Source organism: Oenococcus oeni, from assembly GCF_020510245.1.
GTDB classification, from domain to species: domain Bacteria; phylum Bacillota; class Bacilli; order Lactobacillales; family Lactobacillaceae; genus Oenococcus; species Oenococcus oeni.
Genome location: NZ_CP084701.1, coordinates 1613901 through 1671571 on the forward strand (window position 1 = coordinate 1613901; position 57671 = coordinate 1671571).

Annotated in this window: 54 protein-coding genes and 2 tRNA genes (2 of these 56 cut by a window edge); 9 read left to right on the forward strand and 47 right to left on the reverse strand. The window is 38.8% G+C overall.

The window, feature by feature from the left end:
- The 25 genes from J3U91_RS08400 to J3U91_RS08520 all read right to left on the reverse strand — a co-directional run.
- Positions 1–119 carry the 5' portion of an ABC transporter ATP-binding protein gene (locus J3U91_RS08400; protein WP_002819438.1) on the reverse strand. It extends 850 nt beyond the left edge of the window, so only the first 119 of its 969 coding nucleotides appear in the window; its start codon is at positions 117–119; its stop codon lies beyond the left edge, outside the window.
- Positions 106–1128, reverse strand: coding sequence for an ABC transporter ATP-binding protein (locus J3U91_RS08405; protein ID WP_002816398.1), 1023 nt, complete (start codon positions 1126–1128; stop codon positions 106–108). The genes J3U91_RS08400 and J3U91_RS08405 overlap by 14 nt, the downstream gene beginning before the upstream one ends.
- Positions 1129–1495: 367 nt before the next feature.
- Positions 1496–2761: a membrane protein gene (locus J3U91_RS08410; protein WP_002819439.1), complete on the reverse strand. Its 1266-nt coding sequence runs from the start codon at positions 2759–2761 to the stop codon at positions 1496–1498.
- Positions 2762–2781: 20 nt separating this feature from the next.
- A complete protein-coding gene (locus J3U91_RS08415; protein WP_002819440.1) occupies positions 2782–4401 on the reverse strand; it encodes a hypothetical protein in 1620 nt (539 codons plus the stop codon).
- 516 nt (positions 4402–4917) lie between these two features.
- Positions 4918–4990: transfer RNA gene (locus J3U91_RS08420), tRNA-Gln, on the reverse strand.
- A 39-nt stretch (positions 4991–5029) separates the two neighbouring features.
- Positions 5030–6478 (reverse strand): APC family permease, encoded by a 1449-nt coding sequence (locus J3U91_RS08425; RefSeq protein ID WP_002819442.1) that lies wholly within the window; start codon positions 6476–6478, stop codon positions 5030–5032.
- 179 nt (positions 6479–6657) lie between these two features.
- Positions 6658–6990: a thioredoxin family protein gene (locus J3U91_RS08430; protein WP_002819445.1), complete on the reverse strand. Its 333-nt coding sequence runs from the start codon at positions 6988–6990 to the stop codon at positions 6658–6660.
- A gap of 48 nt (positions 6991–7038) precedes the next feature.
- Positions 7039–7353: a hypothetical protein gene (locus J3U91_RS08435; protein WP_002819447.1), complete on the reverse strand. Its 315-nt coding sequence runs from the start codon at positions 7351–7353 to the stop codon at positions 7039–7041.
- Between the two features lie 116 nt (positions 7354–7469).
- On the reverse strand, positions 7470–8606 hold the full coding sequence (locus J3U91_RS08440; protein ID WP_002819448.1) for a serine hydrolase domain-containing protein: 1137 nt from the start codon (positions 8604–8606) through the stop codon (positions 7470–7472).
- 9 nt (positions 8607–8615) lie between these two features.
- Positions 8616–11714: a polyphosphate kinase 1 gene (ppk1, locus tag J3U91_RS08445; protein ID WP_002819449.1), complete on the reverse strand. Its 3099-nt coding sequence runs from the start codon at positions 11712–11714 to the stop codon at positions 8616–8618.
- 44 nt (positions 11715–11758) lie between these two features.
- On the reverse strand, positions 11759–13648 hold the full coding sequence (locus J3U91_RS08450) for a M13-type metalloendopeptidase (RefSeq protein WP_002819450.1): 1890 nt from the start codon (positions 13646–13648) through the stop codon (positions 11759–11761).
- 65 nt (positions 13649–13713) lie between these two features.
- Positions 13714–14382, reverse strand: coding sequence for an amino acid ABC transporter permease (locus J3U91_RS08455; protein WP_002819451.1), 669 nt, complete (start codon positions 14380–14382; stop codon positions 13714–13716).
- A 10-nt stretch (positions 14383–14392) separates the two neighbouring features.
- Positions 14393–15037 carry an amino acid ABC transporter permease gene (locus J3U91_RS08460; RefSeq protein WP_002819452.1) on the reverse strand — a complete coding sequence of 215 codons (645 nt, stop codon included), beginning with the start codon at positions 15035–15037 and terminating at the stop codon, positions 14393–14395.
- Entirely contained in the window at positions 15034–15897 is an 864-nt protein-coding gene (locus J3U91_RS08465; protein ID WP_002819453.1) for a transporter substrate-binding domain-containing protein, read from the reverse strand. The genes J3U91_RS08460 and J3U91_RS08465 overlap by 4 nt, the downstream gene beginning before the upstream one ends.
- Positions 15898–15911: 14 nt before the next feature.
- A complete protein-coding gene (locus J3U91_RS08470) occupies positions 15912–16667 on the reverse strand; it encodes an amino acid ABC transporter ATP-binding protein (RefSeq protein ID WP_002816537.1) in 756 nt (251 codons plus the stop codon).
- Positions 16668–16762: 95 nt separating this feature from the next.
- Positions 16763–18577: an ABC transporter ATP-binding protein gene (locus J3U91_RS08475; RefSeq protein ID WP_002816538.1), complete on the reverse strand. Its 1815-nt coding sequence runs from the start codon at positions 18575–18577 to the stop codon at positions 16763–16765.
- On the reverse strand, positions 18577–20337 hold the full coding sequence (locus tag J3U91_RS08480; protein WP_002819454.1) for an ABC transporter ATP-binding protein: 1761 nt from the start codon (positions 20335–20337) through the stop codon (positions 18577–18579). The genes J3U91_RS08475 and J3U91_RS08480 overlap by 1 nt, the downstream gene beginning before the upstream one ends.
- A gap of 107 nt (positions 20338–20444) precedes the next feature.
- Positions 20445–20518, reverse strand: a tRNA-Pro gene (locus tag J3U91_RS08485).
- Positions 20519–20548: 30 nt separating this feature from the next.
- On the reverse strand, positions 20549–22396 hold the full coding sequence (locus J3U91_RS08490; protein ID WP_002819455.1) for an APC family permease: 1848 nt from the start codon (positions 22394–22396) through the stop codon (positions 20549–20551).
- Between the two features lie 70 nt (positions 22397–22466).
- A complete protein-coding gene (locus J3U91_RS08495) occupies positions 22467–23306 on the reverse strand; it encodes a peptidylprolyl isomerase (RefSeq protein ID WP_002819457.1) in 840 nt (279 codons plus the stop codon).
- A gap of 56 nt (positions 23307–23362) precedes the next feature.
- Complete coding sequence (locus J3U91_RS08500; RefSeq protein WP_002825582.1) at positions 23363–23719, reverse strand: type II toxin-antitoxin system PemK/MazF family toxin; 357 nt, start codon at positions 23717–23719, stop codon at positions 23363–23365.
- Complete coding sequence (alr, locus tag J3U91_RS08505; protein WP_002819460.1) at positions 23712–24872, reverse strand: alanine racemase; 1161 nt, start codon at positions 24870–24872, stop codon at positions 23712–23714. Before alr ends, J3U91_RS08500 begins: the two co-directional genes overlap by 8 nt.
- The gene (gene acpS, locus J3U91_RS08510) at positions 24853–25248 is read right to left on the reverse strand and encodes a holo-ACP synthase (protein WP_002819461.1); all 396 of its coding nucleotides are present in this window, start codon (positions 25246–25248) and stop codon (positions 24853–24855) included. Before acpS ends, alr begins: the two co-directional genes overlap by 20 nt.
- Positions 25245–26810, reverse strand: a complete 1566-nt coding sequence (cshA, locus tag J3U91_RS08515; RefSeq protein WP_002819462.1) for a degradosome RNA helicase CshA — start codon at positions 26808–26810, stop codon at positions 25245–25247. Before cshA ends, acpS begins: the two co-directional genes overlap by 4 nt.
- A gap of 115 nt (positions 26811–26925) precedes the next feature.
- Positions 26926–28311 carry a UDP-N-acetylmuramoyl-tripeptide--D-alanyl-D-alanine ligase gene (locus J3U91_RS08520; RefSeq protein ID WP_002819463.1) on the reverse strand — a complete coding sequence of 462 codons (1386 nt, stop codon included), beginning with the start codon at positions 28309–28311 and terminating at the stop codon, positions 26926–26928.
- Between the two features lie 433 nt (positions 28312–28744).
- Here J3U91_RS08520 and J3U91_RS08525 point away from each other — a divergent pair, with 433 nt between their 5' ends.
- The gene (locus tag J3U91_RS08525; protein ID WP_002819464.1) at positions 28745–29974 is read left to right on the forward strand and encodes an MFS transporter; all 1230 of its coding nucleotides are present in this window, start codon (positions 28745–28747) and stop codon (positions 29972–29974) included.
- Positions 29975–30080: 106 nt separating this feature from the next.
- Positions 30081–30521, forward strand: a complete 441-nt coding sequence (locus tag J3U91_RS08530) for a universal stress protein (protein ID WP_002816475.1) — start codon at positions 30081–30083, stop codon at positions 30519–30521.
- A gap of 26 nt (positions 30522–30547) precedes the next feature.
- Here J3U91_RS08530 and J3U91_RS08535 read toward each other — a convergent pair whose 3' ends face one another.
- The 6 genes from J3U91_RS08535 to tpiA form a co-directional block, all read right to left on the reverse strand.
- The gene (locus J3U91_RS08535) at positions 30548–32587 is read right to left on the reverse strand and encodes a copper-translocating P-type ATPase (protein ID WP_002819466.1); all 2040 of its coding nucleotides are present in this window, start codon (positions 32585–32587) and stop codon (positions 30548–30550) included.
- Positions 32584–33027, reverse strand: coding sequence for a CopY/TcrY family copper transport repressor (locus J3U91_RS08540; protein WP_002816476.1), 444 nt, complete (start codon positions 33025–33027; stop codon positions 32584–32586). The genes J3U91_RS08535 and J3U91_RS08540 overlap by 4 nt, the downstream gene beginning before the upstream one ends.
- Before the next feature lie 97 nt (positions 33028–33124).
- Positions 33125–33757, reverse strand: coding sequence for an NAD(P)H-binding protein (locus tag J3U91_RS08545; protein ID WP_002819468.1), 633 nt, complete (start codon positions 33755–33757; stop codon positions 33125–33127).
- Between the two features lie 66 nt (positions 33758–33823).
- Entirely contained in the window at positions 33824–35170 is a 1347-nt protein-coding gene (gene eno, locus J3U91_RS08550) for a phosphopyruvate hydratase (RefSeq protein WP_002819470.1), read from the reverse strand.
- A 110-nt stretch (positions 35171–35280) separates the two neighbouring features.
- Complete coding sequence (locus J3U91_RS08555) at positions 35281–36489, reverse strand: ABC transporter ATP-binding protein (protein WP_002819472.1); 1209 nt, start codon at positions 36487–36489, stop codon at positions 35281–35283.
- 210 nt (positions 36490–36699) lie between these two features.
- Complete coding sequence (gene tpiA, locus J3U91_RS08560) at positions 36700–37422, reverse strand: triose-phosphate isomerase (protein ID WP_002819473.1); 723 nt, start codon at positions 37420–37422, stop codon at positions 36700–36702.
- Between the two features lie 20 nt (positions 37423–37442).
- Between tpiA and J3U91_RS08565 the strand changes: the two genes are divergently transcribed.
- Positions 37443–38396 carry a sugar transferase gene (locus tag J3U91_RS08565; protein ID WP_002819474.1) on the forward strand — a complete coding sequence of 318 codons (954 nt, stop codon included), beginning with the start codon at positions 37443–37445 and terminating at the stop codon, positions 38394–38396.
- On the opposite strand, the gene J3U91_RS08570 is transcribed toward J3U91_RS08565, so the two are convergent.
- Genes J3U91_RS08570 through murB form a run of 5 tightly spaced genes read right to left on the reverse strand, consistent with a single transcriptional unit; the run spans position 38374 to position 43583 of the window.
- Entirely contained in the window at positions 38374–38682 is a 309-nt protein-coding gene (locus J3U91_RS08570; protein ID WP_002819475.1) for a hypothetical protein, read from the reverse strand. The two genes, J3U91_RS08565 and J3U91_RS08570, sit on opposite strands and share 23 nt — an antisense overlap.
- On the reverse strand, positions 38682–39719 hold the full coding sequence (locus J3U91_RS08575; RefSeq protein WP_002819476.1) for a CdaR family protein: 1038 nt from the start codon (positions 39717–39719) through the stop codon (positions 38682–38684). Before J3U91_RS08575 ends, J3U91_RS08570 begins: the two co-directional genes overlap by 1 nt.
- Positions 39706–40599: a diadenylate cyclase CdaA gene (cdaA, locus tag J3U91_RS08580; protein ID WP_002819477.1), complete on the reverse strand. Its 894-nt coding sequence runs from the start codon at positions 40597–40599 to the stop codon at positions 39706–39708. The genes J3U91_RS08575 and cdaA overlap by 14 nt, the downstream gene beginning before the upstream one ends.
- 15 nt (positions 40600–40614) lie before the next feature.
- Entirely contained in the window at positions 40615–42732 is a 2118-nt protein-coding gene (locus J3U91_RS08585; RefSeq protein ID WP_002819478.1) for a cation:proton antiporter, read from the reverse strand.
- Positions 42732–43583: a UDP-N-acetylmuramate dehydrogenase gene (gene murB / locus J3U91_RS08590; RefSeq protein ID WP_235043695.1), complete on the reverse strand. Its 852-nt coding sequence runs from the start codon at positions 43581–43583 to the stop codon at positions 42732–42734. Before murB ends, J3U91_RS08585 begins: the two co-directional genes overlap by 1 nt.
- 102 nt (positions 43584–43685) lie before the next feature.
- On the opposite strand from murB, the gene J3U91_RS08595 reads away from it, so the two are divergent.
- Complete coding sequence (locus tag J3U91_RS08595; RefSeq protein WP_002816486.1) at positions 43686–44507, forward strand: exodeoxyribonuclease III; 822 nt, start codon at positions 43686–43688, stop codon at positions 44505–44507.
- On the opposite strand, the gene J3U91_RS08600 is transcribed toward J3U91_RS08595, so the two are convergent.
- The 9 genes from J3U91_RS08600 to J3U91_RS08640 all read right to left on the reverse strand — a co-directional run bounded on the left by J3U91_RS08600 (position 44504) and on the right by J3U91_RS08640 (position 50741).
- Positions 44504–45643, reverse strand: a complete 1140-nt coding sequence (locus J3U91_RS08600) for a toxic anion resistance protein (protein ID WP_002819480.1) — start codon at positions 45641–45643, stop codon at positions 44504–44506. The two genes, J3U91_RS08595 and J3U91_RS08600, sit on opposite strands and share 4 nt — an antisense overlap.
- 8 nt (positions 45644–45651) lie before the next feature.
- Positions 45652–46782, reverse strand: a complete 1131-nt coding sequence (locus J3U91_RS08605) for a hypothetical protein (RefSeq protein ID WP_002819481.1) — start codon at positions 46780–46782, stop codon at positions 45652–45654.
- 78 nt (positions 46783–46860) lie between these two features.
- Positions 46861–47007: a hypothetical protein gene (locus J3U91_RS08610; RefSeq protein WP_002819482.1), complete on the reverse strand. Its 147-nt coding sequence runs from the start codon at positions 47005–47007 to the stop codon at positions 46861–46863.
- Position 47008: 1 nt separating this feature from the next.
- A complete protein-coding gene (locus tag J3U91_RS08615) occupies positions 47009–47587 on the reverse strand; it encodes a peptidoglycan recognition protein family protein (protein WP_002819483.1) in 579 nt (192 codons plus the stop codon).
- An 8-nt stretch (positions 47588–47595) separates the two neighbouring features.
- A complete protein-coding gene (locus J3U91_RS08620) occupies positions 47596–48129 on the reverse strand; it encodes a 3'-5' exonuclease (RefSeq protein WP_002819484.1) in 534 nt (177 codons plus the stop codon).
- Entirely contained in the window at positions 48126–48584 is a 459-nt protein-coding gene (tsaE, locus tag J3U91_RS08625) for a tRNA (adenosine(37)-N6)-threonylcarbamoyltransferase complex ATPase subunit type 1 TsaE (RefSeq protein ID WP_002819485.1), read from the reverse strand. Before tsaE ends, J3U91_RS08620 begins: the two co-directional genes overlap by 4 nt.
- A gap of 15 nt (positions 48585–48599) precedes the next feature.
- A complete protein-coding gene (locus J3U91_RS08630) occupies positions 48600–49448 on the reverse strand; it encodes an amino acid ABC transporter substrate-binding protein (protein WP_002819486.1) in 849 nt (282 codons plus the stop codon).
- Positions 49445–50086, reverse strand: a complete 642-nt coding sequence (locus J3U91_RS08635) for an amino acid ABC transporter ATP-binding protein (protein ID WP_002819488.1) — start codon at positions 50084–50086, stop codon at positions 49445–49447. Before J3U91_RS08635 ends, J3U91_RS08630 begins: the two co-directional genes overlap by 4 nt.
- A complete protein-coding gene (locus J3U91_RS08640; RefSeq protein ID WP_002819490.1) occupies positions 50079–50741 on the reverse strand; it encodes an amino acid ABC transporter permease in 663 nt (220 codons plus the stop codon). Before J3U91_RS08640 ends, J3U91_RS08635 begins: the two co-directional genes overlap by 8 nt.
- Positions 50742–51196: 455 nt before the next feature.
- Between J3U91_RS08640 and J3U91_RS08645 the strand changes: the two genes are divergently transcribed.
- The 5 genes from J3U91_RS08645 (at position 51197) to J3U91_RS08665 (ending at position 56122) form a co-directional block, all read left to right on the forward strand.
- Positions 51197–52204 carry a LacI family DNA-binding transcriptional regulator gene (locus J3U91_RS08645; RefSeq protein WP_002819492.1) on the forward strand — a complete coding sequence of 336 codons (1008 nt, stop codon included), beginning with the start codon at positions 51197–51199 and terminating at the stop codon, positions 52202–52204.
- 118 nt (positions 52205–52322) lie between these two features.
- Positions 52323–53084: a sugar phosphate isomerase/epimerase family protein gene (locus tag J3U91_RS08650; RefSeq protein ID WP_002819494.1), complete on the forward strand. Its 762-nt coding sequence runs from the start codon at positions 52323–52325 to the stop codon at positions 53082–53084.
- A complete protein-coding gene (locus J3U91_RS08655; RefSeq protein ID WP_002819495.1) occupies positions 53081–54370 on the forward strand; it encodes a hypothetical protein in 1290 nt (429 codons plus the stop codon). The genes J3U91_RS08650 and J3U91_RS08655 overlap by 4 nt, the downstream gene beginning before the upstream one ends.
- Before the next feature lie 18 nt (positions 54371–54388).
- Entirely contained in the window at positions 54389–55171 is a 783-nt protein-coding gene (locus J3U91_RS08660) for a glucose 1-dehydrogenase (protein WP_002819496.1), read from the forward strand.
- 15 nt (positions 55172–55186) lie between these two features.
- Positions 55187–56122: a phosphoglycerate dehydrogenase gene (locus tag J3U91_RS08665; protein ID WP_002819497.1), complete on the forward strand. Its 936-nt coding sequence runs from the start codon at positions 55187–55189 to the stop codon at positions 56120–56122.
- 102 nt (positions 56123–56224) lie between these two features.
- On the opposite strand, the gene J3U91_RS08670 is transcribed toward J3U91_RS08665, so the two are convergent.
- Both J3U91_RS08670 and rlmD read right to left on the reverse strand, forming a co-directional pair.
- A complete protein-coding gene (locus J3U91_RS08670) occupies positions 56225–57163 on the reverse strand; it encodes a nucleoside hydrolase (RefSeq protein ID WP_002819498.1) in 939 nt (312 codons plus the stop codon).
- Positions 57164–57239: 76 nt separating this feature from the next.
- Positions 57240–57671: the end of a 23S rRNA (uracil(1939)-C(5))-methyltransferase RlmD gene (gene rlmD / locus J3U91_RS08675; RefSeq protein WP_002819499.1), read on the reverse strand. 945 nt of this gene lie beyond the right edge of the window; 432 of the gene's 1377 nt are visible here — the last part of the coding sequence; the start codon falls outside the window, past its right edge; its stop codon occupies positions 57240–57242.

The window sequence follows — 57671 nt, forward strand, 5'->3', positions numbered from 1 at the left end:
CCTTTTTCGATATTGAAACTAATTCCATCAACTGCTTTGACCGAGTCGGTAACACGATTGAAAAAACCTGAACGAATCGGATAATGAACTTTTAAATTATTAATCTCAATTAAGCTCATTTGCGACCTTCTTTTTCTTTTGATCAGGAAAATAAAAACTCTTATAACAGGTACAACGAACCAAATGACCACTGCTTACCTCGTGCATCTGCGGATTCTTTTCATGATCGGAAGCTGGAATCCATGGAATTCTGGAAGCAAAACGGTCTCCGCTCGCGGGCATTTTTTGCAGCGAAGGAACATTACCGGAAATTACATATAAATCATCGCTCTCGCCGCCCAACTGTGGTATCGAACGTAATAAAGACCGCGTATAAGGATGCTTTGGTGTTTTAAAAATTTGTTTTGTCGAACCATATTCAACAATTTGTCCGGCATACATAACAGCGACTTTATCAGCTGTTTGAGCAACAACACCTAAATCATGGGTAATCAAAACAATTCCGGCATGATTTTCTTTTTGAATATTTAACAAAACATCCAGAATCTGAGCCTGAATCGTAACATCCAAAGCAGTTGTCGGCTCATCAGCGATTAAAAGATCCGGTTTGCAGGCGATTGCAATTGCGATGACCACTCTTTGCCGCATTCCACCGGAAAGTTCATGCGGAAACTGATGAGCGGTCCGTTCAGGATTAACAATTCCCATTTGACTAAGCAGCTCAATTACTCGAGCATGCTTCTTTTCGGAAGACAGATCAGTATGATAGTCCATCACTTCTTTTATTTGATCTTCAACTCTTTTTAACGGGTTTAATGATGACAAAGGATCCTGAAAGATCATGCCGATTTTGGCTCCTCTAATCTTGTTGTATTTGTCTTCAGGCAATCCAACCAAATTGGTTCCTTCAAAGTCTATTTCACCGGAAATTTTCGTTTCTGCCGGATCATGCAGACCCATAATCGTTGTAGCCAGAGTACTTTTTCCACAACCGGATTCACCCACAATTGCAAGAATCTCGTCTTTTTTTATTTGTAAATTTACGTGAGTGACGGCATCATAAAAATGGCCATCGATTTTGAAGGCCGTGCTAACATCCCTTACGTCTAAAATTTTTTCAGTTGCCACATTAATTAATTCCTCCCCTTAAATTAAAACTTACAAATTTAAATTATTAGTGTTGTTTTTACCATAAATATCCAACGCTTGTCAAGTTTTACAAAAAACAACAAGATTTAAAAACCCAAGTATAGCAACTATTTAGAAGAAATTATCTTAAAAAATGAGTTGCGATTATCAAAGAATTAAACCCATATTTTTTTAATACCTACTTAAAAAAACATTTGATGTTTGTATTTTTATTGAATGAATTTTGTGCCTAAAAAAACTGTTGTAATCGCAACAGTTTTTTAAATAGCAAATTTATGATCTAAGCGAATCTATTTTTAAGATATTATAAATCTGAAAATATATTGGCCGGAAAAAACTTTATTAATTAATTTGTTTCCAATTTATCTTTGAATACTAAGTAGACAGAAATCGTAATTGTTAAACAGACCGAGATAATTGAAGCAATGAGTACAAAAATACTGCCAAAAGAAATCTCAGCCGCGTGGGACAAATAGACATTCAACTGATTAAAGAAAATTAAAATATTCAAAGCGCCAAAAATCAGTAGATAAGCTAAATTGCTTTGACGATCCTTTTTTAAAATAAGGATCAGGAAAATAAATGCAAGACTTGGGATTTCATATCTCTCATGTTGTTGCATTGTAAAAGTAAAAATCCATAACGAATACATTAATAAAGCTTCATTCAAATCGAAATGAAAACGCAAAATCATTAAGAAAATTATCGCAAGAATGATCAACAAGATCAGAAAATTCAAATTCTTAAAAGTAAGACCGAAAGCAAAAACGTCGTTAACTTTTGGCAGCAATTTAACCGAATAAGGATAAAAAACCGACCAAAAATTAAAAGTATGATCGTTAATAGCTAAATAACGGCCGCTTCCATTTAAATATAATTTAATCGGTAAGAAAAAGTCATGATTAATAATCATTAAAGGAAACCAAGGAACAAGAAAAGTCAGACTGCCGGTAATAAAAGATTTCAAATAATCAAGAAGTTTATAGTGAATGATTAGGAATAAAACAAAGATTGGGAAAAAATAGACTGCCTGAAGTTTCGATAATAATGAGACCGCCATCCAAAAAGATGCAAGTTCAACATGTTTATTCTCCAAGTAATAAAAAGACAAAATCAGCGTAATCACGCTGATTACATCAAATTGCCCCCAAACAGTGGTATTGAGAAACAAAGCCGGTGAACAAAGAAACAGTAAGACCAAAGGCCAATTATTTCCGTTGAATGAAGACCGTTCTTTTTTAAGCCAAGTAATAAAGGCAAAAGTGCCAATCAAGGAAGGTAGCTTTACCAAACCGTTACATAAAAAATAAAAAGGTAATCCTCTCAGACCCAGCGAGATATGAACGAAGTTCAAGAAGGAACCAATTACACCTAATATCAAAGGGATTAAAGGTGGGTAGTTAACTAACGGGTGAATTTTACTGCTGTAAATGTTGAAATAATTTTTTGGAATCTCTAAAGCCCAGGGAATATTAAAACGTCGAACATCCATAACGCTGCTGATAAAAAAGACGGCCAACAAATACATGACTAAAAAAGAAAAGACAATTATTCTTTTTTCAAATTCCGACTCGCGTTGAAGTTCTTTTTCTTTAATATTTTTTATAGCCATATTATTTTCAACCAACTTTTTTAGTAGTAAACACGATATTGCCCGAAATCTTTCTTGTGTCTATTTCTCAGCCTGAAGTGAAGTTTTTGACCCTTTTTAACAATCAGGACAGAATTATTGCTCATCTTTTTTGGTTGCTTAAAATACCACTTGCCATAAGATTTATAATTCGATTCAGTTTTAAAAGTAACATTGGGTTTTTCTTTATTAAAAGCAACCGGACTAATTGGACAATAAAAGCGTGGAATCACATATCCACCCTTCGGCAGACAAGTGATATAAATTTTTTTCGCTTTGCTTTTATTGGCAAATCGAATCGCTTTGCCCAAAATCGAGGGTGTTAAGGTCCTTCCCTGTGTTAGCAAAGTTTGATCGGCATGAAAATAAAAGAAAGAAAAAGTAACAAAATAAAGAGAAAAAACTATTGTGAATGCCATCTTAAGGATCGGCCCTTTTAGCGAATAATAAAGACCGAGCGCCTCAAAATATAAAATCGGCAACATTAACGCATTCAAGTGATTTGCATTGATTTTAATAATCATGACAATTGGGAAACAGGATAATAAAGAAATTAACATAAAGTTATCCCAATCGTTGCGTTTTTTAAAAGCAATTACAATACCGACAATACAGAATATAAACATAAAAGGATATAAAATACCGATTTGAGGTAAAGAATTCCAGATAAGATGATCATTCCCAGTCACCATTAGCTTAATAAACTTGAAAATATTATTCGAAATCGAATAAAAAATATTTCCATGACCAATAATTAATTCCGAATTGCTACGACTGCTTGAAAGTTTTGGGATCGTCAAAGATAATATTTTGAATGTTTTCCCCGAAAAATAATTAATTTTGGCAAATAATAAAAGTGGCCAAATGATCAACAAGATCAAAAAAGCAGGTGCCGACAGGCTTTTAAGAGACGCTTTTTTCTTTAGATATAAATATCCAAAAATCCCGCAAACGAAAAACGGCAGCATAAACCAATTATTCGAATAAGCATAAGCGCTAAGAGCAATTAAAAAAGCAAAGATATAGAGATACATTTTTGCTTGTTTCGGATGATTTGCCTGTTTACTTAAAAAAAGCAAAAAGGCCGAAGCAGCAAAAGTGAAAATAATTGGGAAAAGATTGCTCTCCAAGCCCCAACGATTAGCCATAATTGACCAAGGGCTAAGAAAAACGGTTGCCAAACTCAGCAAAATCAATCTGTTCGGTAATTTATACATCAGCATTCCAACCACAAGAGAAAAAATCGATCCGATGCTGAGAATTACCATCGGTAAACGATAAGCGACCAAACTAAGCCCGATCAATTTTATAAAAGGAACGCTGATCAAGGGATAAAGAAGGTTCATGCCCGTGCCCCAAGCATACAAATAGACAGGGTTACGATTTAAAGCCGAATCAACACCGTAGTGGGCCAAGCTCCAGGAATTATAGCCACCCATTGCTTCGTCCAAATTAAGTCCCATTATCGAACTATAGCGAAATATTCTAATAAAAGCCGTCAGGAAAATAATTGACATGGCAGCTATTCGAAAATATTGTGAACGATTTTTAAATAAGCTGGAACGATTTAAGAAGAATATTCCAATAATTGTTAAAAAGATAATAAATAATTGAATAAACATATTGATTAACAGATTAGACCTTAAAGCACACCCAATAATTACCGATATAAAAATAAAAAACTTTGTTAACGGGAGCTTTTATTGTCAAAAAAGCAACATATAACAATCTGTCTCGAATAAAAAATAATGAAATCTTGATTCTCCAAGATCCACTGAATATTAAAAAGCTAATTCCTTTTATTTAAAAATAACTCTTATCCCTTTCTCATTATACATTTTGAAAATCGGACGATCTTGTTTGTCTAAAATAACGTTATCTCCCATTTTCAGTTGTGAAATTGATCAACGGTGTCTTTAATTTAAATAAAGATAAAGATCAGCAATCGACGGGGCGCAAAACCATAACAATTAAACAGCATATTTTTTATTTTTGAACTTTATATACAACCTTGTATCAGGAGTTTGTCAAGATCCAAATTATTAAGCAAAAATTGCTAACACACGTTGCACTTTATTTATTTTGTGTATTAAAAAACTAGCATGTCTTTACTTAAACATGCCAGCTTTAATTAACTATTGCCCTTGCTGGACTCGAACCAGCGCATGATGGCACCAGAAGCCATTGCCTTACCAACTTGGCCAAAGGGCACTAACAAAATATCATTTTAACATGATATCTAATGAAAATTCAAGCATTATTTTCTTTAATTATTGACTGGTCAAATTTGCTTTCTTTAACCATTGAATGACGAACTCCATAGGTGAAATAGATCAATAAACCAACCAATGTCCAGACGCCAAACATTACCAAGGTTTTTGTCTCTAACTGAGTTATAAAAAAGAAACTTGTTAAACCACCAATAATTGGAATGATTGGATAACCAGGTACCCGAAAACCGTTTTCATTTGGTAAATCTGTCCGATGGCGGAGCGGTATGATACCAAAATTAACAAATGTGAAAGCCGCCAAGGTACCTGCATTGATTAGAGAAGCAAGATAGGACAAAGGCACAAAGCCGGCCAAAATAATTTCAACCACACCAGCAATCAGAAGCGCATTAAAGGGCACATGTTGGCTACCGGAAATTTTCCCAATAAAATTTGGTAACAAACCATCGCGACCAAAAGAATAAATTAAACGAGAAGAAGCAAACACCAAGGCTAAAACACCCGTAAACATGCCAATCATCGAACCGATTCCAATCACCGAAGCCAACCCTTTTTGACCGACGAAAGTAAAGGCAAACGAAGCCGGATCGCTGACATTTAATTTCGTATAATTAACCATTCCAGTCAAAACAATTGCAAACAAGGTATAAAGTACCGCCGCTACGATGACCGTATAAATGATTCTGCGAGCCACCTGTTTTTTTGGATTTTTAACCTCCGCAGTATGAGCAGCGAGAGTATCAAAACCAATAAAAGCAAAGAAAATCCCCGAGGTAGCCATCCAAATTCCCGATAATCCAAAGGCACCGGTCTGAAATTCTTTTGGATAAAAAGGAACATGATTATTTGATTTAATAAAAAATAAACCAACGATAATAAAAATTGCCAAAATAGCCAGTTTAATCGCAACAAAAACATTTTCGACCCAGCGAGTCGTTGATAAACCGATTATTTGAATACCAAGAATCACCAATAACAAAACTACAGCCGGCAAATTAATAATTCCGCCTTCCATCGGACCAGCCAAAATGGAATTAAAGCCACTAATATGATCCGTTTGAAGCAAACCTGCGAGATAAGATGAAAAACCGACAGAAACGGCCGAAGTCGCCAAGAAATATTCAAGTATCAAAGACCAGCCAAGAAACCAGTCGACGACGACCTGCCCAAAAATAACCGAGCCATAGGAATAAGCCGATCCGGCAACTGGCAGAGCACTGGCAAATTCTGAATAAGCCATCCCCGATATACCGGAAATAATAGCAGCCAGCAAAAAAGAAATTGCCACCGCAGGGCCGGCATGAGTGGCCGCTTCGGTTCCCGGCAAAATAAATATTCCTGTTCCAATTACAGTTCCGATACCCAAAGCAACCAAATCCTTCGTATCAAGTACCTTTTTTAAATGGGCATCGGCTTCCGTAAATTGTTTAATCGAACTGCGTCTAAAAGCAAGTTTTAAAAGTCCCAAAAATATCTCCTTTTCCTTTAATGAAGCGAATTGTACAAATTATGCCATGCGACAAACAAAATGTAAACCAAAAATTTAAAAAAAGAATCTTTTTTATCGAATATTTTTTAAAACGCAGGCAGAAAGAAAAGAAAAAAACAAATAAAAAACGCCATCAAAGCGTCCTAAAAATTAAAAATTTATAGAGTTGTTTGATACCAATCCAAAACTTGTTTGGGAGTCAGACGTTCCCCGTCTCCAATGTGAGAAAGTTGTTTGCCATCCTGAAAGAGTACAAAAGATGGGATTCCCCTCAAACCTTGGCTTTTGGCAATTTCCAAATTAGCATCCCGATCTGCATCAAACCAATTGGCAGTCTTTGAAACCTGATCCTTGATATTCTGAACGAATGGTTTGATCGCCTTACAATCTCCGCACCAATCGGCAGATAAAAACATTAAATTGCGACCCTTGGCTTCGATATTCTTTTTAAGCTGATCATCTGTATTTGTTTCCGGTTCATAGAAATTCATACTTACATTTTATCAGTTAATTGAGTTTTTCCAAGCTTTTTAAGAAGATCATTCCGATTGGAAAATCTGACGAATTTGTTTGAAAAATAATTCAACGAAGGCCAATAATTTTTCTCGGGTCAAAACAATTTGATCACCGTTTTTAAAGGATAAAAAACTTTCATAGGGAAAATCACTTGGAAAAACAATCGCCTTACCCGACATAATTGCCTGGTTGATTATACGCAGTTCGACTAAGGAATTGAAGACCCCGGTAATATTTTTTTCCAGCGAGTCAGACCGTCCTTTAAAACGCTCGTCCAAAGAAAGAAGCACAGTCTGAAAAAATATTTGATCATCAGCCTGAACATCATCTAAAAGCAAATGCGTCTGCCCCCCTCGGCTCGGTCGATGTATGTTTTTGTATAAGCAGCTTCAGTCATTTTCCCCTTCTACAAAGATAATTCTAGCAGTCAATAAAAAACTGTGCCAGAAAATAATCAGATGTTGATTTTCTGAAAAATTTTTTCGGCTAATTTTTCCCAAGGGACTTTATTTGAAACATTTGAAAGCATGATAACGGCGTTAGTAGCGTTCTTATTAATAAAGATACTCGGCTCATAACTCAAAATATCTCCGTGAGCTTTATAATATCGGGGATAAGTATAAGCACCGGAAGCATAAGCAAAACCATTGACTTTTGAATACATTTCTTGAACGAGTTTTTTTGGAATTAATTTTCCGTTAAGTAATTGTCGGAAGTACAAATATAAATTTCCTGTCGTTGTAAAAAGATTGCCAGTCGCAACCTCGCGTTGAAGATATGAAGGATCTTTGGAAAAGCTTGCTTCAGTCGTTAAATTATTTTTATAAGAGTACGTATGATTTTTGCTAGCAACAAATTCACCCGGCGATAAGAAATGAAATTTGTTGCCAAACTCAGTTTTTAAATTAGTGGCATAGCTTTTTTTCGTCAATATTTTCAATATACCGGCTAAAATTTTAAAATTAGTCGCATCATAATGCCAACTACCAATTGGATATTTTTGAATGGCATGATCTGTATACCAATCAATATATGCATTTCCATCTTTTAAATTTATCGGATTGCCTTTGGATGAAAGTCCGGAAGTCATTGTTAACAAATTATGAATGGTAATCTTTTTGGCATTTGGAATTTTTGGATAAAAAAGGTCAAGTTTGGTTTGCAAAGTAATTTTACCGGCCTGAATCTGTTTCATAATCAATAAAGCCGTCAATCCTTTTTCAATTGAGGCCATTCCATAAAACGACTTCGGTGTGTTCAGAATCTTTTTATTCTTATCGGCATAACCGTAGGCGGTATTCAAGAGGATCTTATTCTTGTGGATAATTAAAATACTCCCAGAAAAATTACTATCTTTAATTTCTTGTTTAATTGTCCTGGCCAAAGGGCTTTTCCTTTGAAATTTATTTGTATCAAAATTTTCTTTATACTTAACCGAAAATTGATCGATTTTATGGAAATGATAAGGGCGCAGAGGCTGCCCGCTTTTGTGGACTGATTTATTTTGTTCTTTAGATTGAAGAAAACAAAAAAGAAGAACGACAAAAAAGGCCAACAAAAAAAGACTTGTTTTTACAAAAAAGTTTTTCATTCGTTGGAATTAAGTCTCGTCACTTTCTGTATCAACCGATTCATCAACTCTCGGGTCAAGAACTTCATGGCCGGTAACCTTTTGAATTTCTTCAAAGAGAATCCCCTCGCGAAGACCAGATTGTGAAAAAATAACTTGATCGGAATCGATATACTGAAAAAGTTTGATTATCGGCAACATACCACCCACGATAATGTCAGCTCGATTTTTGGCCAAGCCAGGAAGATCGCCCCGTTCTTTCAAATTGCTGCCAAGAACTTGTTCGAATATATGATTAGCTTCATCCGACGGCAAATGATAACCATGAATCGGCAAACCAACAACTTCTCGTTGTCGGCGAGAGATTTTCGCTAAAGTTCGATTGGAACCGCCAATCGCAACAATCGGAAAATTTCGAACCTCCAAAAGCCAGGAAACATCGCGAAAAAGTCGCTGCAAAGCAGTCGAGCTTTTGAAAAAAGAAACTGCCGAGATTTTATCTTTTTCCAGATAGGTTTCTGAAATATTTACCGCTCCCACAGGTAAAGAAATTGCATGAATTTCTTTCCTGTCTCTAACCATGACCATTTCCAAAGATGCTCCACCGGTATCAAGAATCAGTGCATTGTCAATTGGCAAGGTCTCAATGATGCCCATATAATCATAATGAGCTTCTTGAATTCCGGAAATCACTTCCAACGGCTGATCCAAGGCAGACTGAAACCTTTCCAAAAATTCTTCTTGATTCGAGGCCTGGCGAACAGCCGCCGTCGCAACCGCCCTAACGTTGATTTGGTCATATTTTGCGATCTCTTTTTTAAATTCCTTAACAGCTTGAATCGTGCGATCAATTGCATCGGATTGCAGGACGCGTTTCCTGCCCATCCCAGCAGATAAACGAACCATTTCCTGAAAACGACCGAGCACCTCGTATTCGCCATTTTTGCGATATTGGCTGATTGTCATTCGAATCGAGTTTGATCCAAGATCAATAATTGCAAATTTTGTCATAAACTCTCCCACTTTTAGTCTAACATATTCATCGCCAACAAATTTTTCAGCGAACCTGTCTGCAACGAATTCCTGTTCCATAAACAACGCTTGGCTATCAACTCTCCGGCGACGTTTGGAATGCCGAGCATAACTGCCATCTGATTTCATCTTCCACATATTAACTGTATCGGCCCACATCGTTTCAAAGATCTCGGCAAGTTCCGATTCGCATTTCGGATCAACAATCGGCACTAAAAGTTCAACACGACGGTAAAGATTTCTTGGCATTAAATCTGCACTGGAAATATAAGTCAAGGGGTTACCATTATTAGCAAACCTATAAATTCGAGAATGTTCAAGAAAACGTCCAACAATCGAATGAACCTTGATTTTATTCGTAACCGACTTTATTTCCGGTTTGAGTGTTTCGATACCCCTAATCAACAAATGAATCGGAACGCCAGTCTGGCTAGCGTAAATAAGATGTTCAATGATATTGGTGTCATTTAAAGAATTAGCCTTAATCCAAATTCCTGAAATTTGACCCTTTAGTTCCGCCTCACTTTCGGCATCAATCAATTTCTCAAGATGATCAGCGATCCCATTCGGAGATATATGAGCAATTTTCAAATTTTTCGGTGCAAAATAGCCGGTTAAGTAATTAAAAACCTGAGCAAGATCATCAGCCAAAAGATCATTGGATGTAAACAAAGAAATATCTGTATAAAGACGAGCGGTTACTTCATTATAGTTGCCGGTTCCAACATGCATATAGCGCTTGATTCCGGAACTCTCTTTTCTGATTATTAAAGTCATTTTGGCATGAACCTTTAGATTAGGAAGACCATAAATCACGTGAACTCCCTGTTTTTCTAATTCCTCAGCCCAGTGAACATTGTTCTCTTCGTCAAAACGTGCTTTGACTTCCACCAGAGTCGTAACCTGTTTACCTGCTTCAGCGGCTCTTCCTAGCGCAGCTACAATCGGAGAATGATCAGAAACTCGATAAAGAGTCATTTTGATTGCCATCGTTTGGTCATCATCGGCAGCTTGATTTATTAAATTTACAACTGGTCCATAATCATCGTAAGGATGCTGCAAAAGAACATCATGGTCGGCAATCGTTTTAAAAATTCCTTTGCCCATTAACGACAACTCAGTTCTCGGTTGGAAGGGTTGATAAATTAATTCAGGAATTTGAACTTGTTTGATCAAAGTATCAAGAAAAGCCAGATCAACCGGACCAGAAACACGATAAATTCTCCGTTTGTTAAGGGGGAGAGCTTTTTGAAGATGCTTCTCAAGTTTCTTGGACATTTTTTTCTCTGCTACCAAACGGATTACCTGACCACGTTCACGTTTTTTTAATTGGGTCTGGACTTCTTTTAAAAGATTAGGAGAATCTTCTTCGGCAATGCTTAATTCCATATCACGAAGTAAATGAAAAGCAGTTACTTCTTGAATTTTATAGCCTTGAAATAAAAGATTGATATATTCTCGAATTACATCTTCGATCAAAACATAAGTCTGTCCAACTCCGATCGGAAGTTTAATTACCCGCTGCAGATTCTTTGGAACCTGAATAAAAGCATAATTCTCCGTTTTGCTTTTTTTCTTTTTAGTCGGATTGGCAACAATCCGAATGCCAAGATTTAAACTGTCGTTAGACAAAAAAGGAAAAGGGCGTGTACCATCATCAGCCATCGGGGTTAAAATCGGCAAAATCTCCTGCTGAAAATATTTTTCCAGCCAATCATATTGCGATTCTTCAAGTTCGTCGATCCCAAGAATGTTAATGTGCTTTTTGGCCAGCATTGGAACCAGTGATCGTGCATATAGAGAATGTTGTTTTTTCAACTGGGCACCTGCAGCAAGCGAAATTACGTCCAGTTCCTCCGTTGGCGAAAGGCCAGTCGGATCTTTCGACTTTAAACGCAGTTGAACCATCTGATGAATCGAGGCCAGACGAACCATAAACCATTCATCAAGATTTTTTTGGGTAATAGAGAGAAAACGGGCTCGTTCTAATAAGGGATGCCTTTGATCGTTTGCCTGCGCTAAGACTCGATCGTTAAACTTCAACCAGGAAAGCTCACGGTTAACTAGATATTTTGAATTTTTATTTTCTGTCAGCATGTGTTCTTTCAATTAATTATTTAAAAAATTTCCTGTCGATCAAATCACCAAAGCTTTACGCGATCTTCAGGAGCACGATACATTCCATCACCTTTCTTAATGGCGAAAGCATCAAAGAATTCCTGAAAATTTTTAACAGGCTCGTTGGCCCGCAGCTTATTTGGAGCATGTTCATCTATGCTGGCCAAAAGCTTTACGTATTCATCGTTAGCCTTCATTCGCCAAATAGCCGCCCAAGTCGAAAAGAAAAGTCTAGCCGAAAAATGATCGCCGTTTTCAGCGGCCTGCAAAGCCGCACTCATGCCACCAAGATCGGCAATGTTTTCGGTTAAAGTTAATTTTGGATTGGCAGGGACCCCGTCGATTTTCAAATTCGTCCATGCCTGAACGATCGCCTTGGCTCGATTTTCAAATTCTTTTAGATCGTCTTTGGTCCACCAATTATTCAGCGAACCTTTTTCATCAAAACGGGCCCCATTAGTATCGAACGCATGGGAAACCTCGTGAGCGATAACAGCCCCAATACCACCATAATTAGCCGCAGGATCACGTTTAAACTCATAAAAAGGCAATTGAAGGATCCCAGCCGGGAAATTAATCGAATTACTTTGAGGATCGTAATAAGCATTAACCGTATCGGCTGTCATATCCCATTCGCTTGTGTCGACCTTTGTGTTCCAACGGCTAAGACGAAAACGCGCTTCCTGTCTCGACAAAGAAATGTAATTATCCATAAGAGTGGCAGTATGGTCAACCTTTCTTTCTAGAAAACGTGTTGGGACTTTATCAGGATAGCCAATCTTGATTGCTATGTGGTCAAGCTTATTAATTGCTTTTTTGATCGTTTTCGGGCCCAACCAGTCGTTATGCGTCAGACGATCGCGATAAACAGCAATCATTTTGTGAATCATTGATTCAACGTTGCTTTTTGCTTCGGGAGAAAAATGCTTGATTCTAAAGTATTCTCCAAGTAAAAAACCAAATTGGCTGTGAGCAAGCGCATAAGCCTCTCGTTCCGGTGAAGGTGCTTGAGCCGCACCAGTTAAAGTTCTTGAAAAGCTACCGGCAAATTTAAATAGATCATAGGAAGCAAAACTCGCAAAATAATTGGTATTTTTGGCAATCAACCAGTTCTTAAAAATCGGCCAGTGATCCTCGGAATAGACTTCTTTAGCGGCCTTCCAAAAGCGTTCGGAAGACAAAATAACTTTGTCGACTTTTTTACCGACCAATTTTTCAATATAAGCATTTAGATCAATCGTATCCAAATAAGCAGAAAAATCCTCAATTGATTTTGGATGATAATTCTTGTAGTACTCGGTCTGTTCTTCACGACTTAAAACCAACTTCGGTAACAAGGCATCAAATTTTTTAGCATCTTCGACGATTGTCTCGGATTGTTTACTCGAATATCCACTAGCAATCAGCAAGTGGCTTGTCATTTTAGACCAGGCCGTCAATAATGGTCCTTTTTGCGGATTATCATCGGCATAATAAGTAGAATCCGGCAAAATAGTACCGGGTTCGTCAACCCAAAAAATATAACGATCAGCCTGTTTAAAATCGGGAGTCACACCAACATTAAAACTGCTGGCATAACCGTTCAAATCTAAATCGGCAAGAGCCAAAGAAAAGTCCCGGAAACTATTTAAAGCAAGAATCGGTTTTAAAGCTTTTCTAATCGGTTCGGCACCCTCCTCATTTCGCTTGTCCCAATCTCCTGCAAGCTTGTAAAGATCAATGAAATTTTTTAAATAAGTTGGCGATTGTTCTGCGCCGCTGGCAAAAGCTTTTGTATCAGCGCGCATATCGTCTTCAATTGATAAATATAAATCAGTAAACGAACTTGCAGAAGGCATGTCAGGACGAATCTTTGCTGTTTTCAGCCATTCTTCATTAATCGCTGAAAACAAATCATCTTGTACTCTAACCATTTTTCCCCCTAAATTGTTTCAATTCTAACATAGATATTAAATAAAAAAGACCTATAAAATAGGTCTCAAGCTGCCATCCTGTGGTCAAACCAACGTGCAATCAGAGAAAGACCGTAATTCAGAATGAAGTACATAATCGCTAATGCAATAAAAACCGGAATTGTATAATTCGAATTTTGTGCATAAATAATCTGTCCACGAAATGTCATTTCAGCCAAAACAATTCCAACTGCCAAACTCGTATCCTTAACCAAAGATATCAATTGAGAGATAATTGGTGGAATCATTTTTTTAATTGCCTGAGGAAGAATAATGTTTAACAGCGCCTGCTGATTTGTCATTCCAACCGACCTGGCTCCTTCGGTCTGGCCAATCGGAATCGCTAGCAATCCCCCACGAATAATCTCAGCCAACATAGTCGATTCAAAAACGGTCATCGCGATCACAGTTGCCCAGAAAACCGGTAAATATATACCAATTACCGGCAAAACGAAATAAACGAAAAAGATAATCAATAAAAGTGGTAAATTGCGGATAACGTCATTAATTATCGAAACATATCTTGATAAGAAAGGTATTTTCTCATAAATAATTATTCCTATGAAAGAACCAAAAATCAAACTGCCAATAACGGAAATTATCGAGACCCCAACTGTAATTCCAAGCCCGCCAAGAAGATAGTGGACATTATTTTTTGTAAAAGCGTCAAATATTCCAGCTGCAATAATATTCATAACTCCCCCTTTAAGCCATTCCCTTTAGTTTTGTCTCCAGAAACTTCATGTAGTAATTCAAGGGCAAAGTAATAATCAAATAAAAAATTCCTACAATAATATAAGAATTAAAACTATCAAAAGTCGTTGCAGCAACATTGTTCGCTGTGTACATCAGGTCGCCACCTGCCACAAAGGCCAAGATAGAAGAATTCTTAACGAGATTAATAAATTGATTACCCAATGAAGGGATAGCAATCTTAAAAGCCTGAGGGAGAATAATAATTCTTAAAGTCTGCCAAGAAGACAATCCATTGGCACGTGCTCCTTCGGTTTGACCAATTCCAACAGAATTAATCCCGGCACGAACGGTTTCGGCAATAAAAGCCGAAGTATAAAGCGTTAAACCAATCGTTCCAGCCGTGAAACCACCTATCTTAACAATTTTTGTGACCACTAGATAAAAGAACATAACAATGATTAAAAGCGGAATATTTCGGAAAACCTCTATATAAGCCCTAGCAATAACATTCGCCGTCTTGCTTGGAACAATCTGCAAAATCGCAAATAAGGTTCCCAACACAGTCGAAGCAATCAAAGCAATAATACTTGAAAGCAGAGTATAACCGAAAGCTACTAGAAAAGAATGAAAATTAGAAGTTAGTAAACTGATCATTTTTCAAGCGACCTCCAATCCAGTCCGGGAACACCCCGGAACCACTTTTTAATTAATTTATTATAGGTTCCATTTGCAATAATTGCTTTTAAAGCTTTATTGGTCTGTTTAACCATCTCCGGCTGATTATTATCAAAAGCGACTCCATATGGCTCCGATGTAAAAGTGCCGCCAACGACTGTATAACCAGGATTTTCCGTTGCAAGACCATAAAGTATTCCGTTATCAGTCGTAAGCGCCTGACCTTGACCAGCTTTCAAAGCAGCCATAGCCTGTCCATAATCCCCTAAAGCAAGAACTTTCGCTTTCGGAGCAAACTTTTTAACATTAATAACAGAATTAGAACCAACGACACCAATAATGGTTGATTTGGAATTATTCAAATCTTTAATCGACTTTATTCCAGAACCTTTTTTAACAAGTATCGATTGCCCGGCTTTGAAGTAGGAATTAGAAAAATCAATTACTTTTTCTCTTTCCGGAGTAATTGTCGCCGTTGCAATAAAACCATCAATGTTCGCATTTTTTAAAAGCTGAATACGGGTATTTGAAGTAACAATCGTAAAATCAGCCTGCATCGGCACACCGGATTGCTTTGAAAGCTGAACCGTCAAGGCTTTGGCAATGTCAACATCAAATCCCTCCGGTTGGCCGGTTTTAGTATCCATTAAACCGAATAATTTTGTGTCAGCCTTTACTCCCCAGCGAATTTTGCCAAGTCGTTTAACACGTTCCCAAGTATCGACATGTTTAGAATTGTTTTCAGCAAGGGCGGATGCCGAAACCACGCCAAAAATAATTAACAAGGTCAAAATTATGGATGAAATTATCCCAATCTTTCTCTTTTTTGCCTTCTCCATAATTCCTCTCTTCTTTAATGATTTTGAACTTGATCAACAAATTGTTGCGCGCGGACACTTTTCGGTTTTTTAAAGAAATCACTCGTCTTTGAATCTTCGAGTACTTCTCCGTCAGCCATAAAAATAACTCGATTAGCAACGTTTTGGGCAAAATTCATCTCATGAGTAACTATCAAACTGGTCATATCGGAATCTTTTGCAATATTTTGAATAATTCTTAACACGTCGCCGATCATTTCCGGATCCAAGGCAGAAGTCGGCTCATCAAAAAGAAGTGCTGACGGCTTCATTGCCAGGCTGCGGGCAATCGCAACACGTTGTTTTTGTCCACCAGACAACATACTTGGCATTGAACCAGCTTTGTCTTTTAAACCAACGCGATCCAATAACTCCAAGGCATATTTTTCATTTTCTTCTTCCGGAATATGACTAACAATTCTCGGAGCAAGCATAACGTTTTCAATCACCGATTTGTTATTGTACAAATTAAAATGTTGGAAAACCATGCCAACACGTTTACGAATCTTGTTAATATCGGTTTTTGGATCATGAAGATCATATCCGTTAACAATCAAATGTCCTTCCTGAATTGGTTCCAATCCGTTTATCGCGCGAATTAAAGTTGATTTTCCCGAACCTGAAGGTCCGATTAAAACGACCGTCTCTCCCCGTTTGATCGTTAAATTAATATTTTTCAACGCATGGAAATGACCATAGTATTTTTCTACGTCCACAAATTGAATCATATTATCCTGATTATTTTCTACCATTGAAATCCTTTCAAAATTGTTTCTAATTACAAATAATTATACCGGCTTTCGATATTAATATTAAACAGAGACTAAAAAAGAAGTAAAGAAATCTTTTATTTCCCGGCATTTTCCATACTTTGCATCTTATAAAGGTCGTAATAATAACCCTTTTTGGCAAGTAATTGGCGATGAGTACCGCGTTCAACAACCGAACCTTTATCCAAAACAAGGATCAAATCGGCATCTTTAATCGTTGAGAGTCGATGGGCAATTGCAATAGTCGTTCGATTTGTCCGCATATTTTTTAAAGCCTTTTGAATTGCTGCTTCAGTCTGAGTATCAATATTGGCTGTTGCTTCATCAAGAATCAGAATTTTCGGATCACGAACAATTGTCCTAGCAAAAGAAATTAATTGTTTTTGACCGGCCGAGAGGGACGATCCGCCTTCCAAAACAGGTGTTTGATAGCCCTTTGGCAGAGATTCGATAAAATTGTCGGCATCGACAAATTTCGCAGCTGCTTTAATTTGTTGTTCGGTAATCGAGTCATCATACATCCTGATGTTGGAATTTATATCACCGAAAAACATAAAGCTGTCCTGCAGAACCAACCCTATTTTCTTGCGAAAATCATTTAATTCGATATCGCGAATATCATGACCGTCAATCAAAATCCGGCCCTTTTGAAACTCGTAAAAACGCATCAAAGCATTAATCGTCGAAGATTTTCCAGAACCAGTATGGCCAACCAGCGCAACGGTCTGACCGGGTTCGGCTGTAAAAGTCAAATCATGAAGAATCGTTGTTTTACCATCATAAGAGAAATCAACGTGCTGGAATTCGATTTTTCCTTTAGAAACCTCTTCAGCAGCTCCTTTATTTTGTGCCGGTTCGTAAGTCGTATCATCGAGAATCTTGCCGGCTCGATATCCAGCAACCATCCCATCTTGAAATGTCGACAAATTTTGTTGAACATTGTTCAGAGGATTAAAAATGTTGGCAATCCAATTGGTAAAAGCATAAATTGTCCCGCCAGCTACTGCCGACGAAAAAGATTGATTACCCAAGTACCAAAGAATAAAGACAATCGACAAACCCAGGAGTAGTTGATTCATTGGGCCAAGCAAACGTGAATCCATCTTTACCATTTTAAATCGGGCATCAAAATATTCTTGATTTATAGATTCAAACTCGCCCATCATCCGTTGTTCCTGGCGAAAATTCTGAATTGTCTCGATTCCGTTGATCGATTCGGCTAACTTGGCATTTAAGGTTGATAATTTTGCACGCATATTTCGGTAGACACTGGAAGAGTATTTTTGATAAATCCAAATGGTAAATAAAGTAATCGGGATAATCAGAAGTAAACCAATCGATAATCCGGCATCGGAAAAATACATGAAGATATAAATACTGATGATCGAAATCACTGCATATAAAAGATTCAAAAAAAGCGTCCAAAAATCAAAAAAAGATTCTGTATCATTCATAACACGAGTGACCAAGGCACCGCCGGGAACCTGATCAAAATAACGCATGCCCAAGGAATGGAGTTTTAAATAAAGTTTTTTTCGAACATTATTCAAGGCTGTTTCAGAAGCCTGTGTATACCAAAAGTTTTGAAAATACAATAATATTGCCGAAAAAATTCGAATCGAACCAAAAATTAATGCAAAAGCGACAACTGTCTTTAATGGCGTACTAGGATCGTTAAGTTGCTTATTCATGAAATTTTCCAGAATATAGGGCAGGTAACCGTCGAAAACGATCGTAATAATTACAAAGAAAATCGAGCCACTAAAAAGCAGGTAAGAAGGCCGTGCCATTTTAATTAAACGCCAGACAACGGCAAGCTGGTCTCGAACTTTAATTGAATGAGCCCAAACACTGTTATTTTCAGTTGTTTCGGAAGTTTTTTTCTCTGCCATTAGTCACCTCCTGTCAATTTAGCTTCATAGTGAGAGGCCATTTCCTGCTGATGGAACGTCTTAGCATAGTAGCCATTCTGGGCTAAAAGATGGTGATGAGTTCCACGTTCGATAATTTTTCCGTGCTGAAAGACAAGAATTTCATCGGCATTGATAATTGAGGAAATTCTCGATGCCGAGATAATCGTCGTTTGGTCCCTGCTCTGATGCTGCAAGGCATTTAAAATATCTTTTTCTGTCCGTGCATCGACGGCAGAGAGCGCATCATCGAGAATTAAGATTGCCGGACTAACAATTAAAGCACGGGCGATCGCAACACGCTGCTGTTGGCCGCCGGAAAGACTAATACCGTTTTCACCTACTTCGGTATTGTACTGCTTTGGCATTTGCATGATATCATCGTGCAAGGCAGCCAATTTAGCAACTTTTTCAACTTCGTTCTGAGGCAGATCGGGGTCGGAAAAAGCGATATTTTTAGCAATGTTGGTTGAAAAAAGAAAATTATTTTGACTAACATAACCGATTTTTTTTAGATAAGAAGATAATCTGTAATCGCGAATATCATGACCGGAAAAATCTATTTCGCCATCATAAGAATCAAATTCACGCAAAAGAAGTCGCAAAATGGTCGTTTTGCCGGAGCCGACCGGTCCAACGAGCCCTAAGGTTTTTCCTTTGGGAACCTTGATATCAATATTTTTTAAAACAGCTTTTGGATCATCGGGGTAATTAAAGGACTTGATTCGGATATTCAATTCGCCCGCTTTAACAACGCTAACACCTCTTGGATCATCGTGAATCAGACTTTTTTCATTCATTAAATCCATTACACGATCATATGAGGCATTCCCACGTTCCAAAACATTGAAAAGTTGTCCCAGAGCAAACATCGGCCAAACCAGCTGACTCAAATAAGCCGTAAAACTGACCAATTGACCAATTGTGATCGTTTTGTGAAGGACAAATTCGCTACCAAGAATAATCATTAAAACGTAAGAAAAAGTCATAATAATAGTCGCTAAAGGATCAAACATCGAATCAACGCGAGCAACTCGCGCATTAATCCTGATTTGGCGATCTGTTTGTCCGTTAAAAGCCTGAATATCTTCTTTGGATTGACCAAGGGTTTTAATAACTTTCATACCGAGAAATGATTCCTGGGCATGGTCTGACATTTTGGAAAAACCTTCTTGGTACTGGGTAAAGGCTCTTCTTAATCGAGGCATAATCCACGAAACGCCAACTGCCAAAAAAGGAAGAGGCACAATCGCGATTAAAGTTAAACGCCAGTCAACAAAAATTATCATCGAAGCAACCACCAGCAGGATACTTACAGAAGAATCGAAAGCCATCAAAATCCCGCCGGAAGCGACTCTTTGAATTGCAGATAAATCATTTGACGCGTGACTCATTAAATCACCGGTACGATACTTTTGATAAAAAGGTGCGTCCATCTCCATATAGTGGTCGTAAAGACGCTTTCGCAAAGTTCTTTCTAATAGAGCTGCCCCTTTGATAATGTGGGTATTCCAACCATAACGAAATAAATAAGATAATAAATAAATTAAAGCCAGAATCGACAAAAAGACCAGCAAATAAATCCAGGTTAGTTTGCGATCGACCACTTCGTTAGTAAAAAGACCAATAATATATGGTGGAACCACATGTGAAAGGTCCGTTAGAAATAGCAATAACAATCCAATTGCATACATCCTCAAATTTTCTTTGAAGAACCATTTTAATTTTATAAAAATCCCCATAAAAATTCTTTCTCCAAAATAAAAAAAGCTGAGTAAACAACTTTTTAAATCAAATTAATTCCATCCTACTCTAAGATCCGGTCATTTACAAAGTCTCATACAGATAATCGGGATGGCGGGATTCGAACCCACGACCCCCACGTCCCGAACGTGGTGCTCTACCAAGCTGAGCTACATCCCGTAATTGTGATTACTCACAATAAACATTCTATCAGTCTCTGAGGTGATAGTAGTAAGAAGAAATCGTAATATCGTCACGAGAAACAAAAGCATTCCTTAATCTGAAAGCCGTCTGGTTGTGCATCGCGTTCTGCCACCAATGTTTTGGAACAAATTGCGGTACCATGACGGTCAATGACCAATTCCGTTTGGTTGCTTGTTTACTCATCGAATCAATAAATTCGCGAGCCGGTACAATCACGGAACGATAGCTCGAATGAATATCTACATAACGAATACCGGGAAAATATTTTTCAAACTCTTTAGCTGTTTTTCTTTCTCTTTTAATATCTGTATCAAAGGAAACATGCATTCCAATAACTTCATCGCCGATGGATCTTGCATAATCCATTGCTGAAATTGTAACACGAGTGACATTACCCATAAAAACAATCACCATCGCGCCATCGTAATCGTGACGGTGAACGCGCGCTTTGGCTGGTGTCAGTTTCAACTGTTTTGCAATACTGACATAATGAGAATGAACTCCATGGAAGAGACGCAAAAGCAAAGGCATAATAATCAAATAAGGCCAGACACCGGAAAAATGTAAAGTAAACATCGACACAACCAGGACCAGTGAGATCAATGCGCCGATAAAATTAATCAACGTTTTGAAAATCCAAAAACTGCCGCGCTCCCGCCACCAGTGAATTATCATTCCCGACTGGCTCAGAGTGAAAGGAACGAAAACTCCGACAGCATATAGAGGAATCAATGCTTCAACCTTACCGTCGAAAACCAATAAAAGAGCAATCGCACCAATTGAAAGACTGACAATTCCGTTTGAATAGCCAAGGCGATCGCCTTTATCCTTAAATAAATGCGGCATAAATTTATCATTAGCCATGTTGTATGCCAACATTGGAAAAGCAGAAAAACCTGTATTGGCAGCAACAGTCAAAATCAAAGCCGTTGCCAATTGAAAAACATAAAAAGCAATTCCGGTGCCGCCAAAAATAGCATCGGCAATTTGTGCCATAACAGTTGTCTGCCCGTTTGGAACAATACCAAGATAATAGCTGAAAAATGTGATCGAACCAAAGAAGAAACCAAGAATAAACACCAGAATCAAAAGTGTTTTAGAAGCATTTCGTTCTTTTGGTTTATTGAAATTAGGTACAGAATTCGAAATCGCTTCAACACCCGTCAAAGACGAAGAACCTGAAGAGAAAGCCTTCATAAACAAGAGAAAACCAATGGTCATCGTTGGCGATATTTTTTCAGCCAGTGTCGGCGCGTGATAAGCAATCTGCCCTAAGCCCAAACGAACAAAACCGATAAGCAGCATAACAATCATCGCTGCTACGAAGAAATATACTGGAACCATCAAAAAATTGGCGGATTCTCGTAAGCCACGAAGGTTCATCAACATCAATAAAATAACAATTGCAATCGAAATAAGCAAAGAAAAATTATGAATTTCAGGAATTGCCGAACTAATTGCATCAGTTGCAGAAGCCGCCGAAACAGCGACGGTCAGCATATAATCAACCAGTAGAGAGCCGCCGGCAACCAATCCTATCCAATGGCCCCAATTTTGGGAGGCAACTGCATAAGCGCCACCTCCGGATGGGTAAGCACGAATAATCATCACATAAGATAATGCAATTGCAACAAGCAAAATCAAAACCAGGCCAGCAATCGGCAACTGTAACCAAAGAGCAGCAGCACCGCCAGCCAATAAGGCCGTAGTGATCATTTCCGTTCCGTAAGCGACCGAAGATAGGGCATCCGAAGACAATAAAGCCAGCGCCTTGAAAATATTTAAACTTTGGGATCCGGTGTTATTCGTTTTTAGCGGCTTGCCAATCAGAACCTTTTTAACGTACTTCCACATAACTAGATAATTATAGTAGCTAAATCATTTTTTTTCACAAGAAATTGCAAATAAAATTTCTCACGAATAGTTATTGAGCGCCTTCCTTACCGACAATGATTTTTGTGATTTTAATTGCTTTCTTTGGTTCCGATTTCTCGGAAGTTACCGAATTGGTCTTAACGGCTGCAGAGGCAATCTTATCAACAACATCCATCCCGGAAATAACTTGTCCAAAGACAGTATAATTACCGTCCAGACTTGGCGTACCACCTTCTTTATATGCGTCGTAAATCTTGGTTGGATAAGAACTCTTATCGGTGATTTGCGATTGAACATTAGTACTACTTTGTTCGATAAAGAATTGAGAACCATTGGTATTGCTACCAGCATTAGCCATTCCAATTGCTCCTCGAATAAAGTAGAGGTTTGGGCTGATTTCATTTTTGAATCCCGATCCGGAATCGATTTTCTTATTCTTATGCGTGCCGGAAGCCCAAATAGATTTCCCGCCAAGACCAGTGTTATCCGGATCACCGGACTGAATCATGAAATCTTTAACAACTCGGAAGAAATCCAGATTATTGTAATAGCCCTCTTTAGCGTGGGTCAAAAAGTTTTCTGCTGCCAAAGGAGCATATTTGTTGAAAATTTTAGCAACAATTGTACCATCGGTCGTTTCGATTGTAACTTTCGTTTCTTCCGACCCGATAGTTGTCGAAAGTTGCGGTAGATCCAATTTATTTAACTCGCTCGTTGTATATTTTGCATTCAGAGTACTTGAAGAACTACTTGTCGAAGCCTGGCTGCTCGAACTAGAAGCAGCTTCGCTAGCTTGTTCCTGCTTAACCATAATAATGATTTCAAAAACAAAAAAAACCACCACTAATAAGCTTCCAATCCCAATTAAAATTTTATTTCTTTTAGTCATAACCCTTTTATCATACAGATAATAAAAAAAACTTTCATTAAACAAGAATAAAAAAATCAGTCAAGATTTAGACTGATTTTCAAAGCTTTGACAACATCATTTAAATTTTTTTCCTCAAGCGTATCAACGAAATCGTGTAATCGGCGTTTATCGATTGTTCTGATCTGTTCGAGCATAATAATTGATGGTTTTTTTAATTTCGTTGCACTTGCCGGAAGCCAAACGTGGGTGGGCAATTTTGTCTTGCCTAGTTTTGAAGTCATGGCCGCGATTATAACCGTTGGGGAATTAATATTGCCGGTATCATTTTGCAAAATCAAAACCGGCCGAACGCCTCCCTGTTCGGAACCAATAATTGGAGATAGATCAGCATAATAAATATCCCCGCGTTCAGGCACCTTTTTCCTAACCATAATTTGCACCGATTACTTCGGCTAAGTCGCCAGTATAAATCCTTTTGATCCGAGGTGCCAGAGTCGTCTGAATTTCATCAACGATTGTATGCGAATAATTAGCAACTTCCTCGACAGTGATTTGTTCGCCACCATCTTTCCCGATTAAAGTAACCCGCGTACCAATTGGATATTTACGATCCAATTTAACCATTGTCTGGTCCATTGTAATGCGGCCGATAATCAGCATTCTCTTTCCATTAATAATTACAGAACTCTTTTGCATTCGTCTCAACCAACCATCATTGTATCCGAAAGGTAATGTAGCAACGTAACCATCTTCAGGCATTCTTTCGCTGGCGCCATAACTTAAAGATTGATCTTTTTTAACAAAACGAACATCGGCGATCTCCGAACAAACAGAAAAAATTCTTTCCAAATGCAAATTCGGTGGCATTTTAAGTTCACCGTTACTTACATTAACACCAGAAATCAATTGGCCAGGACGAATTGCTGCAAAAGATATTCTTGGGTCGTCGTGATGCCAGATACAAGTGGCCGAATTGGCCATACTAAATAATGAAGGGTCGAATCCTTGATTAATGGTTAATTCCTGCCAACGCCGGAGCTGTTCTTCAAAATAAGCTTTGCTCTTTTCACCAGCTTCATCCGCTGTAGCAAAATGAGTATAAACAGAAAATAAATCCAGTTGAGGATTTTTATCGATAATTTTTTTGGCAGCTGAAATTTCGTCAGCTTTATCAAAACCAATTCGTGTCATTCCAGTATCGATCGCAAGACTGACTTTTAAGGTCCCCTCAAAATCAGGCAAGTTCTGCAGCCAAGCAAGACTTGGAATAGTAATGACAATATCATGGTCAATAAAAAGTTTTAAATCAGAATAATCCCAAGCTCCAAGTACCCAAATCGGCAAAGTCAAATCAGCCTGACGAAGTTCAAGTGCCTCATCCAAATTAGAAACAATCAGAGCATCTGCAGAAGCTGTTTCCTGAAAAGCTTTTGCTAACGGAATGGCTCCCAAACCATAACCATCCGCCTTTAAGACTGCATATACCTTTTTTGCTTTTGTCCACTCTCTAATCTCTTGTAAATTATGTGCGGCTGCGTCTAAATCGACGCTGACCCAAGTTGGTCTATGAATCGCTGTTACCATCTTCAACCTCAATTAATACTTCAGTAGCTACCAAATCTAATTTTATCTTATGTGAGATGGAAATTTGATAACTTTTTGCATTTAAAAAAAGAGACCTACCAGAAACTGAAAGTCTTGGTGCTCCATTTTCATCATCCAGGATTTCAATATCCGTGAAATTAACTTTGCTGCCAATTCCAAAACCAGTTGCTTTTGCGTAAGCTTCTTTAGAAGAAAAACGACCGGCCAAATAGGCATAGTATCCATTACCTTTACGACCAGCCAATTGCTTTTGTTCGGACTTCGTTAAAACCTTATCCAAGAATTGTTTATGCTTCTCGGCAGCAGCCTGAACATCACTAATTGATTCTATATCAATCCCAATTCGATAACTCATGACTTTTTGACAATTTTAAACTCACGTTTTTTCGGAGCCGCTTTCGCAACCCCTTTTGGACGTGCCTGAATTCGTTGATTGCGACGATCGGCCGGCTTATGGCCACGATCAATTACAAATTCTTCTTTAAATCCGCCACGACGACCACCGCGGTTGCCATTGCTATGACCATTGCGACCACGATTGCCATTAGAGCGTCCACTACGGAAGTTATGACCGTGGTCAGATGAACTATGACGACGAGGAAGAGGCTTTTCCTGTGCGATATCGACAGGACGAGTTCTTTCATCATCATTGGACAGAGCGTGCAACAATGCAGCTGCGATTAACTTAGCATCGTATTGATTGGCAATTTCGGTTGCTTCGTCTTCGACGTTATCAATAGTTGTTTTACCCAAAACAGCATAAGTCTCTGCTTTGGCGTTCTTCAGACGGGCAATATGCGCTTCTTCAGCCGAAGGCGGCTTTAAAGCGGCCATACGCTTATTGATCAATTTTTCAATTGCCCGCAGATAATCAATTTCACCACGAACAACAAAAGTTACAGAAACACCATGGTGTCCGGCACGACCAGTACGACCGATCCGGTGAACGTAAGACTCGGGATCTTGGGGAACATCGTAATTATAAACATGCGTAACTCCGGAAATATCCAAGCCACGAGCCGCAACATCGGTTGCAACCAAGAACTGCAATTCTCCTTTTTTAAAGGAACGTAAAGTCCGCATACGGGCTGCTTGATCCAAATCGCCATGAATTCCGGCAGCTTTATAGCCACGGAGCTGCAAAGCTTTGGTCAATTCGTCAACCCGACGCTTTGTCCGACCAAAGACAATTGCCAGTTCAGGTTGTTCGACATCGAATAAGCGTGTCATCGCATCGAACTTTTCATATTCGCGAGTATTAACCAGATATTGGTCAACCAAATCGATAGTCAGACCCTTAGAAGCAATGTGGACTTCTTCGGGATCTTTCATAAATTTAACGCCTATTTTCTTAATGTCGTCAGGCATCGTTGCAGAAAAAAGTAAAGTTTGACGATCATCCGGCGTGTAATGAACAATCGTTTCGATATCTTCCAAGAAACCCATGTTTAGCATCTCGTCGGCTTCATCGATTACCAAAGTCTTAACTCCGCGAAAATCAATCGTATGACGATTCAAATGATCAATCAATCGTCCGGGAGTACCGACAAGGATTTGTGGATGTTCTTTTAAAGCATGGATCTGTCGGCGAATATCATACCCACCGAAAACAACTTGAGTTTTCACGTGTTTGTCGGAACCAAGCTTGTTGAGTTCTTCTTCGGTCTGCATAGCCAACTCGCGTGTTGGGCTGATAACCAAGGCTTGGATTTGTGGGTTCTTTGGATCCACTTCTTCTAAAATCGGCAAACCAAAAGCTGCCGTCTTACCTGTACCGGTCTGTGCTTGGCCAATGACATCAACTCCCTGTATAATCAACGGAATTGTTTTTTCCTGAATCGGGGTTGCTTCATCGTAACCATGCTTTTTGACCGCAGACAAAAGTTCTGGACTAAGTCCAAATTCTTCAAATTTCAATATTTTAATCTCCTAAATTTTGTAAAACGTATAAATGTGCCACTTGCAAAATCCGTTGCTCAAACGTAGCTAATCATTCTTCCTAAGTGTACGGGATTGTTAAACCTTTTGCAACTCAAATCAACGCTTGTTCTACTTTTTCTAAATGAATCCCGTGACTAGCTTTTAATAATACTACATCATTTTTAGACAAACTGCTTTGCAAATCACGGCTCAGGTCGGTTAAAAAAGCCTTATCATACCAGCGGGCCTGCATTTTCACAGCCAAACTTTTCATGATCGGACCAACAAGATAAACCTCATCAAAAGCCGCCCTTTCGATTGGAGCTTTTAAAGCAAGGTGCAAAGAAACTTCCTGGTCGCCAAGTTCAAGCATATCTCCCAAAACAAGAATCTTTTTTCCCTGGGTTGGGAAATCTTTTAAAATTTCAATCGCTTTAATAGCGGCGGTCGGGTTCGAATTATAGACATCGGAAATAATCGTTTCTCCTTTAGAACCAGTCAGCAGCTGCAAACGGTTTTTTGTGATTTGCAAATTATCAAAACCTTCCTGAATCGTTTTGCTGCTTAAATTAAATTCTTTAGCAACTGCCACGGCAGCAGCACAGTTGTCAGCATTAAACTTTCCTAAAAGATTTACCGAATAAGTCTCTTGGTTGACTTTAAAAGACAAGCGTTTTTTGTCTTCTATTTGGCTGACCCAAAAATTATTGGATTCTTTTTCGCCAAAAGTAACTTTTTCCCCGGAAAATAGATCGGCGCGTTCTTTTAAAAGAATCTCATCGCCATCGTAAATGAAAGTTCCGTCTTTTTTTAAACCTTTAATTATCTCCATTTTGGCGTCGGCTATTTTGTCTCTTGTTTTAAAAAACTCGATGTGAGCCTCTCCGATCATCGTGATCAGAGCGATGTTAGGTTCAAGCATTTTTGACAAAGCCGTTAATTGTCCCAGATGGTCCATCCCCATTTCAATAACCGCGATTTCGGTATCTGCCGGCATATTCAAAATTGTTGTCGGGACACCGATTTCGTTGTTATTGCTGGCTACAGTTCGGTGAACCTTGTATTTCCTTGATAAAACAGATGCAATCAGATCCTTGGTTGTCGTCTTGCCGTTGCTGCCGGTCACAGCAATTCGCTTGGGATTAATTTTATTCAAGTAATTTTTAGCTAATGCCCACAAGGCTAATTGTGTATCGGAAACAAGAATCAAAGGCAGACTCGTTTGGACAATATGATCGGCAAAGCTGGCAACTGCCCCGTTTTTCAAAGCAGAATTAATAAATTTATGACCATCCTTCTCGGCAATCGTATAATCCGAAAAGAGTTTGTGAACCGACGCATTATCATGGTCGGAAATCGGTAAAAACAAAGCGCCCTGTTTAATTTTTCGACTGTCGAAATCAAGACTGTCGACAAAAGTCTCATTAGCTTGCCGGTTGCTGATATTAATAAGTTTTCCATCAACAATTTTACAAATTTCCGCAATTGAATAATGCATTTTAATATTTTTTCCTTCTCTGTCCTAAATAAAATGAACGGTTCGAACCTGGAGATAGCTTGATTAATTTTTCTTTTCATAAAACTAACTAATCGGACTGGCGTATAATGATAGGCGCCAAGTGCAGCTGCAACATCTATTTTAATATACGTTCGTTGAAGCAGCGATCAAGCTTTTTTCTTTTCATTCATTTTAAAATCCGAAAAGACCATTTGGGCTTTAACCCAAGTTAATTTTTAATCAGCCAATACAATATCTGATTTCTTGAACAGTGCTGATCTTCATAAATTTGTCTCCGTTTAATAAATTATTTTAACCGGCAAGCCTCTGAATTATATGGAAGTTAGCAACTACTTTTCAAGTAATCAATTATAGATAATCGAAAAAAAACGATTCGTTATCGACTGCTGATATTTTTTATTAAGAGGCAAACATGTTTAAAAAACTAAATGACCTGCCAAATTGGCAAAGAAATATATATATCCTGTGGTTCGGAACTTTCATGATTGGTGTCGGTTCCGGAGAGGTACTGCCCTTTTTAAGCCTTTTTACCGAAACTTTGGGAAACTTTACCAAAGCAGAAGTCAATCTTTACTCCGGAATTGCTTTTTCTTCGACCTTTTTAATGACGGCGATTGTCTCGCCGATTTGGGGAAAACTCGCCGATCGGGTCGGCCGGAAACCAATGTTGATTAGGGCAGCATTGGGAATGGCTGTCGTTTACACTTTGACCGGTTTTTCGACAAGTGTTTGGGTCTTAATCGGGCTAAGATTTTTAATGGGTTTTTTCAATGGTTATGTTTCCAATGCCAACGCTCTAGTCGCCAAAGACACACCAAAAATTTATTCCGGACACGCTTTGGGAATCGTTGTAACCGGTTATACGTCAGGCGCACTGATAGGTCCTTTATTAGGTGGGTTCTTGGCGAATATTTTTGGTTATCGGATGCCCTTTTTTATTACCGGGTCGATTTTCTTCCTGTTGACATTTCTAACTTTAATTGGCGTTCATGAAGATAAATCAACCCTGGTGACTGAAAAACCGACAGGAAAACAACCATCAGCTTTAAAATCGGCAAAATATCCAATGATGGTTTTTGGACTTTTCATTACCTCAATGGTTGTTAATCTCGTGACGAATTCAATTAACCCGATCTTGTCACAATATGTCCGGCAATTGCTGGAACCAAATGAAAGCCATCTATCAATGATTGCTGGTTTAATTGCAGCGGCGCCAGGTATGACGGCGATAATTTTCGCACCCCGCTTCGGTCGTCTGGGTGATCGGATCGGATCGGAAAAATTGGTTATCGGCGGTTTTTTAATTGGGATTGTTTCAATGATACCGATGGCTTTCGTCTCAAATGTTTGGGTGCTGTTCGTTTTGCGTCTTTTCATCGGCTTGACAACGGCAGCAATGAATCCGGCCATCCAAGCAATTCTCGCTCACGAAACACCTCAAGAATTTACCAGCCGGATTTTTTCTTATAATCAAAGTTTTTTGGCAATGGGAAACGTCTTTGGTCCTTTATTGGGATCACTGGTAGCGAATATTTTCGACTACCGTGGAGTTTTCATTGTAAGTGGGATTATGATCATGATTAATTTAATTAGTTTCTTTACTTTTTCCAAACCGCTTCGGGTCAGTCGTTCAAATAGTTAACTGCTCAAAATCTGTGATTGTTTTTCAAAGAAGTCACTTTCTTCAAAGTGATGATTGAAGTTCGATTCAAATTGATAATCGGGCTGAAAATGCCTAAAATAAAGGTATGGACATTGCATATAAAACAATCTTAATTGCAACCGATGGCAGTAAAGAAGCAGGTGATGCTTTTAAAAAAGCTGTTACGATGGCTGCTGTTCATGGTAAAGAAACGAAATTGGTTATTGCGCACGTAATCGATACTCCTTCGCTCCAATCAATGGGAACTTTCGATGAGAAGTTCTTGGAGAAACTTACAAACGAGTCCTTGGACAGTTTGGAAAAATTGAAAAAACAGGCAATTGAATCTGGCGTTAAGAATGTTAAAACACATGTTGAGTATGGATCTCCAAGGCAACTGATTGCCTACAAACTTCCGGAGAAATTCAAAGCCGATCTTTTGATTGTCGGCGCTACCGGATTAAATAATATCGAAAAACTTCTAATTGGTTCAGTAACGTCCTTCGTTGTCAGAAATGCCAAGATTGATGTTCTGATCACAAAATAAAAACCTGCAATTTTATTTGCGGGTTTTTAATTTGCTTTTAAGGTCATTGCGTTAATTGCAACAATCACAGTTGAAAGAGCCATTAGAATTGCCCCGACAGCTGGAGACAGAATGATACCAATTGGCGCAAGCACACCGGCAGCCAAAGGAATCGCAATCAAGTTATAGCCGGCACCCCACCAGAGGTTTTCAACCAATTTTTTCATGGTCGATCTAGCTAATTTCAAAAAGCGCAAAATATCGAATGGATTTGATTTAACTAAAACAACATCAGCAGAATCGACCGCGACATCTGTGCCGGCGCCAATAGCAATACCGATATCGGCGCGTGTCAAACTGGGAGCATCATTAATTCCATCGCCGACCATTGCCAATTTGTTTCCTTTTCTAAGATAACTTTCAATTATTTTTTCTTTATCGTCAGGTAGTAATTGAGCGTGAAAATATTTAATGCCCAATTGATTGGCAACAGCTTTTGCCGAACCCTGATTGTCGCCGGTCAACATGACTACTTTAATATTTAAAGCTCCGATTCCAGAAATAAACCGTTTTGCTTCCGTTCTAATCTGATCTCCTTGCGCAACAAAACCTAAGACCCGATCTTGATAAATAAGATAGGAAATCGAGTTTCCTTCAGCAGATAAGCGATTATCTTCTTTTTTATCAAAGGAGATATGATGACTATTTAGATATCCACTCGAAACGAACAAATATTGTTTTCCATCGACGATGCCCTGCAAGCCGGCACCGCTAATATTTTTAACCTGATCGGCGGTTTTAAGTTTTAATTTTTTTCTGGTGGCAAAAGAAACAATACTTTTAGCCAACGGATGATTGGAATTTTGTTCCAAACTGGCAGCTAAAGTTAGTACTTGATCATTTGTATATTCTTTAACAGCAAAATTACCTTCAGTCAACGTTCCTGTTTTATCGATGGCCAAAATATTAATTTTCGGTGCATTTTCAATTGCCTGACGATTACGCACCAGTAAACCATTTCGAGCACCAATTGAAGTTGAACGAGCGATCACCAAAGGTATTGCCAAGCCTAAAGCATGTGGGCAAGCAATCACGAGTACAGTTACCAAACGTTCGATCGATGTACTGAAATCTCTTGTGATCGCATACCAGATTACAAAAGTAATCAAGCCAACAGCCAGAGCAATATAAAACAACCAAGAAGCAACTTTGTCAGCCAAGCTTTCCGATCGTGATTTTTGTTGCTGGGCTTTAGAGATCATCTCCATAACTTGAGAAACAAAACCAGAGTCTCCAGTGGCGGTGACCTTTATTTTTAAACTGCCATCCCCGTTCAGCGATCCGCCAATTACTTTGCTGTCGGTTTGTTTATTAATTGGCCGACTCTCGCCGGTGACCATCGATTCATTCACACTGGACTTTCCATCGACGACCCGGCCATCGACCGGTATCTTTTCACCAGCCTTAACAAGAACAACTTGGCCATTTTTAACTTCGGATAAGGGCATTTTCATCTGCATATCGCCATGCAAGACGGTTGCTTCGCTAGGCAAAAGCGCAGCCATCTCCTCAAAAGAATCACCGGCTTTAGCCGTCGCTTTTTGTTCAACCCAATGTCCTAACAGCATTATGTCAATCAAAGTTGTCAATTCCAACCAAAAATCCATTCCAACACCTGCGAAGGAAGTATAAATACTGTATAAGTAAGCGACGATGATTGCCATTGAAATCAAGCTCATCATTGCCGGTTTTTTCATTTGCAATTCCATTCGAGCGTGTTTGATAAAAATTCCGCCGCCGTAAAAGAAAATCACACTGGCAATAATGGCAGACAGCCAAACTGATCTTGGAAAACTGATAATCGGCTTACTCAATAAACCCATCAAATCAGACATAAGTAAAACTGGAATTGTCAGAACAAGCGAAACCCAAAACTTACTTTTAAAATCAGCTGACATCATCATATCTTCGTGACTCATTTGATGATCCATTCGAGAGGTTTCGTCCGACATTTTCATGTTTCCATGATCCATTTTCATGCCTTCCATGTTATCCATCTTCATATCCTTCATATCATCCATCTTCATTTACAGTCACCTTCTTCCCCAGGCAAACAGTTACAAGCAACCTCTTTGGCCGCATTCGGCAACTTTTTTTCCAAGGTTCCGATCATAATTTCAATATCCTTTTTAGATAGTTCCAATTCTTCAAGCAAATGGTTTAAAACCATACCATTTTTCATAGCGCACATTGAAGAAAACAGATTATCTCCAGCTTCGAGCATTGCCGAACTCTCGGAAATAAGAGCACTAAATTTTCTGCCTCGGCTGACCCCATCATCAGTCAAATACCCCTTCTTTTCCAAACGAAATACTAAAGTCTTAACCGTTGAAGGCTGCCATGTTTCTTTACGATTCAAATATTTAATTAACTCATTAGTTGTCGTTTGGCCAAGCGACCAGACGATTCTCATGACCTGCCATTCAGAATTGGAGATCTGTTCTTTTTTATAATCTACATTTGTCATCTACAAGTTATAGTCTACACTTGTAGACTTAAAAGTCAAGAAAAAACGCTCGAAAAAAGGAGCGTTGAAACTTTGAATAATTGATTTTTTTGTTTAGTCAGTAAAAACTCGGTTTAGCGAAGTTCGTGTTTGGTTCAACGACCCCATTTGACTCGCGAATTCCCAATTCAGGATTCTTAATCATATCAATTACGTATTGTGAAACTGCCTGACGAGTAACTTGAGCGCCAATCAAAGGTTGTCCCTTCTTTTGGGTTTCATAGTTGGTATTGCCGTCTTGGTCATAAAGCCAAGTCATTCGCATATAGGTATAATCCAAATCAGACTTCTCCAATTCGGTAACTGCTTGTTTATGTGGTAAATATCCGGAACCAATCATCATATTATTCCATTTACCAAAAGCACCGGCAACTTCATCGTAAACACCCAAAACACCGGCAACGATAAGACGTTTTTTCCCTAATTGGTCCATAACCTTGATAACATTTTTAACAGCCTCGGGATTGTCGAAATCCATGAAAACAACATCGGCATCAGTAATTGCTGTTTTAACATCACCGCTTTTGCTTGCATCTCCATCAACAATTCGAACTGTCGGTTTGGAATAATCAAGCAGGCGGCTGGTAGCATTCCGAGCGAATAAAGTTAATTCTGCATCGGTTTGTTTCTGTAACATTGGAATTAGAAAATGCGGGATTTGCCCGGCTGCACCAATAATTGTAACTTTCATTTTTTCCTCCTTAATCAGATACGAAAAACGTCGAACAAGACGTTCGACGTTTACAGATTTCAGAAATCAGCCCTGGTGGCTTTGAATTTCTTTTTTAGCATCAGCGTTTAAATTGTAGAAGGAATTGATTCCTTTATAAATCGAAACACCTTCTGGTTCGCCTTGGTTCAATTCATCTTCAATTCTCATTAACTGATTGTATTTAGCAATTCGGTCAGTCCGGCTCATTGATCCGGTCTTGATCTGACCAGCGTTAGTAGCAACAACCAAATCAGCAATCGTTGTATCCTCGGTTTCACCGGAACGATGAGAAACAATTGCAGTATAACCGGCTTCTTTAGCCATTTCGATCGCTTCAAAGGTTTCGGTTAAGGTACCAATCTGATTAAGCTTAATCAGAATTGCATTCGCAGCACCCATTTCGATACCGCGTTTGAGGTAATCAGTGTTGGTAACAAAGAAATCATCACCAACAATTTGGACTTTCTTTCCAAGCTCTTTTGTTACTTCAACCCAATCATCCCATTCGTTTTCATCCAATGGATCTTCGACGGAAACGATCGGATATTTAGCAACCAAGCCTTCAATATACTTCTCAAATTCAGGAGCCGTAAATTCTTCACCGGTAGACCACTTGAGTTTGTACTTCTTGGTATCTGCATCATATAATTCAGATGCAGCAACATCAGTTGCCAAAGCAATATCTTTGCCTGGTTTATAACCAGCAGCTTGAATAGCCTTAACTAAGTATTGTAGTGGCTCTTCATTATTAGCAAAATCAGGAGCAAAGCCACCTTCATCGCCAACACTGGTATTTTTGCCATCGGCTTCCAAAAGTTTCTTCAAATTATGGAAGGTTTCAGAACCCATTCGAATAGCTTCTTTAACTGTTTTGGCACCAACAGGCATAATCATAAATTCCTGAAAATCAACTTTATTGTCTGAATGCACGCCACCATTGATAACATTCATCATTGGTGTTGGCAAAACATAGGAATTAGGCCCGCCAAGATATTGATAAAGCGGCAAACCAGCTTCTTCAGCCGCAGCACGCGCTGTGGCGATCGAAACAGATAAGATCGCGTTAGCACCAAGCTTTCCCTTATTCGGCGTGCCATCCAAGGCAATCATCGCCAAATCGATTCCACGCTGATCAGCAACATCGAACTTGCCAATCAAGGCTTCAGCGATAGCTCCATTGACGTTGGCAACGGCCTTGGTAACTCCTTTGCCTAAATAACGACTTTTGTCGCCATCACGTAGTTCAACCGCTTCATGCTCACCGGTTGATGCGCCTGATGGGACAATTCCACGACCAAAAAAACCATCTTCAGAATAGACTTCAGCTTCAACAGTAGGATTTCCACGTGAGTCAAGAACTTCACGTGCGTAAATACTTGCAATTAATGACATTTATTTTCCTCCATGCAACAGTTAATATTTTAGCAGACCTAGACGGACTAGAATCTAAATGTAAATAAAAACACAATCAATTTAAAAATAGACTGTGTTTAAAAAAACGATTAATATTTTTCAGAAAACTTTTGTCCTTCCAGCGAGGTTCCCTTCGTATTGGCAACATCGGATTCCTGCCTCGTCGGACTTTTATAAACCTTCGCTTCCGGAGGAACAATTGCTAATTCTGTTATTGGATCGAAGAAATGAGCACTGGAAATCTGGAAAGTCAATTCAGCTTGATCCCCGGTCTGGGCAATTTCACGAGCACTGACCCGGGCAACGAACTGTTGATTATTAAGTTCAAAATAATACATCGTTTCAGCACCCAACGGCTCGACCAGATCCAATTTTACTTTGACTGTATCTCCCGGATAGGCATCTTTGGCAACTGATTCGGTATGAATGTCCTCGGGACGAATACCAAAAATGAGTTCCTTGTTTTCATAGCCCTTTTCCCTTAGAAACTTGGAATCTCCTTTAGGAATTTTCAGGTTGACTTTGCCATCCTTGGAAACTAGTTGGTCGCCCTTTAAAATTAGATTCAAGAAATTCATTGACGGTGAACCCATAAATCCGGCAACGAATTTATTACCCGGATTGTTATAAAGCTCTTCCGGAGATCCGACCTGTTGAATAACACCATGGTCAATCAAAACAATTCGGTCAGCCATCGTCATCGCCTCAATTTGGTCATGAGTTACATAAATGAAATTGTTGCCTAGTTCCTGATGAAGCTTGGCAACTGTTGAACGCATTTCTACTCGTAACTTGGCATCAAGGTTTGACAAAGGTTCATCCAACAACATCACTTTAGCATCGCGCACCATCGCTCGTCCAAGAGCGACTCGCTGACGCTGGCCACCGGACAGATTAGCTGGTTTACGATCCAAAAAATCCGTTAAACCCAATAATTCAGCTGCTTTGTCAACTGCTTCTTTGATTTTATCCTTTGGCTCTTTACGAAGTTTTAAACCAAAAGCCATATTGTCAAAAACCGTCATATGTGGATATAAAGCATAATTTTGAAAGACCATTGCAATATCGCGGTTTTTAGGCTCAACATCATTCATGAGCCTGCCATCCATTTTGAATTCACCGGAAGTGATATCTTCAAGTCCGGCAATCATTCGCAAGATTGTCGACTTGCCAGATCCCGAAGGACCGATGAAAACCGTAAATTCTCCATCGTTAATTTTCAAATTGTAGTCAGGAATAGCAGCCACAATCTGGCCAGGATAAACCTTCCGAATATGTTCCAAAGACATTTCAACCATTTTTTCTCCTTGGGGAAGACATATATTTGCTAGCTGCGCCACCGCTTGGCAGCTTCCCATTCATCTCAGAGTTTTGCATTGGCAATTAATATGAACTTACAAGACTAAATGCTTGCTGCGTTGTGAAAGCTAATACCCTACAGCAGCTGTTTGTAAGCGATTTCATTATAGAGGAAAATTCAATTAATGTAAACGGTTTCATCGTTTCTATTAAAGCGAATTCTCAATAATTTCAACAAGTTCCCAAAAACTTTGAAAGTCCAAAGCAGCTTTACCGACTAAAACACCATCGATATCCTTTTGTTTGATTAAACTTTTTAAATTATCGCGATTCACCGATCCGCCATACAAAATTCTTGTTGAATCGGCGACATCGCTTCCATAGAGCTTTCTAACCGTCTTTCTAATTTGTTCGGCAACATCCTCGGCACCCTTAGTGCTGGCTGACATTCCGGTTCCAATTGCAAAGGTCGGTTCGAATCCGATGATAATTTGTTGCATCTGTTCTTCTGAAACACCTTCTAGGACCGGAGCAACCTGCTCCAGCTCCTCAACATCAACAATCACATCCATACCGTTATTCAAAGCTGTCCGAACTTTTAAATTAACAGTTGAATTAGTTTCGTTGAATAGTTCGCGTCGTTCAAAATGCCCAAGCATGACATAATCTACCCCAACATTGGCTAATGCTTTGGGAGAAGTTTCGCCCGTAAAGGGACCAAAATTTTCCCAATGAGCATTTTGAGCAACTATCGAAATGGGAGTATTTTCAGTTAGTTTAATCAAATCAGTTAAAAAAAGATCCTGAGAAGCAATTCCAACTTCGATATTTTCTTTGTTACCAAGCTTTTTAATCAACTTTTTAACGTATAAATTAGCTTGATCGCGCAAAAAATTCATCTTCCAGTTTGCAATAATAATTGGTTTTCGCATAATTCCATTATAGTTGAGATATGAACTGGGTAACTCTAACTGATGAACCATGGATGCCGATCGGCGCTGATAAAGCCAAGGAAGATTTTGCAAAAATTGCTGAAAATATTGGTTTTGGAATTCTAAAAATAAATCGTGCGGAAAAAACAGTCGATTTATCGGTTATAAAACCAGGCGATTTGTTGGTTCATCAATATCCAAGTTATTTGGGTGATCAATGGGAATTGAATTTTCAAAAAGAGTTGAAAAAAGTAGGCAGTAGGACGGTAATTCTAATCCATGATTTTGAAACATTTAGAATTCATGATTATAAATCCAAAAAAATTGCTTTCCAAGTTTTATCAACAGCCGATTATCTAATTACTCATAATAAAAAAATGACAAATCGCCTTTTTCGAATAAATCAAAATATTTTCCAAATCGAATTATTCGATTATTTAAGTCCGGAAAAAAATAAAACGACAAAAATTCCGACTTCCTTGGTCTACGCGGGAAGCCTATCGAAATCATCTTGGATTAAAAATTACTCATTAAAAATACCAATAGATATTTTTGGCCGCCTGCCAAAAAAATGGTCGCTGGAAAAAAACGATTATCTGGTATTACACAAACCGATCATTCCCGACCAATTACCAATATTCTTAAACAATAAGTGGGGCCTAGTTTGGGATGAGGACCAAGAAAAAAATAAAACAAATTACCAAAATTATCAAAAAATTAATTCTCCGCACAAACTGAGTCTTTATCTGGCCGCGAATATTCCCGTCATTGTCTGGGAAAAATCAGCAATCACAAAATTTGTTTTGGAAAACAAAATTGGCATTGCAATTAATAACCTAGCGGAAATTCCGGACAAAATTAAAAAAGCCGAGATCGATTCCGATAATCTCGACAATTTATCAAAGAAAATTAGAGGCGGTTATTTTACAGAGAAACTGTTGAGGAAAATAATCAGCCTAGACGGTTGTCATTGAGAATCACCTGCATTTCCTTTTGTATTTCTGGCGGTTTTTTCCATTCTTCCCATCTTTTCATTGAAAAACCGGGATCTGAATAATGATCATTGATATACCTCTCGACCTTCTCAACGTGATTTGAATGGGGGATGTTTAATTTCAAAATTCTAACTTGTTTGATGAAATTTTGTTCAGCTGCATATTCAGCTCGGCCGTTCATAACGATATTTCCCAATTCATCATAAACTGAGCCGTCTAAACGAGTGATCTCCTGAACGAGATCAAAAACCATATAATTAGCCATTACTTCCCTTCCGAACTGGAACTTGAACTTTTATTTGAACTCGAGCCGGTAATTGTTCGGGCCGTAATCGAAATTTCAACTGCCTTAGGGGTAATTTCATCGATTCCTTTTGGCAAAGACGGCTTAACCGTAATAACTCCGCCGGAAGTACTGATTTGGTTCATATCAACAGTTACCGGTACAGAATCGATCTTATCAACCGAACTTTTATCGCCGGTAATTTGAACACTCGAAGAACTTAAGGTGACATTATAATTCGACATTGATTTAGATCCGGTAAACTTAGGATTCAAAGAAACGGTCTTTGTTTCTTTACTACTATTTTTAACAGCAAACTCACTGGTAACGTCAAGCGTAGCAGCTACTGAACTGGGATTTATCTCAACCGAAACTACCAAACCGTTTTTATCGACAGCCTTCAAAGCAATATTTTTATTAATGCTTGATTGCGTATTCGCCGGAACATTCAGGCTCGTCGAGATATGATTGACAACTTTGACTAAATCCGAAGGACCAGTGACGGTTGCTTTTGTCTGTGAAATCTTGAAACCGGAAACAACATATTTGCTGGCGATGTTATCTCGATTATAAGTCGGAATAATCGGCACACTCTTGGAAATCTTCCTGGAAACATTAACAGTTAAACTTGATGGGTCGAGGGTCTTTGCCAATGTATCGGATAAGCCAGTTAATTTAAGTGAAACATTCTGAGAACCAATTTTCGGTTTCTCCAAATTAACTGTCGCCCGAATAGTTTGCGAATCTTGAGCCGCGGTAATTAATCCGGAAGGGCCGGTTATTTTGACTTTAATAGTTTGTGGGACTCCCGATACATAATATTTATTCTCATTCATATTGACATTAACTGGAACATTAATTTCGGTTGTTTGTGTTGTGATCAATTCATTTTGTTGACTTTTACTGCTTCGGACAGTGCCGGTTGTTCCGGTAACATACGCAAAAAGAACAATCGCCAAAATAAGGGTAACCAGTAGTTGGAACCATTTTTTCCGCAAAAGAGAATTAATGTACCTCATCAGAACCCGAGCCTCCCTTGGAATTATCATCATGGCGGTTGCCGTTTTTCTTTTTTGAGGAGCCGGCAACCCAACTGGCTAAATTAGCAAAAACATCACTATGATTTTTCTCGTTTTCTGTGATCAGTCGATCACGCAAAAATTGATCATATTTTTCCGGTTTGAGGCTACGATGCAAAACACCCTTTTGAGCAATTGAAACTTCGCCGGTTTCTTCGGAAACGATGATAACAATCGCATCAGTTGATTCGGCTAAGCCCAATCCGGCTCGATGACGGGTACCTAAATCCTTGGAAGTTGACGGATTGCTTGAAAGAGGCAGATAAGCAGTTGCAGCGACCAAACGGTCGGAGCGAATGATAGCCGCTCCATCATGCAAAGGTGTATTGGGAATAAAAGTGTTAATCAAAAGAGCAGAGCTGACTTGAGCATCTAGGGTTATTCCGGTATCGATTATTTCGGCTAAGCTGGTCTCTTGTTCAATCGCAATTAAAGCACCGATTCGCCGACGGGACAGGTAAGGCAAGGCTTGATCTAAAGCTGTCATAACAATTTCTTCGGAAGGAACCGACGTCCCGGCAGGCCGGAAAAAGGATCTGGTACCTAAATTTTCCAAAGCCCGGCGAATTTCCTGTTGAAACAAAACAACCAAAGCAATCGGACCCCAGTTAATAACCTGATCCAAAATCCAGGAAACCGTATCAAGACCGATCCACCAAGCGATTAAACGAACGACAATTAGAATAACGATCCCGCGAACGAGCTGCATTGCCCGCGTTCCACGGACCCAATTAGCAATATTGTAAAGGACGAACCAAATAACAAGAATATCAATCAAATGAACGAGATTTTCATATGTAAAGATATCAATTAAGTTCATTGATTTTAGTATAACTTAACTACCGTTGTCCGAAAGCGCTGATATCTCGGCAAAATTTATTTCCTGCAATAATTTAATTCCCAAGTGACGAGGAATCCGTTTTGCTTCAAATAGTTGTTGAATTGAATCTCTTTCAGCATTGATTGCAATTAATGATAAACCCATCAAAGATGAATCGTAGCTCTTATTAAAAGTCTTGCTGGCTTTGATTCTCGCCAGCCAGCTTCGATAATTGATAATTATGTTGAAGGCTGCCTGGCGGCCGATATTATCGATTTTTTTGTTCTCTAAATGGGCAGCCAAAGTTTTGATGCCGGCCTTCGCTCTCGCCCGATGAACCATCAAATTTTGCTTTTTCGCTCGATTAGTTTTAACCCTTGTAACCCGCAACTCGACTAGTTGCAAAGTACGTCTAATCACACGCAAAAACCATTGAAAAGAGAAACTGCGCCGATGGCCGATATCTCTTAAGGACCATTTCACGCCCAACATATTCGCATGATAGACAGCTGGGGACAACTTTTTTTGTCTATACAAACCTTCGATTACCTCAATTTCAGCGTTTAAAGCGATCACTCGATAAGCCTGTTCTTTAGCAACCAATTTTTTAGCCCGTCGGTGATTAATTTTAACCTGTAAATCATTGATCTTCTGTTGACGTTCATAGACGAGATCGTAAACAGCCGCCTGGCGGGCATCGACAACCTCATCTCCAGCGGCAATATCGGTTAATTCTGATCGAAGAGCCTGAATACCCGATTGCAACTGAAAAATTCTGGCCGCTTCTTCGCTCATAAAATGAGTCTTCCTTTCAGTTTGGCCAAACTCGTTGATATTGAAATCGGATTCCTGATCGATCAGTTGAACATCGACTGGAAGATTGGAAACCGGCCCGGCCCGTTTTACTAAAATCGGCAACATGATCGAAGCAACGATTAAAGAAAGGATAACAACAACACCGGCAATAAAAACCATTAAATAATAATCAGGGAAAGTTTTCCCGGAAACAGACTGAATCGATAAAACGGCCGCCAGGGCAATTGCTCCACGGACTCCGGAAACAGCCATGATAGCTGATCCGATAATCGAAGGAGCGTTGGCATCTTTCGGATTTCGTTTGAAACTCAAATACTCGTTAGCATAAGTCCAGATGGCCCGGATAATGAAAACGACGAACCAAACCATAACACCATAAATAATTCCTCTAAAAAGATCCAAATCACCATCAATAATCGCATCCTTATAGACGTGTGGGAATTGCATCCCCAACAAAATAAAAATTGTGCCGTTAAGAACGAAAGCCAGCGTTCGCCGAATAGTTTCCGAAAGAACGTCAAACTCGAAACTGGAATTATAATCGGCATTGTTTCTCAAATTAGTTAAAATGCCGGCCACGACAACCGCGATAACTCCAGAAGAATGTTCGACATCTTCAGCAATATAAAATATCAAAAAAGGCACAAGCACGTTGATAATGACATGCAGAATCTCATCGCCGGCGCCACGCTTGCGAATAAATTCAGTTCCCCAATCAAGAATTGAAATCAGGATGAATCCGGTTAAAGCGCCAACCAAGGAAATATAAATAAAATTGAAAAAAGCATCATGCAGAACAAAAGAACCGAGCATTGTTGCCGAAACAGCATATTTAAAAGCAACCAATCCGGAAGCATCGTTCAATAAACTTTCTCCCATCAGTACGTGCAAAAGGTTTTGTGGAATTTTAATTCGTGAAAGAATTGTGCCAACAGCGACTGGATCGGTTGGTGATAAGGCTGCTGCTAAAGCGATACTAACCGGAAGCGGCAAAATCGGTATCAATAAATGAACCAGCCAGCCACCGCCGAGGACAGTTAAAAAAACAAGAATGATTGCATTGGCAATAATTGGTGCTTTCAGTTGCCAGAGTTCTCTTTTTGGAAATCTCCAGGCATCGTGGAAAAGCAAAGGGGCAATAAATAAAAGCAGAAACCATTCAGTATCCAGGCCGATACTTCCCTTAATATAAAAAGAAAGCCCAACTCCAAAAATAATTTGGAGCAGGCTTACCGGGATCAAAGGAAAAAAATGCGCGATTAAACTGCTAACAACAATTAAAGAGATAATAATTGGAAATAACAATAAGAGTTCCATTAATTCTCGGTAAATCCCTTTCCGATCATTTTTATTTCAAGTTCCATGCCGATACCATTTTTTTCTTTAATCGTATGTTTAACCAAATTAATTAAATTTAAATAGTCTTCGGTCTTGGCATGATCAATGTTAACAATAAAATTAGCATGTTTAGTTGAAAGTTGTGCACCACCGATCTGAACACCTTGCAACCCAGCATCGGAAACCAACTTTCCGGCATAATATCCGCTTGGACGTTTAAAGACTGAGCCATTCGATGGCAAATTCAAAGGCTGTTTATCAATTCTTCGTAAGTTGAATTCATCCATCCAGCGCCGAATTTCGTCCGGTTGATCGGGTTTAAGCTCAAAAGTAGCCTGAATAATATAATAATCATTCTTTTGAATTCCAGAATTTCGATAAGAAAAACCGAGTTTTTTCTTTGTTAAAACTGTTGGCCTGCCATTTCTGTCCAAAGCAACGACACTCTTAAGACAATCGGCTGTGTTACCACCATAGGCGCCGGCATTCATATAGACAGCACCGCCAACAGACCCAGGCAGACCAGCTGCCCACTCCAAACCGGATAAAGCATGTTCATAGGCAAATTCGGAAACAGAAATCATATCAATCCCAGCCCCGGCAATAACATCGCGACCGTTGATTTCGATTTTCTTCATTTCGCTTGTAATAATTACCAATCCCTGAACTCCCTGATCGGAGATCAGCATATTACTTAACTGGCCCAGCACATGTACGGGAAGATCCTCATGACTAGCAGCAACTAATAACTTTTCCATTTCCCGTTCATTTTTTGGAAAAGCTAAATAATCAACTATTCCGCCAACTTGGGCAAATGCATATTCAGCGATCGATTTGTCCTTATATATTTCAATATTAGAAAATTGTTTAGTAAAGTCTTCGATATATTGATTTTATCATTGCTTGTAACCGTGATGGTTTAGACTAGCTTTATGAACTTTATTTCTTGGAATATCGATAGTCTAAACGCAGCTATTCAGCACAAATCTCCTCGAGGAGAACTCACTTATAAGACTCTTGAGAAAATTGCCGCTGCCAAACCGGATTTCTTTTCAATTCAGGAAACAAAACTGCCGGAAAACGGTTTAAACAAAAAGCAGGATGAAGTTTTAGAAGAACTTTTCCCCAACTATCTGCGTTTTGTCAAAAACAGCACTCCACCGGCAAAAAAGGGTTACGCCGGTGTAATGACTCTCGCCAAAGAGGCGCCGATTTCCTATGACAAACCAGTCATTGATGCGCCCGACACAATGGATCAGGAAGGGCGAATCGTTACTTTGGAATATCCTGATTTTTATCTATTGAATGTTTATACGCCTAATTCAGGTGACGGTTTGCGAAGACTACCGGCACGTGGAAAATGGGATGACCAATTCAGACACTATATAAGTGACTTGTCCGAACGAAAGATAGTTATTTTTTCCGGTGATTTAAATGTTGCCCATGAAGAAATCGATCTAAAAAATTCCTCAAGCAACCATAATTCGGCTGGCTTTACAGATCAGGAGAGAGAAAAATTCAGCAGGTTGTTATCTGCTGGCTTTATAGATACCTGGCGTTTACAGCACCCAAAAGAAATTGCCTACTCCTGGTGGAGTCAAAGAAACCGGCTTGCAAAAACAAACAACGCCGGTTGGCGGATCGATTACTACATTGTCAGCAACTCAGCCAAAGAAAAAATAGTTAAGACAGGAATGATCGACACAGGTACTCGTGCCGATCACGCACCAATTTATTTACAAATGAAGCTCTAATTGCTTTTATGATCTTTTAAATCGCCAGTTGAATTACGATTATTCGAAATTCTTTTTAACTCTGATTTCATCTGGTCTTCCAGTTGCAATAAATCATTTTCTGCGCTGGCACGCCTTTCACGTCCATCGTTTTGAATCTGAATCGTTTGTTGAATCGTATCAATTAAATTCTGTTGAGATTTTTTTAAAGATCCAATATCAACCACGCCACGCTCACTCTCTTTTGCAGTTTCAAGAGAGGACTGTTTCAGCATTTCTGAATTCTGCTCTAATAAATGGTTGGTTGTCTCGGAAACAGCTTTTTGCGTATTGACAGCATCACGCTGTTTAAAAAGTGTCAGGGCAATCGCAATTTGATTTTTCCACAAAGGAATCGCTGTATTAATCGAAGATTGAATTTTTTCTGACAATTGACGGTTGGTTGTCTGAACCAGCCTAATTTGCGGAGCCTGTTGAATAGCAATCTGCCGAGTGAGTTTTAAATCGTAATTGCGCTTCTCCAAGGTCGTCAAAGTTTGATAAACATCTTGGACAGTCTGAGCATCCAACTGGTTTTGTGTCTTTGTAGCACGTTTTTGCGCTGCCGTTAGAATATTGTCGCGAATATCCTTTTCCTTAACCTCGGCTCCAGCGATGTACAAGTTTAATTGATTATAGTAATCAAGATTTTTTTGATAAAGACCTTCGAGCATTTTATTATCATTCATTAAGCCCTGCCACTGGCTGCTTAATTGAGTGGCGGCTTTATCAATTTGTTCGCCGACTTTTTCGTATTTTGCTTGAATTTCAAGAACCGAGCGACGCACACGACCAAAAATTTTCAAAATCAAGCCTTCTTTTTGTGGCGCCAACTCTTCCGGTTTACTTTCACCAATTGTTACAACCAAATCCCGCAAATTGCCGCCAATAGAACCAAGCTCTTTATTTGAAACTTGATTCAAAACATTTTGTGAAAAATCGGATATTTCTTTTTGAATATCAGAACCGTAATTAATAATCTGTTCCTGGTCGAGACCGTCCAATTGTTTAGATAATTCCCTGGCCTTCGCTTGTTGATCGGGACTTAAACTTGGCAAAATAGGTCTCTTCGGGTCAACTTGATTCGTTTCTCCAGTTCCGTTGTTTAAATTTGCCATTCATCCTCCTAAACGGTCATACTTTTATGTTTGCTATGCGATTTTAAAGTTTGAACTCGCAGGTATAATTTTTTGATTTCAAGTAGACTGATAAATTTCTGACCACTTTCGCTATCAGCAATCAAAAGATCTAAATCATATCCGTTGACTAGCTTCAAATTTAATTCTAACTGGCTTGGACGCTTTAAATCATCAACTTTAATATCACTTATATTTTTCCAAGGAACTTGGAAAATTTTCGTATCATTTTTTGAAATTATTAAGGGTTTGGAAAATTCAAATCCATAGGCAGTAAATTGACCAAAAGGTCGTTTACTTTTTCCTTTTTTCTTAAAAATGATAATCGGTGTTAAATCAATCGAAGTTCCCTCGTCGGCAAGCTTTGTTTGGTTTAAATATTCATCGAACTTATTTTTAGCAGTAGCTAGAATCGAATCGGTCGCGTCTAAGACCGAATCGGCAACATGATTGATTCCGCCAACAGTACCGCTATAATTATCATTTTGCTCATTCTCCCGGAAAATATCGGAATCATTCTTTGTCGTTTTTGATCGAATATACGAATCGACAATTTTCTTTAATTCGGGAATTGCAATCCCTTTTACATCGTTTTGTTTAATTGTAAAAGAACCGTCAAGAGTTGCAACATACAGTTGATAATTTAACCCCTCCGTAGAAACCTCGGTATAATAAATTCTCGACCAATCATAGATTAGTTTGTGACGAAAAAAATACTTGTGGTCAACGCGAACAAATCCAAAATCACTAATTTTCAAGTAGGTCCAGCGCCGAAAAGCTGTTATAAAAAAATATCCGGCAATCAGACAAAAAGTGAATATTAGTGTATAAGAAATCCAATTTGTCTGAATTTGAGCAAACCAGTAGAGCGGCAGAGCCGCCAAAAAAGAAATTATAAGTTTCCACCAATCGTGTTTGTATATCAAAACACCGGTTTTATTCTTGACTTTTCGGGCAATTCTCTTTGAAATCCGATTATGTCTTACTACCCCGCGATAGATTATATACAAAATGGTTAAAGGCACAATTAAAGAGAAAACTACTCCGAGCAGAGCCCCAAGTAGGTTGAAAAACAAATAGACGGCAACAATCCATAAGATAATTTTCCAAGGGTTCTTCATACCTACATTTTATCTGAATTTCAAGCACTTTTTTGGATCGTAATAAATAATAAACCCACTGTGTCCCAGTGGGTTTATTTATGCCTGCTTTTCTTTTTCGACATTTTCCTCTTCTTTTTTCTCGCTTAATTTAATTTTTGCAAAAAGACTATCCATGACCAAATCATCCCCATCAACATGAGAGGTACGAATCGACTCAAATTTTTCTTTTTTCTTTTTTGCCATATCATTCACCCGCATCTAATATAGTTTTAACTTGTTGACGAAAATCATCCATTGTTTTTCCGTAATATTTCCACCAATGCTCCGGATCTTTGTGATTAGTCGCGAGGCCAAGCAAAAAACCTTCACGATGGCTAATAATTTTTGCCGGGTCAATTTGAAAGCGGCGACACAATTGAACCGAAAGCTGTATATCATTTTGCCATACTTTATTAAAATAGCTGGCAAACTTTTTTGGATCGTAAGCAATCAAGTTAAAGCTACCTACAGCATACTCAATTCCAGCTGGTTCGCAAGTCTCGATCCCAATACAATCATTATTTGCCGCTCCGCCGGCGTGCCAGCCACGCATGGTCCAGGGTAAATATTGAAAAACGCCTTTATCATCAACAAAAGCATGGACGGCAACTTCGCGGTCCATTTGTCCATGAGCAAAAGATTTGTTCCAAATCGAGAACCAATCGTCGGCCATAATTCCCGGTGTAGCAGTCGAATGAATCATTATTCCACTTGGTCGCAAAGGGTCCCCCTTTAAAAAACAATCATTTTTGATCATGTATTTTGTTGTAATTTTTAATGCCATTTTTTCGCCTAAACCAATTTAACAAAATCTTTCACTCGCTCTTCACCGAAATGTTCAATTTCATAGATAAGAATCTGGGCTGACGCCTGGGCATCATCGGATGCATTATGATGATGTTCCAAAAAAAGACCCAAATCGGAAACAACCGTATCAAGCTTGTGGTTAACCATTCCCGGCTGGAACTTTCGCGAAAGAGAAACTGTGTCAAGGCTCAAATAACGCGGGGTTTTCAAGCCGTAATATTTTAGTGTTTGTTTTAAGACGTTGTTGTCAAAACGAACATTGTGACCGACTACAACTGGGTAATCGTCATATAGATTCTTGATATCAGCCCAAACCTCAGGAAATTTCGGTGAATCGAGGACATCATCTGCAGTCAAACCATTAATTTCCGTATTCCAATAAGAAAAAGAAGTTTCCGGTTTAATCAATGAATACCAATTTTGTGCAATTTGATTATCACGAACAATTGTTAATCCTAATGAGACCGCCGACCACGGTTCACTACTGGCAGTTTCAAAATCCATTGCCAAAAAATTCATAGTTTCTCCAAAAGCTTCCTATAATGGTCTCCACTGGCCGAAATGGTAATGTCACGCTTATCCTTGTCGTAAACAAATTCGATTTTCAAATATTCACCAGGAAGAATATCAGCCATGAATTGCGGCCATTCAATTATAGTTAAACCATCACCGTTGATATAGTCCTCAAACCCCTGATCGGCAGCGCCAATATTCTCTAGACGGTAAGCATCAAAATGGTAGATTGGAAAAACTAGACCATGACCCTTATATTGCTGAAGAATCGTAAAAGTCGGCGAGTTAACAATGACATTTTTATCCGCCCCAAGTGCCTGCACCAGGGAACGAGTGAAGGCCGTTTTCCCGCTTCCAAGATCGCCATACAACAAAAGAAGGTCGCCAATCGACAAAAAAGCCGCCAAATTCTGAGCAAGCTTTGTTGTATCGGACAGAGATTGTTTTTCAAAAGTTAACATCGATTAAATTTTAGCTTATTTCAATCCGCTGTCAGCTTTTCCAAACCATTTTTCCTGCAAGGATTTCATTTTGCCGTTCTGTTGGAATTTTTTCAAAACAGTATTTACTTCTTCACGCAACTTTAAATCGGATTTTCTAAAACCGACACCATTTTCGTCGGTAGGATAGCCACCATATATGATTTTGTAATCCTGTGAATCTGATAAGTGCTTAACATAATAACCGGCGTACATCGAATCAACCAGAATTCCCTGAATACGGCCGGCTTTCAAATCCATGAAAGCTTTGTCGAAAGTATCATATTTTTGTGGAGTTCCTTTAACATATTTTTTTAGAAGATTTTTGTATTGTTGAAATTGGGTTTGCGCTGTCGAACCGTTTTGAAGACCCAAAGTTTTTCCTTTCATATCTGCAAAAGAATTAATTTTATCTTTTGACAAAGTGACAAGTACCTGGGTACCTTTTTTATAGGGAATCGAAAAGGCCACCTTCTTTTTCCGCGCTGCGGAAATTGTATATCCATTCCAGATTGCATCGATTTGTCCATCATTTAAAAGCTGCTCTTTGGTTGACCAATTAATTGGTTCCCACTCAACCTTAATCCCAAGTTTTTTGAAGGTTGCATTCGCTAAATCAACGTCAAAACCAATTAATTTGCCACTCTTGTTTCTAAAACCCATTGGAATAAAAGTATCATCAAGCCCAATTTTAATTTCTTTGCTCTTTTTAATTCGATACCAATGATCGGAACTCTTCGTCTTGGTTTTGTTCGCAAAATATGTCCAGCCTCCGGCAATAATGGCAATTATCAAAACAATAATTCCGATATTTATAAAAGCCTTTTTCTTATCATTTGCAGTCATTTTGTTACTATCTCCTTTTTAAAATCAAATATTCGATCAGAAATTTTTTTAGCAAATGGCATGTCATGAGTAATGACCATCTGCGTAACCTCTCTTTTTTTTAATTCTTTGATAACTTCGACAACCTGACCAGTCGAAAATTCATCCAAAGCCGAAGTCGGTTCGTCGTAAGCAAGAATTTTTGGTTCCATTGCCAAAGCTCTGGCAATGGCTACCCGCTGCTTCTGACCGCCTGATAATTGATAAGGGTACAAATCAGCCTTATCTTCGATTCCAAGTTCATCCAAAATTTTTTTGGCTTTTGAATTCGCTTGATCAGTCTCGATATTTTTAACAATTCGAGGAGCAAGAGTGATATTGCCCAAGACGGTATATTGTGGGAAAAGATTGAAATCCTGAAAAATTACTCCGATTAAAGCGTTTTGATTTTTTTCAGTAACATTGATTTTCTGTCCGTCAATGACCATTTTTCCAGAATCAGCTCCGCAAAGACCGGCAATAATTTTTAATAAAGTTGTTTTTCCAATTCCTGAAGGGCCAACAATACTCAAAACCTCTCCATCGTTGATTTCTAAATTCAGCTCCTTAAAGACAACTTTATTCTCGTAACTTTTTGTTAGATTTTCGATTTTAAGCACTATTTCCACTCCCGATAATTAAATTCAATTCAATCCGTTTCATAATTAAAGTTGCGAGGGCCGTGAATATTAAATAAATTGCTGCCACGATTACATAAGGCAACAAAGTTACGTCCGCCACAGCGTGTCCTTGAGCAATGTATAAAATATCCACCAGACTGATGACATATCCCAAAGAAGTATCCTTAATCAAATTAATAATCTCGTTTCCAAAAGAAGGAAGGACAATATTAAAGACTTGCGGCAAAATAATTTTTTGAAAGGTTTGTCGGCGATTAATCCCCAAAACACCAGCGGCATCGTATTGGGCTTGGGGAATCGCTTGAATTCCGCCGCGGAATATTTCTGCAAAATAGCCAGAATAATTAAGAATAAAGACAACAACGGCAGCGGTCATTTTTGGAAAAACAATTTCATTGTTGCTTGCAATTGGGAGTCCGAAATAGACAAACATCAATTGAAGCATCAAAGGAGTACCTCTAATTACCCAGACATAAGCATTTAAAAGCCAACGAAGAACAAAAAATTGTGATCGCATTCCAAGAGCCATTAAAATCCCAAGTGGCGTGGCGCCAATCAAAGTTAAAAAGAACAGACCCACAGTAATATTCAAGCCGCTCAAAATATCCGGTAAAATTGAAAAAATGTAATGCATTAATCCCTCCTTCTTCAAATAAATAAAAAAACGCCCTCAATCAATAAAGATTGAGAGGGCGTTTTGCGCGGTTCCACCTCTTAATGCCAACTAATTACTTAGTTAACCTCAGCGAGTCAATGACTCTTGACGATAACGGTGACCCGGCAGTATTTCGGCTGCACTCGCAGGTGTGGTTCGCTTGAATCAATGGCTGGCTTTTCAGCGTTGTCAGCTCTCTTTGCATCTCAAACAAGTTACTCTTCTGTTCGTTGTTTTATTTATTTGATTGATTAGTAGGCTACTCTGACTGGAATAATTTGTCAACCGTTTTTAATAAAAATATTTCAAAAGATTTTTGGAATGGTTTTCACAGCTAATTACAGCTAATTTATGAAATTTTATATCATGTACTATATTAATCTGCACAAAAATGATTCAAAATAATAAGGATAGGATTAACTGAATGGAAGAACATGAAAAACAATAAAAGAGCGACAATCAACGATGTTGCTGAAGTTGCCAGAGTTTCGATTACGACCGTCTCAAGATATGTGAACGGAAAATACGGCAAAATGTCAGCGAAAACGCGACAAAAAATTCAGCAGGCCATTAAGGATGTCGACTACCACGTTAACCGCCAGGCTCAAATGTTGAAAAGACAAAACAGTCATTTAATTGGCGTTGTCGTAGCAGATGTCGAGAATTTTTTTTCATCTCTACTTTTTAAAGGTGCCGACCAAGTTCTATCCGACATTGGTTTTCAAATTATTCTCATGAATTCCAACAACTCGCAGCTAAAGGAGCAAAGACAAATCGAACGCCTCTTGGAGCTGCAGGTGGACGGTATAATCCTTCAGCCGATGGGGCAACTGGCCGTCGACTATGAATTCTTAAAAAAACAAAATGTTCCGACTGTAATCGTCGATCGGAAAATAGAGCCGGAAATCTGGCCGGAAATTGTCACAGATAATTATGAATGTTCCAAAAAACTCGGTGAACTAATGCTCCAAATGCAATATCCGCAAATTTTAATTCTCAGTGAAAAAATTGACGAAAACACAGCCCGCCAAGATCGGTATAAGGCTCTCGATGATTTGCAAAAAAACCATTCTTTTAATTTGGGTCTAATCGAAATCAAAGTAACAAGTTCCGATGACGATATTTTTGTTTCACTAAAAAACAGAACAAACAATTTTAAAATAAAAACTGCCATCTATGCCCTAAAGGGACCTCTCTTACTAAGATTGATGAGAGTCCTGACTCAAAGGCATATAAGTGTTCCGGACCAAGTCGGACTGGCGGCTTTTGATGATTGGGAGTGGGCAAAACTCACGCACCCCCTGATCACAACCATTCAGCAGAATCCAAAATTAATAGGTTCAACAGCAGCTAATAAGCTCTTGGAAGAAATTCAGGAATCGGAAACGCAGGCAAGTGTAATCACTGTAAAAAGCCAATTGATGGTCGGGCATTCATTGTGAAATTTATATTTAGAGATTGACAGTTAAAAAAAACTGTTGTAATCTTTGTTTGGCTCCTTAGAGAAAACGTTTTCATAAACTAGGAGCAAGCTATAAATTAAAAATCAGGAGGTTCTTCGTGCAAAATAATCAAATAGTCGCTAATACCCTGCTGTTACAGCATCAGCACAATGCTGGAAAGACACAAATTGAACTCGTTAAGCAATTGACAAAATTAGGAATTTGGAACATCGAAGTTCGCCGAGAGTACTTTTCAGACGATTTAAGGGAAATGGAGGCGCTTAATTGTGCAAAATTGGGAAAACGTTTGACCTTATTTTATTCAGTTCCCGATGTAATTTTCAAATCCGGCCAAATTAACCCAAAATTACTTCAATACTTCGCTGAAGCGTCCCTATTCGGGGCCAGTTATGTGAAATTGAATGTTGGCGAATTCGACGGTTACCAAGGAAATTTGGGACAGGAGCTTGGAACAATTGTTCCAAAAAGCATTCAGTTAAATGTTGAAAACGATCAAACAAAATTGAGCGGATCGGCAGAAAAAATTGTTATTTTTATCGGCGCTGCAAAAAAAGCCGATTTAAATATTGGCTTTGTAAACGATTTGGGTAATTGGATTTTTACAAAACAAGATACCGTCTCTTCAAGTAAAATACTGCTTCCCTATACTCGTTATATTCATCTAAAAAATTACACGATTGAAAATCAACAAACCAAGACAGTTCCAATCGACGATGGCAAGCTGGACTGGAAAAAGTTACTTGACAATTTTGATGGAACATTGCCGATTGCTTTAGAATATCCGGTCGATTCGATTGAAAATTTAAAAAAAGATATCAAAAGTCTTGAAGAATATCTGGAAAAGCGGCGATTAAGATGACAAATTTAATCATTGGAATTCTTTTACTACTAACCTTTTTTGCCTTCATTTATTTCGTAATGCGGGGTGGCAATATCATGATTGGCTTTTTCTTCATGGCGCTTCTTTGGACTATCATTGGCGGTATTTCTTATAAAGTCGCGATTAATGATATTTTTTCCCAGCCGGCACTTGATTATGGTTCGACAATTGTTGTAATAATTTTCGGTTCTTGGTTTGGTCGTGTGCTCGTCGACACCCAAATCGCCGGATCGATCAGTGAACAAACAATTCGTGTCAGCCATAAACATCCGATTGTTGCGGCAATCCTGGTTTGCATAGTGACTGCTTTTATCTTTACAAGTTCCTACGGCGTCGGCGCTGTAATAGCTGTTGGCGTTATCCTGTTGCCTATTTTGGAATCGCTAGGCTTGCCTAAGAACGTTTCTGTCGCAGCCTTTGTTTTATCAGTCGGAGCGCCAATGTATGTCAATATCGTAATCATCAAACAAATTCAATTATTTTTCCCAAAAGTCCTGTATGGAAGCAAATATTTAGGTTATGGTTTCGCGGCAATGATTGTTCAAATGTTGGTCGTAGTTATTTTCATTCTCGTTCATGCAAAACTAATTCATGCCAACGAAGAAATCGTCGAGGAAAAAAATAAAAATGGTGATGATATTTTAGATAAAAAATCAGCGCCTATTTACAGTTATTTTATTCCAATCATGCCTGTCTTTATGAATTTGGCCTTCGGCTGGCAACCGATTCCGGCTCTGCTTCTTTCAATCATTCTGGCGCTTCTATTAACCGGAAACATGGTTTCCTACCGGCACTGTTTGAAATTAATTAACAGCACAATAAACAAATCCGTATCGGATATTTCCGGCTTATTGGTAATGCTGTTTATTTTGACAATGTTCAGTGCTGCGGCTGTCAAAAATACAGCCCGTTTCAGTGCAATCCTGCACAACATAATTCCCCACAACCCTTTAATAATTGCAATTGCTTTTGCTATATTGGCTCCGCTGGCTTTGTTTCGAGGACCATTAATGGTCTGGGGAGCAGGTTCGGCAACGGCAGCCGTAATCGCCGGAACCGAATTTTTTAATCAATATTTTGGTTTTGCGCTGATAATCGTCCCGGCGGTTTCAATGGCTGTTTCGGCTTGTGTTACCCAGTCTTGGAATCTGTGGGCTTTAGAATACACGAAGCTAGACCCGAAAAAGTTCTTGGTGACTGGCGTACCTTGGGCTTGGGGAACATGCGCTTTAAATTTATTGCTTGCGGTTGTAATGTTTAACTGAATATTTAGGAGGATACAAATGAAAAATGTTGATAATTTTAATACAAATTGGTTTCGTTTAGATAATAAAAACGCGATTATTACTGGTGGTGCTTCCGGACTTGGCCAATATTATACTCGGGCTTTGATGAAATCCGGAGCTAATGTGCTTGTTGTCAGTCATAGTGAAAAAGGCTGGAAAGAGACAAGTGATTTGGTTAAAAATACCGGCCAAAAAATTGAATTTTTGAAAAAGGATATTACCGATCAGAATGCTCCAAAAGAGATTGTTGCAAAAGCAAAGGAAACATTTGGTCATATAGATATTTTGATTAATAACGCCGGACTACAAAAAAGAAATAAATGGCAGGAATTTAAAGATGAAGACTGGCAGGCAGTAATTAATTTAAACTTGAACGCATTGTATTTTTTGTCGCATGCCGTTGCAAAAGCAATGGCCGAACAAAAATCAGGCAAAATTATTAATATTGCTTCAATGCAGTCCTATCGTGCCGGCAAATTTATTTTCCCTTACACTGCCAGCAAACACGGCGTAGTCGGTCTAACAAAGGCTTATGCCGACGCACTGGCAGCGGAAAATATCCAAGTTAATGCACTGGCTCCCGGATATATCAATACACCAATGACGCAAGCTTTGCGTGACGACAAAGAAAGGAACACTGAAATCCTCAGCCATATTCCGGCTGATCACTGGGCAGATCCATCAGAACTGATGGGAGCTATAGTTTTCTTGTCCAGTTCGACATCAGACTATATCACCGGCGTTACTCTGCCGGTTGATGGTGGCTATTTATTAAGATAAAAAGGAGAATTAAAAATGAAAGTTGTTGTACCAAAAGCATTATCAAAAGCAGGTAAAAATTATTTAAGCGAACATGATTTCGAATTAATCGAGGCCCCTGATGATAAACAGGAAACAATTTTAAAAGTCGGCAAAGACGCTGACGGAATTGTCTTGATGACCGATCCTTTCGATAATCAAACACTGACAAAATTTACAAATTTAAAAATAATTGCTCGACATGGAGTAGGGTTTGATAACGTTGATGAAAAATTCGCCGGTGAACATGGCGTATACGTCACAATTACGCCAATGGCCAATGCTTCAACAGTTGCCGAAACGACAATCGCCGAAATTTTGGATTTATCAAAGAACCTCACTAAAATATCAGACGAAATGCGTCAAGGAAATTTTGCCTACAAACTTGATCATATGGGTTTTGATTTATCTCATAAAAAGATCGGTGTAATGGGATACGGACGTATTGGCAGACAAGTTGCAGAAAAAGCTAATGCTTTGGAAATGGATGTTTTAATTTTCGATCCCTTCGTTAAAGAAACAAAAATCGGTAAACTGGTTGATCGCGACACTTTGATAAGTCAATCAGATGTGATTACTCTTCATCTGGCAGTCACCGATCAAACTATTCATGGATTTGGAAAACGAGAATTGGAAATGATGAAAAAAAGCGCCTCACTGATTAATTTGGGCCGTGGAGCTCTCGTAGATGAACAAGCCTTGATTGATGCCTTAAAAACAAAGCAAATTAACGGAGCGGCCTTGGATGTCTTTGACGAAGAACCGTTACCGTTAACAAGTGAATTTTATAAACTCGACAATGTTCTTTTAACACCGCATATTGCTTCAAACACAAAAGAATGCATGGAGCGGATGGCAGTCGATTCCGCCAGTGAAGTCGTTAGAGTCCTTTCGGGTGAAAAACCTAAATGGGCAGTAAACAAAATTAAATAACTTTTTTATCTCATTAAAAGATTTTAAAGTTTATAAAAAGACTCGATTATTAGCTTTCTGCCTCCAGCAGCCACAATAACCGAGTTTTTTAGTTATTACCAATCAACTATTCTTTTTACCAAGTTCATCAATCAAAGCAAAAAAACGATCATGGTTAACCTTTGTAACAAGTGTTACCGGTCGACCGTTTTCACTTTCAAATGTTCGGCCTGCAGATTCTCCAGCAATAGAAACATCGCTAAGAACTCGTTTTGTTTCCGCAACATCCAAAAACTGGCTGTATAGCGTTGTCAAAACATCCCACATAAAATAGGTTGAATTGGTTTCAAAGTGCTCCAATGGCGGCACCAAAGCATAACCCTGGCCAATCAAATCAATAATCGGGTATTGACGTTCAAGTGCCCAATGCTGTCTTACAGATCGAGTTAACGGGACCTGGCGGGTACTTTCCAAACCAACCATATGAATTGGAATCTTGGTATCCCAAACGATTTTGACAGCCTCCGGATCCCAATAGGCGTTCCACTCAATCGTTCCATCTTGTTCCGGCTCGGCCACATTGCCACGATTATCCATCGTGCCGCCCATCCAGTACAATTCTTCAATCCTATCGACAATCGTCGGATCACTTTTGATTGCCCGAGCCAAATCGCTTAGCGGACTGGTCATAATTAAAGTGGTTTTCCCCGACTCGGATTTTAACTTTTCAATCAAATCGAGATGGGCCGGATTAACAGCAACCGGAGTTTTAATCTTACCGCTCTCGTTTAAAATCGGAAAAGCATCAAACGAAAAAGCATCCATTCGCCAATCTTTTGGAAACGGATGAGCCGCACGCGAATTCGAAGCCGCCGGTGCGAGTTCGATCCCGTTGCCAAAACGGTCGATTATCTTCCTTGTGGCTGACAAAGCCGGCTCCAAGTATGAGTCTGCACCCATTACGCCAACTCCGGTGATCTTAATGTTGTCCATCTGCAACAAAAGCAAAAGAGACACCAAGTCGTCAACACCGCCATCATGATTAAAATACACGTTTTTCATCTAATCTCTCCTCTGAAAACCAATTATTCTAAGATTATCAAAATGGTGTTGAAAATCTTTATTTTGAAACAGATTCTTATTCTTTTTCAAAAACAGTAATCGATTCAACATGCATCGTCTGTGGAAATTGGTCAATTGGTAAAACCGCTTTGGAAATTCGATATCCCTGTTCTTTGATCAAAACAGCATCGCGAGCAAGTGTAGCAGGATTGCAAGAAATGTAAACGAATTTCAATGGTGCCATCACGCCTAATGATTGAATTAAATCGCTAGTCAGGCCCTTTCTTGGCGGATCAACAAAAACTACATCCGGTTTGACACCGGCATCGGCCCATTTAATAAATTGTTCTGCTGCATCGGCAGCAATATATTCGGCGTTTTCAATTCGATTAGCCAACATATTTTTTTTGGCATCTTCAACGGCCGGAACAACAACCTCGACACCAATAACTTTTCTAACTTGTCTGGCAATCGAAAGACCAATTGTTCCGATTCCCGAATAAGCATC

Bases quoted from the DNA above. Each gene is read 5' to 3' on its own strand.
- J3U91_RS08410 (WP_002819439.1), bottom strand. From the start codon at position 2,761: ATGGCTATAAAAAATATTAAAGAAAAAGAACTTCAACGCGAGTCGGAA.
- J3U91_RS08415 (WP_002819440.1), bottom strand. From the start codon at position 4,401: ATGTTTATTCAATTATTTATTATCTTTTTAACAATTATTGGAATATTC.
- J3U91_RS08430 (WP_002819445.1), bottom strand. From the start codon at position 6,990: ATGAATTTCTATGAACCGGAAACAAATACAGATGATCAGCTTAAAAAG.
- J3U91_RS08440 (WP_002819448.1), bottom strand. From the start codon at position 8,606: ATGAAAAACTTTTTTGTAAAAACAAGTCTTTTTTTGTTGGCCTTTTTT.
- ppk1 (WP_002819449.1), bottom strand. From the start codon at position 11,714: ATGCTGACAGAAAATAAAAATTCAAAATATCTAGTTAACCGTGAGCTT.
- J3U91_RS08450 (WP_002819450.1), bottom strand. From the start codon at position 13,648: ATGGTTAGAGTACAAGATGATTTGTTTTCAGCGATTAATGAAGAATGG.
- J3U91_RS08455 (WP_002819451.1), bottom strand. From the start codon at position 14,382: ATGAATATTATTGCAGCTGGAATATTTGACGCTTTTACAAAAAATAAT.
- J3U91_RS08460 (WP_002819452.1), bottom strand. From the start codon at position 15,037: ATGATCAGTTTACTAACTTCTAATTTTCATTCTTTTCTAGTAGCTTTC.
- J3U91_RS08465 (WP_002819453.1), bottom strand. From the start codon at position 15,897: ATGGAGAAGGCAAAAAAGAGAAAGATTGGGATAATTTCATCCATAATT.
- J3U91_RS08470 (WP_002816537.1), bottom strand. From the start codon at position 16,667: ATGGTAGAAAATAATCAGGATAATATGATTCAATTTGTGGACGTAGAA.
- J3U91_RS08475 (WP_002816538.1), bottom strand. From the start codon at position 18,577: ATGGCAGAGAAAAAAACTTCCGAAACAACTGAAAATAACAGTGTTTGG.
- J3U91_RS08480 (WP_002819454.1), bottom strand. From the start codon at position 20,337: ATGGGGATTTTTATAAAATTAAAATGGTTCTTCAAAGAAAATTTGAGG.
- J3U91_RS08490 (WP_002819455.1), bottom strand. From the start codon at position 22,396: ATGTGGAAGTACGTTAAAAAGGTTCTGATTGGCAAGCCGCTAAAAACG.
- J3U91_RS08495 (WP_002819457.1), bottom strand. From the start codon at position 23,306: ATGACTAAAAGAAATAAAATTTTAATTGGGATTGGAAGCTTATTAGTG.
- J3U91_RS08500 (WP_002825582.1), bottom strand. From the start codon at position 23,719: ATGGTTAGGAAAAAGGTGCCTGAACGCGGGGATATTTATTATGCTGAT.
- alr (WP_002819460.1), bottom strand. From the start codon at position 24,872: ATGGTAACAGCGATTCATAGACCAACTTGGGTCAGCGTCGATTTAGAC.
- acpS (WP_002819461.1), bottom strand. From the start codon at position 25,248: ATGAGTTATCGAATTGGGATTGATATAGAATCAATTAGTGATGTTCAG.
- J3U91_RS08520 (WP_002819463.1), bottom strand. From the start codon at position 28,311: ATGCATTATTCAATTGCGGAAATTTGTAAAATTGTTGATGGAAAACTT.
- J3U91_RS08525 (WP_002819464.1), top strand. From the start codon at position 28,745: ATGTTTAAAAAACTAAATGACCTGCCAAATTGGCAAAGAAATATATAT.
- J3U91_RS08530 (WP_002816475.1), top strand. From the start codon at position 30,081: ATGGACATTGCATATAAAACAATCTTAATTGCAACCGATGGCAGTAAA.
- J3U91_RS08535 (WP_002819466.1), bottom strand. From the start codon at position 32,587: ATGAAGATGGATGATATGAAGGATATGAAGATGGATAACATGGAAGGC.
- J3U91_RS08540 (WP_002816476.1), bottom strand. From the start codon at position 33,027: ATGACAAATGTAGATTATAAAAAAGAACAGATCTCCAATTCTGAATGG.
- J3U91_RS08545 (WP_002819468.1), bottom strand. From the start codon at position 33,757: ATGAAAGTTACAATTATTGGTGCAGCCGGGCAAATCCCGCATTTTCTA.
- eno (WP_002819470.1), bottom strand. From the start codon at position 35,170: ATGTCATTAATTGCAAGTATTTACGCACGTGAAGTTCTTGACTCACGT.
- J3U91_RS08555 (WP_002819472.1), bottom strand. From the start codon at position 36,489: ATGGTTGAAATGTCTTTGGAACATATTCGGAAGGTTTATCCTGGCCAG.
- tpiA (WP_002819473.1), bottom strand. From the start codon at position 37,422: ATGCGAAAACCAATTATTATTGCAAACTGGAAGATGAATTTTTTGCGC.
- J3U91_RS08565 (WP_002819474.1), top strand. From the start codon at position 37,443: ATGAACTGGGTAACTCTAACTGATGAACCATGGATGCCGATCGGCGCT.
- J3U91_RS08570 (WP_002819475.1), bottom strand. From the start codon at position 38,682: ATGGCTAATTATATGGTTTTTGATCTCGTTCAGGAGATCACTCGTTTA.
- J3U91_RS08575 (WP_002819476.1), bottom strand. From the start codon at position 39,719: ATGAGGTACATTAATTCTCTTTTGCGGAAAAAATGGTTCCAACTACTG.
- cdaA (WP_002819477.1), bottom strand. From the start codon at position 40,599: ATGAACTTAATTGATATCTTTACATATGAAAATCTCGTTCATTTGATT.
- J3U91_RS08585 (WP_002819478.1), bottom strand. From the start codon at position 42,732: ATGGAACTCTTATTGTTATTTCCAATTATTATCTCTTTAATTGTTGTT.
- J3U91_RS08595 (WP_002816486.1), top strand. From the start codon at position 43,686: ATGAACTTTATTTCTTGGAATATCGATAGTCTAAACGCAGCTATTCAG.
- J3U91_RS08600 (WP_002819480.1), bottom strand. From the start codon at position 45,643: ATGGCAAATTTAAACAACGGAACTGGAGAAACGAATCAAGTTGACCCG.
- J3U91_RS08605 (WP_002819481.1), bottom strand. From the start codon at position 46,782: ATGAAGAACCCTTGGAAAATTATCTTATGGATTGTTGCCGTCTATTTG.
- J3U91_RS08610 (WP_002819482.1), bottom strand. From the start codon at position 47,007: ATGGCAAAAAAGAAAAAAGAAAAATTTGAGTCGATTCGTACCTCTCAT.
- J3U91_RS08615 (WP_002819483.1), bottom strand. From the start codon at position 47,587: ATGGCATTAAAAATTACAACAAAATACATGATCAAAAATGATTGTTTT.
- J3U91_RS08620 (WP_002819484.1), bottom strand. From the start codon at position 48,129: ATGAATTTTTTGGCAATGGATTTTGAAACTGCCAGTAGTGAACCGTGG.
- tsaE (WP_002819485.1), bottom strand. From the start codon at position 48,584: ATGTTAACTTTTGAAAAACAATCTCTGTCCGATACAACAAAGCTTGCT.
- J3U91_RS08630 (WP_002819486.1), bottom strand. From the start codon at position 49,448: ATGACTGCAAATGATAAGAAAAAGGCTTTTATAAATATCGGAATTATT.
- J3U91_RS08640 (WP_002819490.1), bottom strand. From the start codon at position 50,741: ATGCATTACATTTTTTCAATTTTACCGGATATTTTGAGCGGCTTGAAT.
- J3U91_RS08645 (WP_002819492.1), top strand. From the start codon at position 51,197: ATGAAAAACAATAAAAGAGCGACAATCAACGATGTTGCTGAAGTTGCC.
- J3U91_RS08655 (WP_002819495.1), top strand. From the start codon at position 53,081: ATGACAAATTTAATCATTGGAATTCTTTTACTACTAACCTTTTTTGCC.
- J3U91_RS08660 (WP_002819496.1), top strand. From the start codon at position 54,389: ATGAAAAATGTTGATAATTTTAATACAAATTGGTTTCGTTTAGATAAT.
- J3U91_RS08665 (WP_002819497.1), top strand. From the start codon at position 55,187: ATGAAAGTTGTTGTACCAAAAGCATTATCAAAAGCAGGTAAAAATTAT.
- J3U91_RS08670 (WP_002819498.1), bottom strand. From the start codon at position 57,163: ATGAAAAACGTGTATTTTAATCATGATGGCGGTGTTGACGACTTGGTG.